63 protein-coding genes, 5 tRNA genes and 2 pseudogenes (2 of these 70 only partly in view) are annotated in these 55511 nt (G+C 30.5%); 30 read left to right on the top strand and 40 right to left on the bottom strand.

Annotation, left to right across the window (positions count from 1 at the left end):
- On the bottom strand, positions 1-385 hold the 5' portion of the coding sequence (locus tag FBF02_RS08265; protein ID WP_002788279.1) for a hypothetical protein. The gene continues 596 nt to the left of window position 1, outside the view; 385 of the gene's 981 nt are visible here — the first part of the coding sequence; it begins with the start codon at positions 383-385; its stop codon lies beyond the left edge, outside the window.
- A gap of 146 nt (positions 386-531) precedes the next feature.
- Here FBF02_RS08265 and FBF02_RS08260 point away from each other — a divergent pair, with 146 nt between their 5' ends.
- Positions 532-756, top strand: a complete 225-nt coding sequence (locus FBF02_RS08260; protein ID WP_002869970.1) for a DUF6290 family protein — start codon at positions 532-534, stop codon at positions 754-756.
- Complete coding sequence (locus tag FBF02_RS08255; RefSeq protein WP_002869971.1) at positions 753-1016, top strand: type II toxin-antitoxin system RelE/ParE family toxin; 264 nt, start codon at positions 753-755, stop codon at positions 1014-1016. Before FBF02_RS08260 ends, FBF02_RS08255 begins: the two co-directional genes overlap by 4 nt.
- Here the strand turns inward: FBF02_RS08255 and FBF02_RS08250 are convergent.
- From FBF02_RS08250 to FBF02_RS08190, 12 genes and pseudogenes are all read right to left on the bottom strand, one after another.
- Positions 1004-1354 (bottom strand): hypothetical protein, encoded by a 351-nt coding sequence (locus FBF02_RS08250; protein ID WP_002788276.1) that lies wholly within the window; start codon positions 1352-1354, stop codon positions 1004-1006. The genes FBF02_RS08255 and FBF02_RS08250 overlap by 13 nt on opposite strands.
- On the bottom strand, positions 1355-1897 hold the full coding sequence (locus FBF02_RS08245; protein ID WP_002800770.1) for an HK97 gp10 family phage protein: 543 nt from the start codon (positions 1895-1897) through the stop codon (positions 1355-1357).
- Positions 1894-3066: a phage portal protein gene (locus FBF02_RS08240; RefSeq protein WP_002788272.1), complete on the bottom strand. Its 1173-nt coding sequence runs from the start codon at positions 3064-3066 to the stop codon at positions 1894-1896. The genes FBF02_RS08245 and FBF02_RS08240 overlap by 4 nt, the downstream gene beginning before the upstream one ends.
- Positions 3067-3225: 159 nt before the next feature.
- A complete protein-coding gene (locus FBF02_RS08235) occupies positions 3226-3660 on the bottom strand; it encodes a type II toxin-antitoxin system PemK/MazF family toxin (protein ID WP_002913302.1) in 435 nt (144 codons plus the stop codon).
- Between the two features lie 54 nt (positions 3661-3714).
- Positions 3715-5340 (bottom strand): terminase TerL endonuclease subunit, encoded by a 1626-nt coding sequence (locus FBF02_RS08230; RefSeq protein ID WP_002913304.1) that lies wholly within the window; start codon positions 5338-5340, stop codon positions 3715-3717.
- Positions 5341-5343: 3 nt separating this feature from the next.
- Positions 5344-5982 (bottom strand): P27 family phage terminase small subunit, encoded by a 639-nt coding sequence (locus FBF02_RS08225; protein ID WP_002913306.1) that lies wholly within the window; start codon positions 5980-5982, stop codon positions 5344-5346.
- A gap of 250 nt (positions 5983-6232) precedes the next feature.
- Positions 6233-6583 (bottom strand): HNH endonuclease signature motif containing protein, encoded by a 351-nt coding sequence (locus FBF02_RS08220; protein ID WP_002869973.1) that lies wholly within the window; start codon positions 6581-6583, stop codon positions 6233-6235.
- Complete coding sequence (locus FBF02_RS08215; protein WP_002788257.1) at positions 6570-6860, bottom strand: hypothetical protein; 291 nt, start codon at positions 6858-6860, stop codon at positions 6570-6572. Before FBF02_RS08215 ends, FBF02_RS08220 begins: the two co-directional genes overlap by 14 nt.
- 414 nt (positions 6861-7274) lie before the next feature.
- A pseudogene (locus FBF02_RS08210) lies at positions 7275-9832 on the bottom strand (hypothetical protein); the annotation flags it as partial.
- A 191-nt stretch (positions 9833-10023) separates the two neighbouring features.
- A complete protein-coding gene (locus tag FBF02_RS08200; RefSeq protein ID WP_002858257.1) occupies positions 10024-10800 on the bottom strand; it encodes a UDP-N-acetylmuramate dehydrogenase in 777 nt (258 codons plus the stop codon).
- Positions 10797-11066 (bottom strand): flagellar biosynthesis protein FliQ, encoded by a 270-nt coding sequence (fliQ, locus tag FBF02_RS08195; protein ID WP_002851290.1) that lies wholly within the window; start codon positions 11064-11066, stop codon positions 10797-10799. The genes FBF02_RS08200 and fliQ overlap by 4 nt, the downstream gene beginning before the upstream one ends.
- Before the next feature lie 11 nt (positions 11067-11077).
- On the bottom strand, positions 11078-11938 hold the full coding sequence (locus FBF02_RS08190; protein WP_002857964.1) for a menaquinone biosynthesis family protein: 861 nt from the start codon (positions 11936-11938) through the stop codon (positions 11078-11080).
- 105 nt (positions 11939-12043) lie between these two features.
- On the opposite strand from FBF02_RS08190, the gene recA reads away from it, so the two are divergent.
- From recA to FBF02_RS08130, 12 genes are all read left to right on the top strand, one after another.
- Positions 12044-13075 carry a recombinase RecA gene (gene recA, locus FBF02_RS08185; RefSeq protein WP_002851424.1) on the top strand — a complete coding sequence of 344 codons (1032 nt, stop codon included), beginning with the start codon at positions 12044-12046 and terminating at the stop codon, positions 13073-13075.
- Positions 13075-14319, top strand: a complete 1245-nt coding sequence (gene eno, locus FBF02_RS08180; RefSeq protein ID WP_002851519.1) for a phosphopyruvate hydratase — start codon at positions 13075-13077, stop codon at positions 14317-14319. Before recA ends, eno begins: the two co-directional genes overlap by 1 nt.
- Positions 14320-14384: 65 nt before the next feature.
- Positions 14385-14588, top strand: a complete 204-nt coding sequence (locus FBF02_RS08175; RefSeq protein WP_002839177.1) for a hypothetical protein — start codon at positions 14385-14387, stop codon at positions 14586-14588.
- Positions 14578-15240 carry a glycoprotein CgpA gene (gene cgpA, locus FBF02_RS08170; RefSeq protein WP_002851387.1) on the top strand — a complete coding sequence of 221 codons (663 nt, stop codon included), beginning with the start codon at positions 14578-14580 and terminating at the stop codon, positions 15238-15240. The genes FBF02_RS08175 and cgpA overlap by 11 nt, the downstream gene beginning before the upstream one ends.
- Positions 15240-16088 (top strand): DNA ligase, encoded by an 849-nt coding sequence (locus tag FBF02_RS08165; protein ID WP_002851175.1) that lies wholly within the window; start codon positions 15240-15242, stop codon positions 16086-16088. Before cgpA ends, FBF02_RS08165 begins: the two co-directional genes overlap by 1 nt.
- A gap of 42 nt (positions 16089-16130) precedes the next feature.
- Positions 16131-16208 (top strand) — tRNA-Pro (locus FBF02_RS08160).
- A gap of 24 nt (positions 16209-16232) precedes the next feature.
- Positions 16233-16309, top strand: a tRNA-His gene (locus tag FBF02_RS08155).
- Between the two features lie 3 nt (positions 16310-16312).
- Positions 16313-16389: transfer RNA gene (locus FBF02_RS08150), tRNA-Arg, on the top strand.
- Positions 16390-16403: 14 nt separating this feature from the next.
- Positions 16404-16480: transfer RNA gene (locus FBF02_RS08145), tRNA-Arg, on the top strand.
- Between the two features lie 4 nt (positions 16481-16484).
- Positions 16485-16569: transfer RNA gene (locus tag FBF02_RS08140), tRNA-Leu, on the top strand.
- A gap of 174 nt (positions 16570-16743) precedes the next feature.
- Positions 16744-17160, top strand: a complete 417-nt coding sequence (locus tag FBF02_RS08135) for a hypothetical protein (RefSeq protein WP_002851144.1) — start codon at positions 16744-16746, stop codon at positions 17158-17160.
- 298 nt (positions 17161-17458) lie between these two features.
- A complete protein-coding gene (locus FBF02_RS08130) occupies positions 17459-17896 on the top strand; it encodes a DUF411 domain-containing protein (protein ID WP_002851451.1) in 438 nt (145 codons plus the stop codon).
- Positions 17897-17905: 9 nt separating this feature from the next.
- On the opposite strand, the gene traF is transcribed toward FBF02_RS08130, so the two are convergent.
- The 9 genes and pseudogenes from traF to FBF02_RS09175 all read right to left on the bottom strand — a co-directional run bounded on the left by traF (position 17906) and on the right by FBF02_RS09175 (position 26567).
- A complete protein-coding gene (gene traF, locus FBF02_RS08125; protein WP_002892058.1) occupies positions 17906-18418 on the bottom strand; it encodes a conjugal transfer protein TraF in 513 nt (170 codons plus the stop codon).
- Complete coding sequence (locus tag FBF02_RS08120; RefSeq protein WP_002851267.1) at positions 18379-18867, bottom strand: TlpA disulfide reductase family protein; 489 nt, start codon at positions 18865-18867, stop codon at positions 18379-18381. The genes traF and FBF02_RS08120 overlap by 40 nt, the downstream gene beginning before the upstream one ends.
- Complete coding sequence (locus FBF02_RS08115) at positions 18864-19517, bottom strand: ABC transporter ATP-binding protein (protein ID WP_002860103.1); 654 nt, start codon at positions 19515-19517, stop codon at positions 18864-18866. The genes FBF02_RS08120 and FBF02_RS08115 overlap by 4 nt, the downstream gene beginning before the upstream one ends.
- Complete coding sequence (locus FBF02_RS08110) at positions 19514-20632, bottom strand: FtsX-like permease family protein (RefSeq protein ID WP_002851556.1); 1119 nt, start codon at positions 20630-20632, stop codon at positions 19514-19516. The genes FBF02_RS08115 and FBF02_RS08110 overlap by 4 nt, the downstream gene beginning before the upstream one ends.
- A complete protein-coding gene (locus tag FBF02_RS08105; RefSeq protein ID WP_072213559.1) occupies positions 20622-21914 on the bottom strand; it encodes an ABC transporter permease in 1293 nt (430 codons plus the stop codon). Before FBF02_RS08105 ends, FBF02_RS08110 begins: the two co-directional genes overlap by 11 nt.
- Positions 21901-23304 carry a Fe-S-containing protein gene (locus FBF02_RS08100; RefSeq protein WP_002857894.1) on the bottom strand — a complete coding sequence of 468 codons (1404 nt, stop codon included), beginning with the start codon at positions 23302-23304 and terminating at the stop codon, positions 21901-21903. Before FBF02_RS08100 ends, FBF02_RS08105 begins: the two co-directional genes overlap by 14 nt.
- 82 nt (positions 23305-23386) lie before the next feature.
- Positions 23387-23926, bottom strand: a complete 540-nt coding sequence (locus FBF02_RS08095) for an iron transporter (protein WP_002778842.1) — start codon at positions 23924-23926, stop codon at positions 23387-23389.
- Positions 23923-26013, bottom strand: coding sequence for an FTR1 family protein (locus tag FBF02_RS08090; RefSeq protein WP_002857880.1), 2091 nt, complete (start codon positions 26011-26013; stop codon positions 23923-23925). The genes FBF02_RS08095 and FBF02_RS08090 overlap by 4 nt, the downstream gene beginning before the upstream one ends.
- A gap of 351 nt (positions 26014-26364) precedes the next feature.
- Positions 26365-26567: pseudogene (locus FBF02_RS09175) on the bottom strand (hypothetical protein).
- 323 nt (positions 26568-26890) lie between these two features.
- Here FBF02_RS09175 and FBF02_RS08080 point away from each other — a divergent pair.
- The 6 genes from FBF02_RS08080 (at position 26891) to map (ending at position 31511) form a co-directional block, all read left to right on the top strand.
- A complete protein-coding gene (locus FBF02_RS08080) occupies positions 26891-27073 on the top strand; it encodes a YjfB family protein (RefSeq protein WP_002787583.1) in 183 nt (60 codons plus the stop codon).
- 142 nt (positions 27074-27215) lie between these two features.
- Positions 27216-28364 (top strand): Na+/H+ antiporter NhaA, encoded by a 1149-nt coding sequence (nhaA, locus tag FBF02_RS08075; protein WP_002799206.1) that lies wholly within the window; start codon positions 27216-27218, stop codon positions 28362-28364.
- Complete coding sequence (gene nhaA / locus FBF02_RS08070) at positions 28361-29530, top strand: Na+/H+ antiporter NhaA (RefSeq protein ID WP_002851220.1); 1170 nt, start codon at positions 28361-28363, stop codon at positions 29528-29530. The genes nhaA (FBF02_RS08075) and nhaA (FBF02_RS08070) overlap by 4 nt, the downstream gene beginning before the upstream one ends.
- 8 nt (positions 29531-29538) lie before the next feature.
- Positions 29539-29997 (top strand): C40 family peptidase, encoded by a 459-nt coding sequence (locus FBF02_RS08065; protein ID WP_002851417.1) that lies wholly within the window; start codon positions 29539-29541, stop codon positions 29995-29997.
- Between the two features lies 1 nt (position 29998).
- Positions 29999-30751, top strand: coding sequence for a glutamate racemase (gene murI / locus FBF02_RS08060; RefSeq protein ID WP_002851499.1), 753 nt, complete (start codon positions 29999-30001; stop codon positions 30749-30751).
- 1 nt (position 30752) lies between these two features.
- Entirely contained in the window at positions 30753-31511 is a 759-nt protein-coding gene (gene map / locus FBF02_RS08055; protein ID WP_002858416.1) for a type I methionyl aminopeptidase, read from the top strand.
- A gap of 368 nt (positions 31512-31879) precedes the next feature.
- Here map and FBF02_RS08050 read toward each other — a convergent pair whose 3' ends face one another.
- From FBF02_RS08050 to dnaG, 13 genes are all read right to left on the bottom strand, one after another.
- On the bottom strand, positions 31880-32380 hold the full coding sequence (locus FBF02_RS08050; RefSeq protein ID WP_002851413.1) for a flagellar FLiS export co-chaperone: 501 nt from the start codon (positions 32378-32380) through the stop codon (positions 31880-31882).
- A 55-nt stretch (positions 32381-32435) separates the two neighbouring features.
- Positions 32436-33035, bottom strand: coding sequence for an ABC-type transport auxiliary lipoprotein family protein (locus tag FBF02_RS08045; RefSeq protein ID WP_002851511.1), 600 nt, complete (start codon positions 33033-33035; stop codon positions 32436-32438).
- Positions 33035-33925, bottom strand: coding sequence for an MlaD family protein (locus FBF02_RS08040; RefSeq protein WP_002851168.1), 891 nt, complete (start codon positions 33923-33925; stop codon positions 33035-33037). The genes FBF02_RS08045 and FBF02_RS08040 overlap by 1 nt, the downstream gene beginning before the upstream one ends.
- 2 nt (positions 33926-33927) lie before the next feature.
- Positions 33928-34650, bottom strand: coding sequence for an ABC transporter ATP-binding protein (locus FBF02_RS08035; RefSeq protein WP_002851414.1), 723 nt, complete (start codon positions 34648-34650; stop codon positions 33928-33930).
- Entirely contained in the window at positions 34651-35760 is a 1110-nt protein-coding gene (locus FBF02_RS08030) for an MlaE family lipid ABC transporter permease subunit (protein ID WP_002851140.1), read from the bottom strand.
- 1 nt (position 35761) lies between these two features.
- Entirely contained in the window at positions 35762-37660 is a 1899-nt protein-coding gene (gene tkt / locus FBF02_RS08025) for a transketolase (protein ID WP_002858130.1), read from the bottom strand.
- A gap of 10 nt (positions 37661-37670) precedes the next feature.
- Positions 37671-38516, bottom strand: coding sequence for a polyprenyl synthetase family protein (locus FBF02_RS08020; protein ID WP_002851379.1), 846 nt, complete (start codon positions 38514-38516; stop codon positions 37671-37673).
- Positions 38513-39607, bottom strand: coding sequence for a PDZ domain-containing protein (locus FBF02_RS08015; RefSeq protein ID WP_002851505.1), 1095 nt, complete (start codon positions 39605-39607; stop codon positions 38513-38515). The genes FBF02_RS08020 and FBF02_RS08015 overlap by 4 nt, the downstream gene beginning before the upstream one ends.
- On the bottom strand, positions 39604-39915 hold the full coding sequence (locus tag FBF02_RS08010) for a YbaB/EbfC family nucleoid-associated protein (RefSeq protein WP_002851172.1): 312 nt from the start codon (positions 39913-39915) through the stop codon (positions 39604-39606). The genes FBF02_RS08015 and FBF02_RS08010 overlap by 4 nt, the downstream gene beginning before the upstream one ends.
- A gap of 3 nt (positions 39916-39918) precedes the next feature.
- Entirely contained in the window at positions 39919-41202 is a 1284-nt protein-coding gene (locus tag FBF02_RS08005) for a UDP-N-acetylmuramoyl-L-alanyl-D-glutamate--2,6-diaminopimelate ligase (protein WP_002865460.1), read from the bottom strand.
- Positions 41186-41737: a hypothetical protein gene (locus FBF02_RS08000; RefSeq protein ID WP_002851410.1), complete on the bottom strand. Its 552-nt coding sequence runs from the start codon at positions 41735-41737 to the stop codon at positions 41186-41188. Before FBF02_RS08000 ends, FBF02_RS08005 begins: the two co-directional genes overlap by 17 nt.
- The gene (locus tag FBF02_RS07995; protein ID WP_002858971.1) at positions 41724-41996 is read right to left on the bottom strand and encodes a NifU family protein; all 273 of its coding nucleotides are present in this window, start codon (positions 41994-41996) and stop codon (positions 41724-41726) included. Before FBF02_RS07995 ends, FBF02_RS08000 begins: the two co-directional genes overlap by 14 nt.
- Before the next feature lie 81 nt (positions 41997-42077).
- Complete coding sequence (gene dnaG / locus FBF02_RS07990; RefSeq protein ID WP_002858326.1) at positions 42078-43895, bottom strand: DNA primase; 1818 nt, start codon at positions 43893-43895, stop codon at positions 42078-42080.
- A 69-nt stretch (positions 43896-43964) separates the two neighbouring features.
- Between dnaG and FBF02_RS07985 the strand changes: the two genes are divergently transcribed.
- From FBF02_RS07985 to aroC, 4 genes are read left to right on the top strand one after another with little or no spacing between them, the layout of a single operon-like run.
- Complete coding sequence (locus FBF02_RS07985; RefSeq protein WP_002851401.1) at positions 43965-44951, top strand: CDC27 family protein; 987 nt, start codon at positions 43965-43967, stop codon at positions 44949-44951.
- Complete coding sequence (rnhA, locus tag FBF02_RS07980) at positions 44938-45378, top strand: ribonuclease HI (protein ID WP_002851277.1); 441 nt, start codon at positions 44938-44940, stop codon at positions 45376-45378. Before FBF02_RS07985 ends, rnhA begins: the two co-directional genes overlap by 14 nt.
- Positions 45365-46039, top strand: a complete 675-nt coding sequence (rnc, locus tag FBF02_RS07975) for a ribonuclease III (protein WP_002851153.1) — start codon at positions 45365-45367, stop codon at positions 46037-46039. Before rnhA ends, rnc begins: the two co-directional genes overlap by 14 nt.
- Positions 46039-47127 carry a chorismate synthase gene (gene aroC / locus FBF02_RS07970; RefSeq protein WP_002851463.1) on the top strand — a complete coding sequence of 363 codons (1089 nt, stop codon included), beginning with the start codon at positions 46039-46041 and terminating at the stop codon, positions 47125-47127. The genes rnc and aroC overlap by 1 nt, the downstream gene beginning before the upstream one ends.
- Positions 47128-47212: 85 nt before the next feature.
- Here aroC and FBF02_RS07965 read toward each other — a convergent pair whose 3' ends face one another.
- Complete coding sequence (locus tag FBF02_RS07965) at positions 47213-48196, bottom strand: MnmA/TRMU family protein (protein ID WP_002851386.1); 984 nt, start codon at positions 48194-48196, stop codon at positions 47213-47215.
- Between the two features lie 94 nt (positions 48197-48290).
- Here FBF02_RS07965 and FBF02_RS07960 point away from each other — a divergent pair, with 94 nt between their 5' ends.
- Both FBF02_RS07960 and FBF02_RS07955 read left to right on the top strand, forming a co-directional pair.
- The gene (locus tag FBF02_RS07960; protein ID WP_002778908.1) at positions 48291-48452 is read left to right on the top strand and encodes a hypothetical protein; all 162 of its coding nucleotides are present in this window, start codon (positions 48291-48293) and stop codon (positions 48450-48452) included.
- A gap of 3 nt (positions 48453-48455) precedes the next feature.
- A complete protein-coding gene (locus FBF02_RS07955) occupies positions 48456-49325 on the top strand; it encodes a hypothetical protein (RefSeq protein ID WP_002851445.1) in 870 nt (289 codons plus the stop codon).
- 12 nt (positions 49326-49337) lie between these two features.
- Here FBF02_RS07955 and FBF02_RS07950 read toward each other — a convergent pair whose 3' ends face one another.
- From FBF02_RS07950 to exbB, 3 genes are read right to left on the bottom strand one after another with little or no spacing between them, the layout of a single operon-like run.
- Positions 49338-50021, bottom strand: a complete 684-nt coding sequence (locus FBF02_RS07950) for an energy transducer TonB (RefSeq protein ID WP_002851568.1) — start codon at positions 50019-50021, stop codon at positions 49338-49340.
- Positions 50018-50407 carry a TonB system transport protein ExbD gene (gene exbD, locus FBF02_RS07945; RefSeq protein ID WP_002851470.1) on the bottom strand — a complete coding sequence of 130 codons (390 nt, stop codon included), beginning with the start codon at positions 50405-50407 and terminating at the stop codon, positions 50018-50020. Before exbD ends, FBF02_RS07950 begins: the two co-directional genes overlap by 4 nt.
- Positions 50400-50825: a TonB-system energizer ExbB gene (gene exbB / locus FBF02_RS07940; protein WP_002851166.1), complete on the bottom strand. Its 426-nt coding sequence runs from the start codon at positions 50823-50825 to the stop codon at positions 50400-50402. Before exbB ends, exbD begins: the two co-directional genes overlap by 8 nt.
- A gap of 157 nt (positions 50826-50982) precedes the next feature.
- On the opposite strand from exbB, the gene FBF02_RS07935 reads away from it, so the two are divergent.
- From FBF02_RS07935 to FBF02_RS07920, 4 genes are all read left to right on the top strand, one after another.
- A complete protein-coding gene (locus tag FBF02_RS07935; RefSeq protein ID WP_002858259.1) occupies positions 50983-51726 on the top strand; it encodes a DUF4261 domain-containing protein in 744 nt (247 codons plus the stop codon).
- A gap of 63 nt (positions 51727-51789) precedes the next feature.
- The gene (locus FBF02_RS07930) at positions 51790-52206 is read left to right on the top strand and encodes a PepSY-like domain-containing protein (protein WP_002843383.1); all 417 of its coding nucleotides are present in this window, start codon (positions 51790-51792) and stop codon (positions 52204-52206) included.
- A gap of 259 nt (positions 52207-52465) precedes the next feature.
- Positions 52466-53716, top strand: coding sequence for an amino acid transporter (locus FBF02_RS07925; RefSeq protein WP_002851351.1), 1251 nt, complete (start codon positions 52466-52468; stop codon positions 53714-53716).
- A 14-nt stretch (positions 53717-53730) separates the two neighbouring features.
- Positions 53731-55095, top strand: a complete 1365-nt coding sequence (locus tag FBF02_RS07920) for an L-serine ammonia-lyase (protein ID WP_002851484.1) — start codon at positions 53731-53733, stop codon at positions 55093-55095.
- 7 nt (positions 55096-55102) lie between these two features.
- Here the strand turns inward: FBF02_RS07920 and FBF02_RS07915 are convergent, their stop codons facing one another.
- Positions 55103-55511, bottom strand: partial view of a hypothetical protein gene (locus FBF02_RS07915; RefSeq protein WP_002851161.1) — the 3' portion only. Its footprint extends 113 nt past the window's final position; the window shows 409 of its 522 coding nt (coding positions 114-522); the start codon falls outside the window, past its right edge; its stop codon occupies positions 55103-55105.

Here is a 55511-nt window from a genome sequence, read left to right as displayed (position 1 = left end):
ATTTCATTTTGATTTTAAGCATGGTTTTTCTCTCATCATTAATCTCTACGATGATAAAAACTTCTTCATTTTCTTCAAAAGCTTTTTCTAAATAATTTACCCCCTCATAGCTTTCTAAATTACCATCTTTAACAAATTTATAAAGTAAATTCATATTTACAGTAGCTGAAGTTTTTTTGCCCACTGCGTTGATTTCTTCATAATCTCTATCGTTGATTGGGCTTAGTTTTTGACTTTCTCTAGTTCCACCTTTAAGACCTGAAATACTTGTTAAAAATCCTGCTTGAATAGCTTCTTTTCCTAAACTTTCCATAGCACGAGATAAAACTAAAACTCTAAGCCCTTGCACATCAGGGGCATCTGTAATTATTTTGTCTTTTGACATCTTTTCTCCTTATATAAGTAATGTAAGGAGATTTTATAAAAAGTTTAAGGCGTTAAAATGCGTATTAAGAGATATTTTTCATAAAACTATATTTTTGTATTTTATTTTCTAATTTTTTGTTATAATTTTCAAAAAAAGGAATTTTAATGCTTAGTCTAAATATAGAATTATCAAGCGAAAAAGAACAAGCTTTTTTAAACATAGCCAAAGAAAGAAATACAAGCAAAGAAGAAATTATTCAAGCTTTAATTATGGAATTTTTAGAAGACTTAGAAGATGCAAAAATAGGAGAAGTTGCTTATAAAGAATATTTAGCAAGCGGTAAAAAAAGCATTAGTGCTGATGAGCTTTTTAAAGAGCTTGGTTTATGATACAAATTGATTTTAGCCAAAAAGCAGTAAAGCAAATTAAAAAACTAGATAAAGAAGTTCAAAAACAAATCAAAAAATGGAAAGAAGAAATACAAAGCCTAGAAAGTCCAAATCAAAAAGGCAAAGCATTAAAAGGAAATTTAAAAGGCTTGTGGCGTTATAGGATAAATGATTATCGCTTAATCTGTTTAAATAATGATGAAAAATTAACTATTCTTTGTCTTGAAGTAGGACATAGAAAAGAAATTTATAAACGATAAGTGATAAAAATCTCACTCGTAAAAAATCCACTCTCTTCATCTTTATCTTCTCCATGTATTAAAATTTCAATAGGTTTTTTATAAAATTTTAAAATAAAACTTTCAATTTTGCTTTTTAACTCTCTTAAATCTTTGTATTTTGGAGTATAAAGGCTCAAATTAATTTCTAATTCTTTGCTTAAGATTTTATCATCTATACTTAAATTTAATTCTTCGCTTGTGATTTCATAAATTAAAAATGCTTTTTCTAGCTTTGTTTTTTGCCTTGAAAGTGGGTAAATTTCTATATTTAATTCCTTGCTTAGTCCCATTAAAAAATCGCTTAAAAATTCCTTCATTTAAAATCCTAATTTGTCTAACTCAGCATTTAGTTTTGTTGTAACCAAGCTTTGCATTTTTGGGTCTATTTTCTCTTTTGCTTTTTGCATGGTATAAGTGCCTTTTACAAAAGTGTTTTTTCCGCTTATATTTGGTTTTCCTTTTGCACTTTTTTTCACTCCGCCTTTATGAAAAAATCCATACTCTATAAAATGAGCATAATACGCACTCGCAAAATAATCCATTCTTTGTTTTCTCTCATTTTTCTTTGCTTGTGTCCATTTTTTAGCATTTTTTAATTTTTCAAATCTTTTTATACCTACTTTTTTCATTCTAAAAACAACCGAAGCAGCACGATAAACACCTTTTTCTAAAGTATAACTAGAAACTGCCTTAACACTTTGCTTTAAAAGTCCACTTTGTTTAGGAATATTCTTTTTATAATCATTTGTGATTTCTTTTGCTACTTCTAAAGCTCCTTTTTTAGCCGCATTTGGCAAAGCTTTTTTACTTATGCTTTGCAAATCTTTCATTAATTCGTTCAAGCCTTTTACTTCTATCATTGATTGCCTTTTTGTGTGTCTTTTTCATCTATTTTGGCGAGATTAAGCGGTATTAAATGATCGTTTCCATTATCAATTGGGTTCATTTCTTCCAAGGCTCTTACTTCGTTTATACTCATCACGCCATTACTTAAAGCTTTTACATAGCTTTCCCACCTTGAAGAACTATCAGCTCTTAAAATAGCGTTGATATTGAATTTAAAATAAAATTCTTTTCTTTCATTTTGGTTTAATAAAAAGCGATTTAGGGCTTGTTCGATTTTAGTTGTTAGAGGTGTTATGGTTTGCACCATATAATTTGTCTCTTGTTGTTCGATATTTGAAAAAGTCGCACGACTTAAATCTCCAAGTTTGTGCGGTGGGATATTAAAAAGTCTTGCGATTTCTATCACTTGAAATTGTTTGCTTTCTAAAAACTGGCTATTTTTATTCGCACTTGTAGTTTGTGCATAACTTGCTCCACCCTCTAAAATAGAAATATTATAAGCTTTTTTTTGGCTATAATTTTCTTTAAAGGATTGTTTTAATCTCGAATATGCCTCTTCGCTTAATTCATTTGGTACAGATATAACGCCACTTGTAAAACTTCCATTTTTAAAAAAGCTAAGTCCGTGCTGTTCTATAGCTGTTGCAAGTTCTGTGGTATTTTTGCTTTTTCTAAGCGGTGCGATACCTTTTACTCCATCTTTAGTATGATAAGGCACATTTAAAACCTCATCATAATTTAAAACAATACTGCCATTTTTTGAGTAAGCTTGATAAAAATACTTTCCATTCATTTTAAAGATATTAATGTCTTTATTTTCTATGAGTTCTATAGAATTAATCACCCCGTTTCTTTTTTTAACAGGATATAAAAAACCATTGCCATAAATTAACATTTGTACCATAAAAGCCTCAAAGAGTGTAAAAGGTGTCATTGTTTCATTTGGTGCGATTTTGATGAGTTCATATAAGGGGTGATTAGAGGCTAGTTTTGATCCATCAGTTGTTCTTTGATATAAATTTAATGGCAAAGATGCTATGGTCTCGCTAATATTTGAGATTGCGGCAATTACTGCTGAAAGTTCCTCAGCTTTTATTTTATCTTCTAATAAAATTTCTAAGCTATTAACAAATTCATTATTTCGTGCTTTTTTTGTAAATAATGATCTTATTTTATTGAACATGCAAAACCTTTATTTTTTACTTATTTTAAAAAAAGTTTGAGGCGTTAAAGTGCGTTTTATAAAAAAAATGATATAATTTCTCAGTGATCATAAGAATTGTAAAACTTTAAAAGTAGGTTTTAGACTTCTTCTGATAAGGAGAGTTGGCTCATTTACGAGTTACCCCGCCATGTGCGGGGATATTATTTTCTTTGTTATTTTTTCTCTAATTGTTTCTAAATCTTCTTTTTTGATTTTTCCATTATAATAACTTATTATTCTTTTAGTATCAAAGGTTCTTACTTGTGATAATAGAGCTACTTGCTTTCTGTTTTTACTATCTGTGAAGTGATGATAAAGAAAACCTGTTTTATTTTCTATTTTGCTTGTTAATGGAACGCCAACAAAAAGATTAACATAATCCTCAATGTATATTTTGTTTAAAACTAAAACCGGTCTTTTGAAGTCATTATGTTTTCCATAAACTTCACTGCCTATATTTTGTCCTATGCTAACCCAATAAATCTTACCTATGCTTATTATTTTATTTTCTTTTATTTGTAGTTTTTTCTTTTCATTATTCCATTTATCAAATTTATCATTACAATTTATCAAAAAAACTCCTTGAAAAATATAATTTTACTCATTTTTACTTCTAAATTTATTAAGCTATAAAAACCTTATACCTCTTTTTTCATAAACATTGATTTTTGGTTTTTCTATGCTGTTTTTAGTGGCGATTGCAGTGACTAAAGCCGAAATTGCATCTATCCTTTCACTTGATTTTTTCTTATCAGGCTTTATGTTTTCTCTTGCATCTTGATCAATAACTAAATTTGAATTACACCATCTAAAAATAGGATTGTTATTGTGATTTAAAGTTTGTTTTAAAACTCTGATTTGGTATTCTTTTAAAGGTTCGCTAATACTTGCAAAACCTTGTCTAATCTGAACGCACTCTATATTTTCATCGCTTAACTTTTTGGCTACTTCTAAACTATTCCATGGATCATAACCTATCATTTTGATATTTAATTTTTTATTTAGAGCTAAGATATCGTTAATTAAATAGTCATAATCAACACTATTACCTGGCGTTAGAGTTAAAAAGCCAAGTTTTGCCCATTCTAAATAAGGCACTTTATCTCTTTTACTTCTCTCTCTTGCACTAAGTTCTGGTGCATAAAATTTAAAATCCACATGTAAGATTTTATCCACTTCGCAAATTAAAGCTAAAGCAGTTAAATCAGTGGTAGCAGATAGATCAAGTCCAACATAAACATCGCCTTTTAAATCAAGTTCTTTAAAACTGCATTTTAAAAAATCATCATCTTTTATAAAAGAAGTAGCATTTGAAGTCCATATATTTAAATGTTTTGTTTTAAAACTCACCTCATCATTTGCGTTTGCTAAAGCTTTTTGATAATATTCTCTTAATTTTTCAAGCTTTACGCCATAACCCAAAGCAGGATTAACTTTGATCCAAGTTTTTTCATCGTTCCAATCATCATCAGCATCAGGCTCATAAATCTTTGCATAAGTTGATGGGTCGTTTATAATGCCATTTTTAACTTGTTTGCAATAATCATATTGCTTTTTCATCTCTCCAAAATGATTATATCCTGCTGTTGAAATGACTATACATAAAGAATTTACACGACTTGCCGTTCCTTCTTCTAAAACCTTATATAAATCCCCATTTTTGGCAGCGTGAAGCTCATCGTAAATAAAAACATAAGGTCTTAAGCCGTCTTTTGTCTCACTTGTAGCTGTTAGAACCTTTATAAAATCTTCAAATTTAGCGTTTTTCTTACGGATTTCTCTATAGGTTTTATATTGATAGCACATTTTATTTAATTCTTCTTCTTGGCTTACCATAGATGAAGCAGCATTAAAAACTAATTTTGCTTGTTCGGTTTCATTTGCGGCACAATATATTTTTTTACCCTTTTCTTTATCAATAAATAAAAAATAAAGCAAAATAGCTCCGATTAACTCTGTTTTACCATTTTTTCTTGGGATAAAAAGCAAAGCGTAAGAGTATCTTCTGGCGTTTTTTTCCTTAGAATAAGTGGCGATGATATCGATGATAAACTCGATTTGAAAATTTAAAAGCTGAAAGGGCTTACCGGCTAATTCGCCATCGGTGTGCTTTAAAAGAGAAATAAATAAAACCGCTTTTTTAGCTATTTTCTCATCAATATAAAAGGGCGAGTTTTCAAATTCTTTGTTTTTTTGCTTAGCATAAGTTAAAGCGTAATCTAGTATATCTTCTCTTGCTCTTAATTTATCCATAATTTAACTTTCCTCTTGTTCTAAAAGCACATCAAAGGCTGATTTTTCTTTTTTCTCTTTTAAATTTAGCCTTGCACGATTTGGAGAGCCTATGCCTAAAACTTTTGCTAAGCCTATAACATTTTTAGTCAAAGAATTAAAAGCTATAAGTTCAGGCGTTACAATAGGCGTTCCTTTATCTGTGCTTGTTGTAAAACCTTTTTTCTCCATTTCCTTGCTTGTGCATTCTAAAAAAATGAGATTTTTAACATAAGTTTTAATAATATCATTTTCTAAAGGATCATAAATGCCTAAATTTTCTAAATCTTTGATAGTTTTTTGTGTGAGTTCTTGCTCTATGGTTTCTAAATTTAAAGGCTTAAAATCATCTTGCGTTTGTATTTGTTCTGTTTTATTTGCCTTTGGCTTTTCTTTTATCGAATTTTCATCAATATACAAAATAACTTCGTTTTGTTTAGAATTGCAATGATTTTCATCTTGTCTTTTTTTAGCAAGTCTTAAAATTTCATCTTTTGGATAGGGTTTAGCTTTTCCTTTTAATACTTTTATACCATTTTTCTTTAAATATCTACTCAAATAAATTTTAGAATTAATGTTTAAAATTTGCAAAACCTCATCAATGTTTAAAAATTCTTTTTGCATTAAACACCTTTTTTTATTTGTATTTTAATGATATTTTAAGGCGTTAAAATGCGTGTTAGTTAATTTAAAGCAAAATTTGGCTTTTTTAGAACGCTTTTGATAAAAATAAAAATTTCAAATAAAGATTTTACCTTACTTTGCTTATGTTTTGGTTGGTTAATTAGTAGGTTAAGTATAATGCTATGTAAAAAACTGGCTCACATTTGTTTAGTATTATCCTTTTCGGTGTATGGGCTGAATTTCATAGAGATTACATACCCCATCCCTTAAGCTCATTTTTAGTCTTTTCATTATGACAAACTATGCATAAACTTTGCAAATTTTCTTCACTCAGTTTCTCGCCACCTTGTTTAATTGGCACAATATGATCTATAATTTTTGCAAACTTTCCACACTTCGCACAAAATGGATTTTTATTTATAAAAGCATTTCTTAATTTTCTCCAAGCTGTGCTGTTATAAAAATCTGAACTTGCTTTGTCTCTTTTAAAACAATCATATCTTTTGTTTGCTATTTTCTTAAAAGTTTTATCACATTCTTCACAAGTTCTTAAATGAGTTTGTATTTTCTTACCACACTTGCAAAGTTTATAAATTGTCATTTTTGTAAAATCCTATTTCAGTTTTTTTAGAAAGTTCAACTTTAAATTCATATTTAAAATCATCATAAGGCTTAATCACATAACAATCATATCCTATCTCTAGCAATTTTATAAACCAATCAGGAAGCAAAACAAAAAAATTATTTCCTACTTGTTTGATTTTAAAACCACTTTTAAGCTCATTTACATTTCTATAAAAATTATCATACAAACCTAAATTACTTGCAAAAAGCTTAACGGGAACTGCATTAACAATAATATCTTTTTTATTAAACATAAGAAGTCTTTAAGTAATTAACAAACGAAGCTTTAAGGAATGATATTTTTATTTAAAAATTATAATATATAAAAAATAATAAAACTATTAATCAAAGATTAAATTAGCAATTATGGAATACTTATTGCTCTTTACTAAGAAAGCAAAAAAACAAAAACCATTTTTTATATTTTTATACAAACACTATTATATTAAAAAGCACTGGCAAAGATTATCGTATTGTTTTTAATCGGATTTTAATAAAAGCACATATCATTTTTAATCGGATTTTAAGAAATATGTTTATAGGCATTTTAATCGGATTTTAATATTAAAAAATCATATTAGAAAACTGGGTTATTTAATGGGTTACTATAAAATATAAAATATCTATTTTATAGGTATTTAGATACTTTTTTTAATATTCTGCTAAAAAGAATGTTCTTTATTAGAACCATAGCTTCCATTATTTAAATCACTCTTTATATAATCACTTGCATCTGCATATAAATTACCCTTTTCAGACATAGCAATGCTTTGAGATTTACTTGAAGAAGCTAAAGCAAAGCTTTGCATAGAATTACCCATAACATTATCTATAAAGGTTGATCTTCTTGAAGTAGTAGAGATTAAAGATCTAAAGGTTGCACCTGATATGGAAGCATTAAGATTAAAATCTGTAGTAAGCTTTCCTGTTATTGGATCAAAGCTTAAAGATATTTCTCCACCTCCATTGGTTCCTATATTGCCAATATTGCCTTGATTAACACCTGAGATGATATGATTGATATTGTCTAATTCATCAAGATCAACATTGCTTTGATCTACGGTGATGTTTTCTACTTTTACATTATCTTTACCACTTCCACCTATAACCACAGTGTTTAATTTACCTGTGTTTTTATCTGTAGAAACAAGCCAATCTTTGATTCCAACACTACCACTACCATTGTTAGTTACTGTATTACCATTTTCATCTTTACCTACTGAGCCTTGATTGGAGATTTCAACTTGTGCTGATCCTGAAACAGTGATGCCGTTATTTATGGTTGAGCCCTGTGAATTGGAAATACTAGTGCTTCCACTTCCTGAAGAACTAATACCGCCACTAATAGTTCCACCATTACTATTGCTAATCACCATATCAGCACTACCTGTACTTTCAATCTTACCACCGATATTACCTGAATTAGAAATTTCAAGTTTATTATCACTATTGTTAGTAATAGAACCACTTATACCTGTAGATGATGTAGAAGTGTTAGTGATAGAATCAAGTTTACTATTTTTATCTACAGTAATTGAACCAGAAATAGCTCCATTACCCTCATTGGTAATGGAATCAATACTACTACCACCACTTACTTGAACACTTCCTGAGATACTTCCATTACCTTGATTAACAAGACCACCTTCTACCTTAGCTCCACCTTCTATCTTGATATCACTACCTATAGAAGCATTACCTGTATTGATTATATTTCCTTCAAGTTTAGTGTTTTTCCCACTAACAGTAATACCACCTGTTATACTTCCTGAGCCAGAGTTAGCTATGGCTCGATTCGAAGTAGCTGTAACAGTTGCTCCATCTTTTATGGTTATAGAGCCTTCTATTTTTCCACTTCGATTCAATATACCAACACCTCTTCCACCTTCTACCCTAGAACCTTCGCCAGATAAAATCATTTCTCCACTTAAAGAGGCCGAGTTTATCAATCTTATACCATCGATCTTACCTTTTATAATGCCGCCATTTTTAAGTTCTATTTTTTGAGTTTGTGAGTTATTCTCTAATAAAATTCCATGTTCCTCACTATAAATTCCACTTACTGTGCCATTATTTGAACGTCCATCTATATATAAATCTCCTAGAGTTTGCGATCGACCCACTCCTATTGCCGTGTATTTTGCATAAACTTGACCTCCATCTTTTATAGTAAGTGTTCCAAATACTCCATAAGCTGAACCTATACCAACATTATTACTACTTATGGTTCCAGTATTGATTATATGCTCTATAAAACCACCATATTCTAATAATATACTAGAACCCCATTCTCCTTCAGCATGTATAATTCCTGTATTTTCAACAGTTTTTATATGCTGAGATGTTACCATTATAGCAGAATGTCCTCCTTTTATTGTGCCATTGTTAACAAGCTTTTCTATGGTAGCATTGCTACTTATCCATATACCATTATTCCATTGTCCACTACCAGGGGAATTAATAAAACCATTATTAGTAAAAGTATCTATTTTTGTATTTATAGCCACTCCCACTTCTGAGCCTTGTATAGTTCCGTTGTTATTAAAATTTTTTATGGTTCCTATGTTGCCTATATCTACACCCTTATTTGCACTAATAAAACCACTGTTATTAAAGGTTTGTATGTTGGTATTCTTTCCTTCAAAAAAACTCCTTTATTGTTGTCAATTATGGTTCCACTATTGTCAAATTTATCTATATTAAGAGTTCCTGAGTTGTTACCCCAAATTCCCATGTAAATTTGTCCATTAATTTGACCTGTATTTTCAAAGGTGTTGACAGCAATAGTTCCTGTAAAATTACCATTGTTTTCTATACCAATCTTACCATTAATAGTTCTATTATTAGTAAGATTTGCAAGAGTAAGAGTGTTGCTACCATTAGCATGGGCATAGATGATTTTACCTGTATTGCCTATGCTACCTAGAGTTCCACTTGATCCGATTGTTAAAGAATTTGATGTTCCATTTCCAGTAATAGTTACTTGTTGATTGTGTAAAGAATTTATAGTCGTATTGATCTTAGCTTGAGGGCTATAAACACTTGCTGATCTAGTTTTAACATTTTTATTAACTTCATCATAAGTTTTTATTTCAGAATTTAATTTAGCATTAGCACAACTTGCCAAAAAAGAAATAGTAGCTAAAGATAAAACTATCTTTTTAGAATTTAAACAGGGTTCTTTGCCCTCTCCTATAGGTATTTTAGTTAATGTGATATTTTTCATAAGATTTTCCTCCCTTTATAATTTGTTCTATATATTATATTTTTTAAAAATAATATAAAATACAAAATAAAACGACAGAATATTAAAATATTATTAAATACTTATTATTATAAAACTATATGGTTTGAATTTGTATTTTATTTAAAGTTAGATTAAGAGTAAATTTTTTAGACTTTTATTGTTTTGTGTGTTTAGATTATAATCACTTCATTTTCTAAGTTTGTGCCAAATTCTTCAAAGACTTTTTTTCTAGCCAATTCGATAAGAAAAAACGCATCTTCAAAACTTGCATTTTTTTTATTAATTAAAAAATTTGCGTGTTTATCGCTTAACATAGCATCTCCCTTGCTAAATCCTTTAAGTCCTACAGCTTCGATTAAACGTCCTGCAAAGTCGTTTTTCGGATTTTTAAAGATAGAGCCAAAGCTTGCTCCACTAGGTTGGTTGCTTCTTGCATTTTTTAAAGCTTCATCTTTAAGGGTATCAAAGCCAAAGTTTAGTTTAAATTCAGCCCAAAAAAAATGCGTATTTAAAGGACAAAAACGATAATCAAAATTTATATTTGCTCTTAGAATTTCGCCTTGAGAAGTAGCAATTTTGATTAAATTTTGACTGATACACTCTCCTTTAAGTCCTGCATTCATTTTCAAAAGCCCGCCAAGTGTACCAGGAATTTTGCTTAAATACTCAAAACCCTTAAGATTGTTTTCTTTGGCAAAGCGATACATTTTACTTGATTTTGTTTTGCAGCCTATGCGAAGATGTATAAAATCTTTATTCCGATCTAAAATTTGTATAAAATTAAAACCATCTCCTAAAATTCCTATATTTTTAGGTTTTGGACTAACTAAAAGGTTGTTTGCACCACCTATTAAAAAACCATCAAAATCACAAATTTGATCCAAAACTAAAACTTCAAATTCATTTCCTATACGCACAGAAGAGTATTTTTTAAAATCAATGATCATTTGATAAAAGTTGGAATTTGATTTAGTATATTCTCAGTAAAATCAATCATAGTTGTAGTCATCCAAGGCATTAAAAAGATTAAAATAACTACAACCAAGATGATTTTAGGAACAAAAGAAAGTGTCATTTCGTTAATCTGTGTAGTTGCTTGAAAAATACTGATCACAAGCCCTGCAATAAGTCCTGCTAAAAGCATAGGCAAGGAAAGTAAAAGTGTGATTTTAAAGGTTTGCACTCCAAGAGCAACTAAGGTACTTTCATCCATTTTTATCCTTTTTAAGAATTTCTAGCTTCTTCGTATTCGCTAGGGATAAGAAAATCATTTACATGTATGATTTTATCATAAAATTTATAATCATATCCTAGTTTAAAAAGCGTATCTACAGCTAAAAGTTGAGTTTGATTCATGCTAATAGAGTTTTTATTGGCATATAAATTAAGATAAGTATCAAGTTTTTCTTCATCAACACGGATAAGTTTTCTTTCCATAAGCATAGGGGCTAAAATTTTACGATTTGCATCGGCAATTTTTACAGCATTGGTTAAATCTCTTTCGATCTTAATCGCGTCGCTTAAAGGTAAAGAACGACGCAAAGCCATTCCACCTAAAGGCAAAGGCAAATTTTCTTTAGCAAATTCAAGCCATATATCCCAAAGTTCTGCTTCCACGTAAAGACTTTGATCAAAATTTAAAATGCTTTCATGGATCAAAACCCCCGCATCTACTTCGCCACTTAAAACCGCATTTTCAATGTCTAAAAAATTCTTATAAATAATTCTTGCTTCAGGATATTTCATGCGAAAAATCAAAGCATTGGTGGTATTTGCTCCACTCAAAGCGACTTTAAAATTTCTTTTTAAATGCGTGTCTTTTTTCTTGATGAGTTTTGGCCCATAACCTTCACCAAAACTCACTGCTGTGCGTAAAAGTGCATACTCAGAAGCGATTAAAGGATAAAGCCCAAAAGAAATAGCCGTAGCATCAAATTCATTTTTCAAGGCAAATTCATTTAAAGTTTGTATATCTAAAGCTGTATTTTCATAAGCAAAATCATTCCCTATCCACCCAAATTTAATTGCCATATACATAAAAATATCATCAGCATCAGGAGAATGTGCAATAGTAATTTTTTTCATCTATGCTTCCTTTAAATCTTTGCTTTAATTCTAGCAAAATAAATCATTATTTAATTTTATTTTGTTAGAATTCTAACTAAAAATTTAGAATTTTTAAGGAAAGTTATGGATGATAATAAAAGAAAATCTCTAGACGCTGCCCTAAAAAGTTTAGATAAAACCTTTGGAAAAGGCACTATTTTAAGACTAGGGGATAAAGAAGTCGAGCAAATCGATAGCATAGGCACAGGTTCAGTTGGGCTTGATCTTGCTTTAGGTATAGGCGGTGTTCCAAAAGGAAGAATTATAGAAATTTATGGACCTGAAAGTTCAGGTAAAACCACTCTAACTTTACATATTATCGCAGAATGCCAAAAAGCAGGTGGAGTTTGTGCTTTTATCGATGCAGAACATGCGCTTGATGTAAAATATGCTAAAAATTTGGGTGTAAATACAGATGATTTGTATGTTTCTCAGCCTGATTTTGGAGAACAAGCCTTAGAAATTGTAGAAACTATAGCAAGAAGTGGCGCAGTAGATCTTATCGTAGTAGATAGCGTTGCAGCACTTACTCCAAAAGCAGAAATTGAAGGCGATATGGGCGATCAACATGTAGGACTTCAAGCAAGACTTATGTCTCAAGCTCTAAGAAAACTTACAGGTATAGTTCATAAAATGAATACCACAGTAATTTTTATCAACCAAATTCGTATGAAAATCGGTGCTATGGGTTATGGTACTCCTGAAACCACAACAGGTGGAAATGCATTAAAATTTTATGCTTCTGTGCGTTTAGATGTTAGAAAAGTAGCAACCTTAAAACAAAACGAAGAACCTATAGGAAACCGCGTTAAAGTAAAAGTAGTTAAAAATAAAGTTGCTCCTCCATTCAGACAAGCTGAATTTGATGTGATGTTTGGAGAGGGTTTAAGCCGTGAAGGTGAATTGATCGATTATGGTGTAAAACTTGATATCGTAGATAAAAGTGGTGCGTGGTTTTCTTATAAAGATAAAAAACTTGGACAAGGTAGAGAAAATTCAAAAGCTTTCTTAAAAGAAAACCCTGAAATTGCAGATGAAATCACAAAAGCAATTCAAAATTCTATGGGAATAGAAGGTATGATCAGCGGTAGCGAAGATGACGAAGGAGAAGAATAATGTTAGTAATTGAAGATGTTAGAGCCTATGAAGTTCTTGATAGTAGAGGAAATCCAACCGTAAAAGCCGAAGTTACGCTAAGCGATGGAAGTGTAGGTGCGGCCATAGTTCCAAGTGGTGCAAGTACAGGTTCAAAAGAAGCCTTAGAATTGCGTGATAATGATGAAAGATTTGGCGGAAAAGGCGTTTTAAAAGCTGTTGCAAATGTCAATGAGACCATTGCAGATGAAATTTTAGGACTAGATGCTTTTAATCAAACTCAACTTGATGATACTTTGCGTGAGCTCGATGGAACAAATAATTACTCAAATTTAGGTGCAAATGCGACTTTAGGCGTATCTATGGCAACAGCTCGTGCGGCTGCAGCTGCTTTGGGAATGCCTTTATATCGCTACTTAGGTGGTGCAAATGCGAGCATTTTACCCGTGCCAATGTGTAATATCATAAATGGCGGTGCTCATGCAAACAACAATGTAGATTTTCAAGAATTTATGATCATGCCTTTTGGTTTTACTAGCTTTAAAGAAGCTTTGCGTTCAGTTTGTGAAATTTATGCGATATTAAAAAAAGAACTCGCAAATTCTGGACATTCTACGGCTTTAGGTGATGAAGGCGGTTTTGCTCCAAATTTAGCTAACAACACAGAACCTATCGATCTTTTAATGACTTGTATCAAAAAAGCAGGTTATGAAAATCGTGTAAAAATTGCTCTTGATGTGGCAAGTACAGAATTTTTCAAAGATGGTAAATACCACATGGAAGGCAAGGCTTTTTCAAGCGAGGCTTTGATCGAACGCTATGTAGAACTTTGTGCAAAATATCCAATTTGCAGTATCGAAGATGGCTTAGCTGAAAATGACTTTGAAGGCTGGATCAAGCTGACTGAAAAATTAGGCAATAAAATTCAGCTTGTAGGCGATGATTTGTTTGTGACCAATGAAGATATTTTAAGAGAAGGTATCATCAAAAAAATGGCAAATGCTGTACTTATCAAACCAAATCAAATCGGAACTATTACCCAAACTATGAGAACTGTGCGTTTAGCGCAAAGAAATAACTATAAATGTGTGATGAGTCATAGAAGCGGCGAAAGTGAAGATGCTTTTATAGCGGATTTTGCTGTGGCTTTAAATACAGGACAAATTAAAACAGGAGCCCTAGCAAGAGGCGAAAGAACCGCAAAATACAATCGCTTACTTGAAATTGAATTTGAAAGCGATGAATATTTAGGAGAAAAGCTCTGAGCGATTTACTTAAAGAATACGACGAAAGCACAAGAAAAAAAAGTTTTTATACCCATGTTATAAAAATGATTTTTTGGGCTTTTCTTGTTGTAATTGGAGCGATTTATTTTGGCAATATGTTTTTTGGGCAGTATTCTTTAGATACTTTATTAAGCTTAGAAAATACCAAAGAAGAGCTTAATAAAAAGATTATTTTGCTCAAAGAACAAAATGCTAAAGCACAAAAAGATTATTTTGAATTAAAAGGATTATACCCAAATGAAAACTAGAATTTTGGCAATATTTTTTATTTTTACCTCTCTTTTATATGCTGATGAAAATCCTTTCAAGACAGATCAAAATATAACCTTGGTTGCTCCACCTGAATTTCAAAAAGAGGAAGTTAAATTTAATTCTAGTGCAAGAATTTTAAAAAGCATCACTTTTAATTATATCAATTTAGACGGAAGTGAAGATAAGATCGATTTAGATGTCAATAAAAGTATTGATTGGCACGATACTTATACTATATCAAGATTTAAAAGCCCTGATCCTTCAAAAGTACTTGATGTTTCAGTTACTATACCTGAAAAAAATAGCTCTAAACAAGAATCAAACTCAACAGCCAATGTTGAAATACCTTTACAGGTTGCAAAGATTTATGATTTTATTTCTTATGCGGTTTATAAAAATAAAATAAAACTTAACACTAGTGATGAAATGATTACAGATTTTTCAGTAGGAAATCCAAGTAAAATCGTTATAGATTTTAGATCTAAAATGATTAGCCCTACAAAAAACATACGCCTTAGCAATTCTATTTTTAAACGCATAGACTTTGGATCTCATAAAGGATATTATCGACTTGTAATATATCTTGATGGAACTTATAATTATAATATTCAAAAAGATGCAACTGGATATATGATTAATCTGCTTTGATGAGGTTTGTTTTTTTAATATGTTGTGCTTGTTTAGTTTTTGCTAATGAAATTTTACTTCTTAGCAAATTCGATAAGCAAGATTTTAACTCTAAAGATTTTAATGCTTATTTGATGAGCGAAAAACTTGATGGAGTGCGTGGAATTTGGGATGGGAAATATCTAAAAACTCGCCAAAACTACAAAATAAAAACTCCTGACTTTTTTACAAAAAATTTCCCTCCTTTTGCTATTGATGGTGAGCTTTGGATAGCAAGAAATAAATTTGATGAAATTTCAGCTTTAATTCGTAGTGGCGATAGCAATTTGACCTTATGGAAGGAAGTAACTTATAATATTTTTGATGTACCAAATGCTTGCGAAGAATTTCAAATTTCTACTTGCACTCTTAAAAATCGTTTGGCTGTTTTAGAAGAGTATTTGCAAAAATATCCTAGTGCCTATATAAAAATTATTTCTCAAATTCCAGTTGAAAATCAAAATAATTTAAATCAATTTTACGAAAGCATTATAAAAAATCAAGGTGAAGGTATTGTTATACGCAAAAATTTAAGTCCTTATGAAAAAGGCAGAAGTAAAAATGCCACGAAATTAAAACCCTATGATGATGCAGAATGTGAGTTGGTAGGATTTCGCAAGGGCAAGGGTAAATTTGAAAATCAAGTAGGTGCCTTACTTTGTAAAATGCCTAATGGACAAATCATTAAAATAGGCAGTGGTTTAAAAGATGAAGATAGAAAAAATCCTCCAAAAATTGGTAGTATTGTGACTTATAAATTTAATGGATTGACCAAAAATTCCTTACCTCGCTTTCCGGTGTTTTTAAGAATAAGAGATGAAAATCCTTGACTTTAAAATTATTTTGTGATAAAATATTTCCTTTTATTTATTCGGGGTGTAGCGCAGTCTGGTTAGCGCACTTGGTTTGGGACCAAGGGGCCGAAGGTTCGAATCCTTTCACCCCGACCATTTTTTATAAATTTATACAAAATGGTGAGTGTAGCTCAGTCGGTTAGAGCATCAGATTGTGGTCCTGAGGGTCGTGGGTTCAATTCCCATCACTCACCCCACTAGCGCTCGTAGCTCAACTGGATAGAGCGACAGACTTCGGATCTGTAGGTTATGGGTTCGATTCCTATCGGGCGCACCACCAAGATTTTATATGCGTTCATAGCTCAGCTGGATAGAGCAACGGCCTTCTAAGCCGTAGGTCAGAGGTTCGAATCCTCTTGGGCGTACCACTTTGCGGATGTGGTGAAATTGGCAGACACGCCAGACTTAGGATCTGGTGCAGCAATGCGTGAAGGTTCAAGTCCTTTCATCCGCACCACTTACTTTTATCATTTTCAAATAAGAGTTGACTTCTCATAAATTTTTATTTCATTTTAAAATTTCTTATGATTGTTAGATAAAATGCAAATTTAATTTAGATAAATTTAAAAATTATCTTGCAAAAGATTTGAAAAATAATTCAAATATACAAAATTCAATTCAAGGAGATAAAATGAAAAAATTAGGTTTAGTTTTAGCAGTTTTAGTTGCTTTAAATGTGTCAGCATTTGCAGATTTGATAGTTATCAATAAAAAAGATTTAGTTCCAGTTTCAGCAAGCGAAATGCAAAACAAATATTTCCAAGAGAGTATAAAATCAACTTTAACTGAGCCACTTTTTAAAAAGGCAACTTTTTATGAAGCAGATATTGTTGCAAAAGTTGATCCAAGAACTTATAATTCAACTCAAGCTATAATACAAAAAGAATATTCAGATAAAAGCAATTATGTTTATTATAAACAAGTTCTTATATTAACTAGTGATGGTAAAAGAGCTAGATTATCTACTCTTTCTTGCGAAATTGCAAGTTTTGATAAGAAGGGGTATTTATGTGGAGGCACAGCTGATCATAATTATTCTATTAAGTAAATATTGCAAATAAAAATCCGCCTTGAGTTTTCACTCTTGGCGGAAATCCACCATTAGAACATACTATGAAAAAACATAGTAAGTATAAAATATATCTAAATTTTAAGCTTTTTAAGTTAAAAATTTCTAGTTTTTTAAATCGTTTTATCTTTTATATCTTTGCTGCAAAGACAAAATCAACACTCATTAAAAGTCTTTTCTTGATTAAATTTTTGTAAATTCATTTTTAGTGTTAAAAATGTGATGATATTAACTTTATAAAAGTATTATTATATATTTTTTACTTAGGATAGCAATTATGAAAAAAACAATTTTAACCATTCTTTTTTTACTCACTCTTACGCAGGCTAAGGAAATACAAATTTATGAAAGTCCTACTTGTGGCTGTTGTGATCTTTGGGCTGATTATATGAAAGCTAAGGGTTATGAGGTTAGTGTTCATAAAACCAATGATTTTCTTAAAATCAAAGAAAAAATGGGTATAAAAGATGAGTATCAAAGTTGCCATACAGGTGTGATTGAAGGCTATGCTATTGAAGGGCATGTTCCTGAAAGTGCTATAGCATGGTTGCTTGAAAACAAACCTAAAGATGTTATAGGAATTTCAGCTCCTGGCATGCCGCAAGGAAGTCCAGGAATGGAACAAGGTTATAGTGAAAAATATCCTGTAATTTTGATGAAAAAAGATGGAAGCTATGAGCTTTATGGATATTTTATAGGGGATAAAAAGCTTTAAAGTAAATTTTTAGCTTTTTACTTTTTTGATTTCTTTTTCAAGTATGCTATAAGGAGTTAAGCCTATGAATTTTTCATCCATTTTTCCTTCTTTGAAAAAACTAAGCACAGGTACTCCATATATTTCCCCAATGGCACTTGAAAGGTATTTAGCTGCTCTTTTTTCATAAAACATTGCTAAATTAGATAAACCTTTTTCATCAGCCCAAGCTTTTGCATCGTTTGCATCGTTTGCATCGTTTGCATCGCCTAAAACCACAAAGATATTAAAATCATAATTTTTAGCCAAATTCTGTAAAATAGGAATTTGTTCTTTGCAAACTCCGCAATCTTTTGTGAAAAATACTAAGGCAAAATTTTGTGCTTTATCATTTAGTTTTAGGCTTTTTTCAAAACCATTGTAGGCAAAATTATAGGTTTTATCGCTATTTAAAGCTTTAAAATTTTCTCCACTATCACAAGCTACAAAAAATAAAGCTATGATTAAAGCAAAGAAATAAGCTTGGATTCGAAAAATTCCCATGGTTTTTCTCCTAAAATTCTATCTTTTATCATCCCATCTTTAATGATGATGGTAGTAGGGGTTGCAAACACAGCGTAACGATCATTGGTGATTTTAAGATCGTCTTTTAAAACTTTTACATTTTTAAAGTCAAATTGTTCGGCTAAAACCTTAACCACATTGGCATTATCGATGGAATTTATAGCATAAACACTGATTTTATTGGGGTGATTTTGTATGAATTCATCTAAAGAAGGGAGTTCTTTTAAGCAAGAAGGGCAGCCATTTTGAAAAAAGACTAAGACTTTTAAACTTGTATTATCATCAGCAAGTTTTACAGCTTTTCCTAAAGTATCTTTAGCTGAAATTTCAGCGCTTTTTTCTCCAACTTTTCCAGTATCTTTTGAATTTTCAAAAGAACAAGCATTGAGTAAAAACAAAATGCTTAAGATTAAAAGGCTTTTTTTCATTTTAACACCCCATGTTGTAAGATAAGGGTTCGATCTGCGAATTTGGCTAAATCAGGATTGTGTGTGATTAAAACTATGGTTTTACCTTCATTTTTTAATTTTTGCAAGGTTTGAAGAACGATTTGTTCATTGGCTTCATCTAAATTTCCTGTGGGTTCATCTGCGAGTAAAAGCTCTGGGTTGTTGATTAAAGCTCTTGCTATACAAACTCTTTGTTGTTCTCCGCCACTTAATTGGCTAGGTAAATGAGTGAGTCTATGCGAAAGTCCTACTTTTTCAAGAACCATTTTGGCATCTTCTTCATCTACACTTGAGTGATAATACTGAGAGAGCATAACATTTTCTAAGGCGTTAAGATAGGGGATAAGATGAAATTGTTGAAAGACAAGCCCTATTTTTTCACGACGCAAGGTGATTTTTTGCTCTTCATCCATTTGCTCTAGGTTTTCATTATCCAAGATATACTCTCCAGAGCTTGGAGTATCCATGAGCGATAGTATGTTTAAAAGTGTTGATTTTCCACTTCCTGATGGACCCATGATGGCAAGCCATTCTCCTTCATAGACGCTTAAGTTGATATTGTTTAAGGCTTTAACTTTGCCAAATTCTTTATTTAAATTGTTTATTTTAATAAGTTCTTTTTTCATCATTCACCTTTCAAATTTTCACACACATTGATTTTTAATGCTCTTTTTATAGGAAAAAATGCAGCCAAAAAGGCAAAAATCAAAGAAATGATTAAGGCTATAAAAACAGCTATAAATCTAAAATCAATACTAGAATTAAAAATTAAATAACCAAAGACATTGGCTAAAAATATCCCACAAAAAGCTCCGATTAAACTAGCAAAAAAACTTACTATAAAGCATTCACTAGCAAAAAGTTTAAAAATTTCACTTTTTTTCGCACCCAAGGCTAAACGCAGTGCGATTTCTTTTTTGCGAGAAAATATAATAGAACTTAAAGTTGTATTAACGCTAGTAGTAACTATGATCAATACCACAAGTATGATTAAAAACATTAAAGCTTTGATTTTTCCAAGCACTAAACCTTCACTTAAGGATACTGAAGATATAGGTTTTGCATCGATGAATTCATTGCTGATTGCTTGTGTTTTGGCTTTAACTTCATCAAAATTTCCATAAACTACAGCATTAGCATAGTTAATACCGGCTCTATCGCTTAAATTTTGCACCACGCTTAAAGGGGCTAAAACAATGCTATCAAATTCATCATTGCTTGAAAGTATGCCTTTTATGGTAAGTTTTATGCTTTTTCCGTTGTTTGGATTATAAATTTGAAGTTCATTGCCTGCTTTTAGGCCTAGTTGCTTGGCTAAATTAACTCCTAAAAAGGCTGAATTTTCATCAAAATCATTTAGAGAAAAGCTTCCTTCTTTAACTTCTAAAAAAGGTTTAGTGATTTTTAAAGCCCTAAAATCAGTGCCTAAAACCACCCCGCTTGTACTGCCTAAATTTAAAAAATCATACAAAAAAGGAGTTAAAGCTCTAGCCTTTAAATTTTCTTTTATTTTTTCATACTCAGTATTGGAGATAAAATTTTCATCCTGCTTGGGACTTATCATTACATTTGCTCCATAAGCTTTTAATTCTTTAGAAAGTTTGATGTCGATATCAAAATAAATATTTAAAAAAGCTGAGCAAGTAAGTGCTCCTATAAAAACACTTAAAACTATAATAAAAAGTCTTTGATAAGAAAAGCTAATGCTTTTAAAAAGCTCATTGAGGAAAAACTTATCTACCATAAAGCACTCCTGCAGCTGAAAGTTGTGTGATATTTTTGATAGGAAGTAAGCAACCAAGTAAGGCAATAAGTCCTGCAAAAATAAAGCTTAAAGGTAAAGCTACAAAGGCTATATCAATAAAATATCCAAAAATACTAAGACTGATGATTTGAGAAAGTGCTGTGCCAAAAATAAATCCAAGTAAAGCAGCAAATAAAGCTACGATTAAATTTTCACTAGCAAAGATGAGATAAATTTGAAAAGTATTAGCACCAAGTACTTTTAAAAGTCCTATTTCTTTTTTTCTACGATGAATTTCAGAACTCATTAGACTTGAAATCGCAATACTTGCAACAATAAGACAAATAATGCAAGTAATGCCCATTAAGGATTGGATCTTTTTAACCACCAAGCTTTGAGCATCGCTTATAGCATTTAGAGCTTTTGCATCAGCACCTGGCAAGCCATCGCTAATTTGACTAGCGATTGAGCCTACATAAGCTGAGCAATACCATTTGTCATATTCTAACTGATCTAATTTTTCTTCGCCCATGCGACGTACTTTTTCAGAAAGGGCTGATTCAGGTATGGTAAAAGCTCTTACTTCTGTACTTGAGTAAAGCCCTTGTTTGTTGAGTAAATCTTGAGCTAAATTTAAAGGAGCGATGATTTTATTTGACATTTTAGGATTGGCATGAAGTAAAATGCCTACGATTTTTGCTTCTTTGCTTTGATTGTTTTCTCCTATGAGTTTGATAGTATCTCCTAATTTTAGTTTATTGTTTTTAGCAAAGTCTTCGCCTAGCATGATTTCATTGCTATCATCTTTTGCCCATTCTCCTTGCACTGCTAAATAAGGATAAAGACTTTTTATACCTGTGATAAAATCATCATCATCTTTAATTTTTATGGCTTTTTGAAAATAAGCACCATAAATAAGTGCTTTTTGCTGGGAGTTTTCAATTGTGATTTTACCTTCCAAAAAAGGAGCAAGTGCGGTGATGTTGTTACGCCAATAAATGTCTTTAATCATATATAAATTTTTTTCTTCTAGGTAGTTTTTGTTTTTTAAGGGTTCATAAAGTTCATTACCTATTTCTATACTAAGGCTTGAGCCTTTGGGTAAAACAAGGATATTAGAGCCATAGCTTTTGAGTTGTTTAGTTACTTCATCACCTATACTTAGGGTAATATTTAGCATAGTAGAGAGCAAAAGCGTGGCTAAAAAACAAGTAAGAAAGGCTAAAAATTTTTGAATTTTGTTTTTAAATATAGAGTTAAAAATCATTTTAGCCAACATCATTTCTCCTTTGGATTAAAAATTGGGCTTCGTTTTCTTCTACATATTTTGTAGGATCTTTTTTAAATTCTTCATAGTTGTTTTGATTTGAAAAATAATAAGTAACCCCTTTATAGCTATAAGAAAAAGGAGCTTGGGTGTTTATAACCTTTGTTTTTGATACAGGATCTTGCACTTCAATTTCTTTGATTTGACTAAAATAATTAGATCCTGCTATTACATCTTTAACATCTATGGTGATTTTGTTACCATCGTATTCGTATTTGAGTGGGATAGGATTGCAACCCCCGCTTTTACCTACACTTGGCAAGAAAATACGCACATTGCAAGAAATGCAAATGAGTTGTCCATCTTTTTTGATATAGCCCATATCTCCACAAATCATACAAGCATCAAAAACAGCTACAGGAGAATCCTTATCTTCTCTTTTGTTGATAAGAAAAAACCTTATCACTTTGCCTTCAGCACTGATATAAGCAAAGCGGTGGAGTTTGTTGTCCCTTAAAAGAGCTATATCAAAGATAAATTTGCCATTCTTATCGGGTAAAATTTCTTTAGGCTCATCTATGGTTAAAGGCTTAGAGCTTACCATAAAAAAGTATAAAACAATGCAAAAACTTACAACACAGGAGATAAAAACACTGGAAAAATAGCGATTAATAAGACTTGTTTTAGCTTCGTTTTTGCGATAATTTATATCTAAAATTTGTTTTTTGCTTATATTTTTTTTGCGAATTTTTAAGCTTAAGAATGCTAAAAAAGTGATGAAAATTAAATAAACATAAATTCCAAAAACACCAAAATAATTACTTTTTCCTACAAAACTCACCAAAAAAGCATGAGTTTCTATGATGGAATTTCGCATTAAAGTAAGCAAGATATTGGCTAGAGCTTTATCGCTTTCTATAAGGATAAGCAGTAAAAACAGCATAAAGCTTGTTTTTTGATTAAAATTTTTTTGCCATTTTAAAAAGAAGAAAATCAAAATACAAACAAGCAAGGCTAAAGCAATAAAACCTAAAGAACTTATACCTTCGCTATCGATTAAAGAGCTAGTAAAAATAGGGAAATCTTGACTTAAAAAATAATAATGCAAAGCGGTGCAAAAACTTAAAATTCCCAATAAAATAAAATTTAAAATTTCAATTTTTTTCCAAAAATAAAATATAAAGCTTACTAGCAATAAACCTATAAAAACAAAATCAAAATTAAAGATTAAATTTTCGGTTTTTAAAAATTGTGCTGCGATAAAAAAAGCAAAATATCCAAATAAAAAGCCCAAAAAAACTACGAAAAAACTTTTAAAAATATATTTTTTATTAGGAGTGATAAAGGCCATTAAAATACTTAGCGGTAAAACACTGATAAGAAAATGCACAAAATATATACTCATAATTTACTCTTTAAACATTGTTATTTTAATTTTTCAAATAAAAATAAAAATATTCAAACACTCGGAAAATCCGAGCGTAAAATTATTTTGGCGTGCCTGTGTATTTGAATTTATAATCTACTTTAAAAGGTTCAAACCACTTACCCACACCTGTTTCTTCATCAACATGGCGTCCAAAACCTTGTTTTTCTGGATTTGAGATATAAAAAGTAAGTTCATAATTTCCTACGCCAAAGCCACCTTTTTTATCTTTTTCCATAGCAATATTTGCACCATAGTGAGGACCATCATCAGCCACCATAGGCATCAAAGTTCCACGTTTAATTGCACCTGTGTCGGTATTTTTAAGTTCATAAGCTATAGTTAAATAAGGCATCCAAAAACCTTCTGGAAAACCATTTGGATTGTTTTTAAGTGCGTGAATGTCAGCTTCTAGGTGAATATCTGCTAAAGATGCAGCTAAATCAATACCTCTTGGCTCCATTTCAATAGGTTGTAAATAAACAGCGGCTATTTCCATGCCATTAAGTTCTTTTGGATCGCCGATCGGCACTTCGCCTGCAAATAAATTTGTACTAATAACCGCAGCTGCAGCAACTACTGATAAAACTTTTTTTATCATGATTTTACTCCTTTTTTTGAAATTTGTTTTGTTATTAAAATGCCAATAATTAGCATAATTAAAACTATAAATTGAGGGATTAAAGTTTCATAGTAAGGATAAATTCCAAGCCATAAAATCGGTTCAAAATTCATAGGTATAAGACTAGGAATGATGACTTTTCCTTCTATGAGTTCGGCTATGCCTTTGCCTGTAAAAACAAAAACCATGTAAAAAATAATGTAAGAAGTGATATAGAAAAATTGTTTTACAGGTATGCGAATGGCTCCTGCTTTTAAAAGAAAATATAAAACAATAAGTATTAAAATTCCAAGTCCAAGTCCGCCAAAAACAGCACCAAAATCAGTGCTTGTTTTAGCATCAAAAAGCAAGGCTTGATAAAAAAGCACAGTTTCTGCACCTTCTCTATAAACAGCTAAAAATACGGTAATCCAAAGGGTTTTTGCACTATTGTTTGATATAGCATCTATAGCACCTTGTTTGATAAAGCTTGTCCATTTTTTATTTTGTGCGTTTGAAAGTAGCCAAAAGCCCACATAAAAGAGTAGTAATACGGCTATAAGCATGGTAATACCCTCTATAAGCTCTCTACTTTGTCCTGCATTTTCTTTAAATAGCCAAGAAACTCCAAAAGCGGTAACAAAACTTAAAATTACTCCTGTAAAAAGAGCACTATAGGCGATATTTAAACGATTTTTGTTGCCACTTTGCACAAGATAAGAAACAATGGCTACAACGATAATCAAAGCTTCCAAGCCTTCACGCAAAATAATACCTAAAGCCCATATAAACAGCGAATAAGGAGTAGAATCTTGAATTTTATCCACGCTGCTGGCTATGAGTTGTTCTAAGTCATTAAAAGTAGCTTCAAGCTCTTTTTTATCTGTACTTGCTTTGATAAGAGCTACGCTTTTGGAAAATAAACTTTCTATTTTAAGTTTTAAGCCGCTATCTACAGCACCGATTTTATTTTCCATACCGCTTGCTTCAAAAATATCTAGATAAATTCCTTGTAAATCATCTACTATAGAAGCACTAAACCCATCATAATTTTTTAAAATTTCATCTAAAGCAAGTTTGATATCATTAGAAACTTTGGCATAATCTTTGCCTTTTGTTTCATCATTAAAGCCTGAAATTTGCAAACTTGAAAGTTCTGAATTTGGAATTTGTAAGAAAACATCAAAAATTTGTTCTTCTATGTTATCTAAGCCATCTCTTAAGCCTTTTTCATCTATTTTTGCATCGTTGATTTGGCGTATAAGGGTGCGTATGGCTTGTTGAATTTTTTGATCGTTTCCTGCTTTGGTAAATTTATTTACTAAAATTTCTACTTTGGTATTGCGATAATCACTAAATAAGGCATCATTTAAAAAATCTTTACTAGTTTGGTAGTTTTTTTCTTTAAAAGCATTAGCTGCCTGTGAAAATTTGGTAGAGATATTATCTAGTATAAATTGCAATCTTACGTCCATTGCAGCGGCAGCTTGTAAATCAGTGCTTGCATTATCATCTGTAAGTTTGCTTGTATCATTATTTATAGGTATAGGAGCTTGGGTGGTTAAAGAGCTTTGTGCTAAATCTTTTTTATCTACACCCATCATTTGTGCGATTAAAGCTTCTGCATCAGCTTCGCGTTTGGCATTGGCTTCTAGGCTTGATTTTTCAGCTTTAGCCTTATCATAGTTTATATCGCTTGCTTCTGCTTTTAAACGATATCCATTTTGTAAAATCGGAGCTACTTCATCAAGATCATAATAAAGACTATCAATTAAAGCATTAATTTGTGTCAAAGGAGCTTCATCTTTATACATGCGACGCAAATTTACAAATTTACGCTCCATAGTGATAGCTTTTCTTCCTATGTTTCTTCCTATTGAGCCTTCCATATTTTCAAAATGTTGAAAATACGCATCTTCGCTAAGCTTTTTGGCGCCTAGATTATCGCCCTTTTTATAAGTTTCTATGCTTTGTTTTAGCATATCTTTGATAAGATTTGCTTCATTAATATAATCATCTACCCTAGCAAAAGCTGAGCTTGATAAAAAAATACTTATAATTAAAAATATAATTTTAAAAATTTTCATTATCATTATCCTTGATTTTTGATAAAAATAATATTTATTATCAAAATAAATAATGGCTAGTATAATACTAAAAATCTTAAATAGAACTAAAAAATAAGCTTTTATGTTGATAATATTTTTTTATTAAATTATAAAATGTATTTTAATAAATATTTAAATATATTTTATTTTTGTGATTTAATATGGGTTGTTTTTAAGTATCGCAAGGTCTTCTTCTAAGCTATGGACTTTGGGATATTGTTTTTGTGTTTTTTAATTTTTCCTTTTTTCGATGTTTTAAAAGCTTAATAAAAATCAAAAAATCATTTATTGCGTATTCTTTAAGGAGATATAGCTATAGTATATTTTAGACTAAGCAGATATATCCAAAAGTTTATCTTTTTTATTGGTATTTGTGTTTGTAGAATTGCTATTGTCTTTATTTGCTTCTTCTTTCTCAGCCTTAGCTTCTACTTTTTCTTTTTTTCTTGAAATTTTAAAGTTGAAGTTATGCTAATTCTTTTGCTTTCAAAATTTGTATCTATTATCCCCCTGCAAGGCGTGTTAAGTAACATTAGCAAGCTCCTGATTTCTCATTTAAAATTATAATTTTAGATTATATTAAAAATTGTATAAAACAAGATAAAACTTAAATTTATTGAAATAAATTTTTATCCATTTAATTCGCTTTTAAAAGCATCAATCATTTATATTTTGCTTATTGTTTCATAGTGTAAAAATTTTTAAAATAGGATTTTATCTTAAAAAATTTATGATTTTTAATTTCAGATATTGGTTCCCTTGAAAAATTTTAAAAAGTTTAGTAAAAAATATTAAGTTTTAAAAATATCATCCGAATTTAAATAAAGTCTTAAGACTCAATCTAAAAGGAGGATGTATGGTTTCAGATGTTTCTATGGGTAATGTTAATTTAATGACTGCTGTTAATACTTCAGTTTTGAAAAAATCTATGGACACAAACGAGGCATTGATGAATGAACTCATCGAAGGTATGGAAGGTGTCTCTCAAGCCTCCGCTCCACAAGCTTCTAGCTCTAGTGGTTTGGATATTTACGCTTAAATATCTTAAGAACAAGCTTAAGAACTTTTTGGTATCTTGGGCTTGTTTTTTTAAATAATTATTTCTTTAGTATTTTTTCGTTATAATTTTACCATTTTATTTATCGTATTAAATTTTTACAAATATTTACTTAGGAGCAAGGATGCAAATGATAAAGAAGATGGTTTTAAGTGAAACTTTCCCTGGTATTTTGCTTATATTTTTTACATTTTTAGCTTTATTATGTAAAAATTCTTCTTTAAGTGTTATTTATACAGATTTTTTTCATGCTAATTTTACAGTAGGATTTGATCATTTTCAAATTTCAAAATCGTTGGATTTATGGATAAATGATGGTTTGATAGCTATATTTTTTCTATGTATAGGGCTTGAGTTAAAATATGAAATTTTACGTGGGCAACTTAAAAATATAAGAGCTGTATCTTTACCTATATTTGGAGCTTTAGGGGGTATGATTACTCCGGCTTTAATTTTTATTGCTATTAATTATTCTCATGATTTTGCTATGAAAGGTTGGGCAATACCTACAGCAACTGATATAGCTTTTGCAGTGGGTATTTTAATGCTTTTGGGAAATAAAATTCCTACAAGTTTAAAACTTTTTTTACTCTCTTTAGCTATTTTTGATGATTTGGGTGCTATTGTTATTATTGCTTTGTTTTATACAGATCAGCTTTCAGCTTTAGCAATTATTATTTGTTTGTTTTGTATATTTGCTCTGCTTTTGTTAAATTATTATCACATCACCCATCTTTCTTTGTACGTGTTGGTAGGTGTTGTGTTGTGGATAGCTATGCTTAAAAGTGGAGTGCATGCAACTTTGGCTGGTGTGATCATTTCTTTGTTTATACCTCTTGATACAAAAAATAAAAAACCTTATTTACATGAAGTTCTTAAGGATTTAAATCCTTGGGTAGTTTATTTTATTTTACCTTTATTTGCTTTTGCCAATGCTGGAATTGATATTAGAGATATGCATCTTGGTTCAGTATTTTCTCCTGTAAGTCTTGGGATTATTTTAGGACTATTTTTAGGAAAACAATTAGGTGTTTTCACTTTTTGTTTTATTGCTATCAAACTTAAACTTGCAAAATTACCTGAAAATATTAAATATGGAAAATTTTATGGTATATGTATTTTAACAGGCATCGGTTTTACGATGAGCTTGTTTATTGATGGTTTGGCTTATAAAAATAGTGATATTTTTGAATATGCGGATAAACTTGCTATTTTAGTAGCTAGTTTTTTAAGTGCCATTGTTGGTTTTATTTATCTTAAGATTGTTAAATGAATAATATAGTACATAAATTAAAAACTTTAGTTTTAAATGAGGCTTTTGGCGGCGTTTTACTTATAGTTTGCACTTTGCTTGCTTTGCTTGTGCAAAACGGGTCTTTTAGCGAACATTATCGAGAATTTCTAAATTTAAAAGTCGGATTTAGTGTAGGTGAATTTGAGCTTAACAAGCCTTTTTTACTTTGGATAAATGATGGGCTTATATCTATATTTTTCTTTGCTATAGGGCTTGAGCTTAAGAAGGAATTTTTGCACGGAGATTTTAAAAATCCTAAAAATATTGTTTTGCCTTTTATGGCTGCGTTAGGGGGTATACTTATACCAGCAATGTTGTTTGCTTTGGTGAATATAGGAGATGCTTATACTTTAAAAGGTTGGGCAATACCTACAGCTACAGATACAGCGTTTGCCTTAGCGATTTTAATGATGTGCGGCAAGCACATTCCATCAAGTTTAAAAATTTTCTTACTTTCTTTGGCTATTTTTGATGATGTGGGTGCTATTTTAATTATAGCTATTTTTTATACGACAAAATTATCAATAGCTGCTTTTGTAATTGCAGGACTTGCTATTTTGGTAATGCTTATTTTAAATCTTTTAGGGATAACAAGAAAGTCTTTTTATTTTATTTGCTCAGTTATTCTTTGGATTAGTGTTTTAAAAAGTGGAGTACATGCAACTTTAGCTGGAATTGTAACAGCATTTTTTATACCGATGCAAACTAAAAATGGGGAAGCATTTTTAGAAGAAATTTATGAAAGCTTAAAATTTTGGATTGCTTTTATTATTTTACCTTTATTTGCTTTTGCTAACGCTGGAGTAAATTTATCCAATATCGATATAGGAGCAATTTTTTCAGGTGTAAGTATAGGTATTTTCTTAGGGCTTTTTGTGGGTAAACAAGTGGGTGTATTTTTATTTTCTTATTTGGCAATCCGCTTTAAATTTGCAGCTTTGCCCCAAGGTTCAAATTTGAAACAACTTTATGGGGTTTGCATACTTACAGGAATTGGTTTTACAATGAGTTTGTTTATTGATGGATTGGCGTATGAAGTTAGTGATATTTTTAATTATGCAGATAACTTAGCTATTCTCATAGCCTCATTTTGTTCTGGGATTTGGGGTTTTATTTATCTTAAATTCTTTACTACTCGATCTTAAGGGGATTGATGAGGCATATTTTTTTCATCATCACGATTATATTTTTTATAAGTGGATGTAGTTTTTATCAGAATCTAAACTATCGTCCTAGTTACAACACAAATAAAGAAGCAAGGCTCAAGGTTATTGCAAATGAATGGAAAAAAACCCCTTATGTTTTAGGTGGAACTAGTAAAAAAGGTGCTGATTGTTCAGGATTTACACAGAGCGCATTAGCTCAGCTTAATATACGCATACCTCGCACTACAAAAACTCAATTAGGTTCTGGAAGAAAAGTTTCTAAATCAAAATTGCAAACAGGAGATTTGGTATTTTTTAAGACAGGTAGAGGGCCAAATGGTATGCATGTTGGTATTTATATGAGCAAGGGAAAATTTATACATTTATCTACTAAAGATGGAGTAAAAGAAGTCGAGCTAAATAGTTCTTATTGGAAGGCTCGTTATATAGGAGCAAGAAGGTATTAAAGTGAAAATAGGTGTATTTGATAGCGGAGTAGGAGGGCTTAGTGTTTTAAAATCTCTCTATGAAGCTAGGCTTTTTGATGAAATTATCTATTATGGAGATACCGCAAGAGTTCCTTATGGAGTGAAAGATAAAGATACTATTATAAAGTTCTGTCTTGAAGCATTGGATTTTTTTGAACAATTTCAAATTGATATGCTTATCATTGCATGTAATACTGCTAGTGCTTATGCTTTAGATGCTTTAAGAGCAAAAGCACATTTTCCAGTATATGGCGTAATTGATGCAGGGGTTGAAGCAACGATAAAAGCTTTGCATGATAAAAATAAAGAAATTTTAGTCATTGCGACAAAAGCAACCATTAAATCAGAAGAATATCAAAAGCGTTTGTTATCTCAAGGATATACAAATATAAATGCTTTAGCTACAGGGCTTTTTGTGCCTATGGTTGAAGAAGGTATTTTTGAAGGAGATTTTTTGCAAAGTGCTATGGAATATTATTTTAAAAATATCACAACTCCAGATGCTTTGATACTCGCTTGCACTCATTTCCCTTTACTAGGACGTTCTTTAAGTAAGTATTTTGGTGATAAAACAAAATTAATTCATTCAGGAGATGCTATAGTTGAATTTCTTAAAGAAAGAGAAAATATAGATTTGAAAAATCATAAAGCAAAATTACATTTTTATGCTTCAAGCGATGTTGAATCTTTAAAAAATACTGCTAAAATTTGGCTAAATTTATTAAGGAAATAAAATGATAGAATTGAAAAAACCAGATGAAATAGAAAAATTAAGAATAGCAAATCAAATTGTAGCAAAAACTTTAAATTTTTTAGAGAATGAAATTAAAATAGGAATGAGCTTAAAACAAATCGATAAAATGGCAGAAGATTATATTTTAAGCCTTGGCGCCAAGCCATCATTTAAGGGACTTTATGGTTTTCCAGGTGCCATTTGCACATCTTTAAATCAAGTTTGTATCCATGGAATTCCAGATGATAAAATTATCAAAGAGGGTGATATTTTAGGTCTTGATGTGGGAAGTTTGATTGATGGGTATTATGGGGATGCAGCAAGAACTATTGCTATAGGAGAAGTTTCACCCGCTGATAAAGCTTTAATCTCTTGTGCTAAAGACGCGTTATATCATGCTATAGATATTATTCGTGATGGAATGCGTTTTAAGGAACTTTCAGCTGCTTTAGGCGAATTTATCCATGTAAGAGGTTTTGTCCCGCTTCGTGGATATTGCGGGCATGGTATAGGACGAAAGCCCCATGGAGAGCCTGAAATTTTAAACTATTTAGAAAAAGGTGCGAGTGCAAAAAGTGGCCCTAAAATTAAAAATGGAATGGTGTTTTGCATAGAGCCTATGATATGCCAAAAAGATGGAACACCAAAGCATTATAATGGAAAATGGGATGCTGGAAGTATTGATGGGCTGAATGCGGCTCATTATGAACATTGTGTTGCCGTGATTAATGGGCGTGCTGAAATTCTTTCTATGATATGATATTAAATTATAAAAATAATATTTTTTTCTTAAAATCCTAAAAATTTAAAATTTTTTAATAATATTGTAGTAATATTCTTTAATAAGTTAAGTTACTAAATGATATTTTATAGCAGATTAAGTGTTTTTAGAATAAAATGTCACATCGTATTAAACTAAAACATAAATATGGTTTAGATAATTTAATAAAAATTGTTAAATTATCTAAATATTTATTTTAGTTTAAAGAGATCTTTTAAGATCTCGTTTGGGTTAGGCTATTTCCCTCCCCCTTTTTATTCGTAGCCTAACTCTCTTTTAGAGTTTGGAAAATCTCTTTAAGCTAAAATATATTATATTTGCTTAAAGAGAACAAACGATTACTATTCTTATTTAAATAAATTTTTAAAATCCATTGTAGAGTTATAAATTCCAGCATTATCCATAGTTTCGCCCATGGTAATTGCGGTTGATAATTCTGATAGAATGATTTTTATTTCATCTCTTTTATCTTGTATATAGGCCAATACACCTTCGTAATTACTTGTTTGAAGAATTAAAAGTGGATTAGCAATTTCAAATTCAAAAAGTTTTTTACCAACATAAACATTGAAAATATTTCCAAAAAGAGCTGTTCCCATGAAAGAGCAGTTTTGTATAAGTTGTGACGCTGTGGCATCAAGAGTTCTTTTTTGCATATCATCTGAATTTTCATCTATTCTTTCTAGAATGCTTTTTTCTATTTTTTTTAAAGACATATCAAGCACTTGAAGTGCTCCTATAAAATCATTTGCATCATTGATTTGAGAGCAAATTTGATTTGCTTTAAATTCATTCACGCCCTGAATTTCACCTAAGTGTTTTTTAAATATATCTAAATCACTTTTCATTGTTTACCTTTCAAAAATATTGCTAAATATTTAAAAAGCAAAAAGTGTTCCTAAATTAGGATAAGTTAGAATTTACCCAAAAAACAATCTCATTGCCAATTTTATTCAAGGCTTTTTGAAAAGCATTATAGGTAGAGCGGATATCTTTTTTTTCTATTTTTTCTTTGGTATTGAAAATTTTATGAGCTATTATTTGATTGTTTTCAAGATTTATGAAATTTACGCTTATAGAAATTTGAGCGTAGTTTTCATTGTTATTAAGAATTTGCTCAAAAGAGTTAATCCTGCTTTCAAGAGAATAATCCGCACTTAAAGAGCTTGTTGAAGAAAGTAAGGTTGTAAAAATATTGCTTTGTTCAAATTTTGATAAAATTAAAAAAGAATAAAGATTGCTTGGTAAATCTCCCCAGAAATAATGTGCGTATTTGTTGCTAAAACCATTATCTATATAAACAATAGCTCTTGAGTTTAAATACAAAGGTGCATTTGCATTGCGAATTTTAAGAATTTTACCAGTTTTTTTAAAAAAAATATTTGAGTCTATTCCTTCGTCTTTTAATATGATATTTTCATTTTTATTGATGGTTTCGTGTCTTAAAGAGCATCCGCATAACATAAAAATAAAAGTCAAAATACAGAATAATTGCTTTAGCATTATTTTTCTCCTGGTCCAAGTTTAGGTTTAGTTTCTTTAAAAATCAAATCAGCAGGGCTGTTTTGTAAATTTTCTATTAGAATATTGCTTTCAATTAAAACCCGTTTAAAAAGTTCTAAATTTTGCATCAAAGATGCTTTAATATCATCATAAGTGTTTAATTTTTCATCAGCTTTTTTTATGAAATTTTTTAAAATCATTGTGCTTTCTTTTATGTTTTTAAGACTGGAGTTGAAATTTTGCGCACTAAGGCTTATATTATCAGCCATTTTTCCTATTTTTAAACTTGCGTTTGAAAGATTAAGACTTAAATTTTTAGAATTAGCGTTTAAATTTGCACTTAATTCTGCTAGATTTTGCAAAAGGATTTCTAGATTTTTAAGATTTTTTTCGCTTAAAAGTTCTTTTGATTTATCATCGGCCGTTTTAACCAAAGAAAAAATATGTTCACTTTGTCTGTCTATGGTCGCTAAAAAACTTTCTTTAAAAGGAATGACTGGAAGTTTTCCCTGCATAGATACTAGATCTTTACTATTTTTACTTCCGCCTTGAAGTTGGATAAATTTAAGTCCTGTGATACCTTGAAGTTGCAAAGTAGCAAAAGTATCTTCTTTTATAGGGGTATTGTTTTTGACCTTGATGCGTATGTTAACGCCGAGTTCATCTTGATTGTAAATGCTGATTTCTTCTACGCTACCTACTTCCACGCCCAAAAGCCTTACGGGTGCTTTTATGCCAAGTCCTGCAACGGATTCTTGTGTGTGAATTTCATAATACTTAAAACTTTCTTCTTTAGAGTATCCACCAAGCCAAAGTATGAAACCAAGGCTTGCAAAAAATACTCCAAAAACAAAAAGTCCTACAAAAAAATAATTTGCTCTATTTTCCACTTTTACTCCATAAATCTTTTAAAAAGTCGTTCATTTTGCAAGCGTAATTCTTCATAAGTGCCGCAAAATCCAACTTTTTTATTTTCTAAAATGATAAAACGATCGAGTAAATTTTTCATACTTTCTTTATCATGTGTAACCAAAATGATATTTAGATCAAAACTTTTTTTTAACTCTAAAACCAAATCGTCAAATTCACGACTACTATGAGGGTCAAGTCCTGAAGTAGGTTCATCTAAAAAAAGCAATTTACTATCAAGTGCTAAAGCTCTAGCAATTGCCACTCTTTTTTGCATACCGCCACTAAGTTCGCTTGGAAATTGTTTTAAAACACTTTCGTTTAAGCCTACCATTTTTAGCTTCATTAAAACCAGTTCTTGTATGCTATTTTCATCTAAATGAGTGTATTCTTTTAAAGGAATAGCGATATTTTCATAAACATTAAAAAAGCTAAAAAGTGCAGCAAACTGAAAAACCACACCCCATTTTTTACGCAAAGCAAGTGCATCTTCTTCGTTGATATTTTTAAGTTTATAGCCTAAAATTTCATATTCTCCATCATCAAAATGTTCAAGCATAAGCATTTGTTTTAAAAGGACGGATTTTCCACTTCCACTACCTCCTAAAATACCAAAAATTTCGTTTTTTTTGATTTCAAAACTTACGCCATCATGGACAATTTTTTCTCCAAATTTTGTAATGATATTTTGTGCTTTAATAACCATTTAAATTCCTGTAGAAGTTAAAATAACAGAGAATAAAGCATCAAAAGCTATCACCCAAAAAATAGCATTTACAACGCTTTTTGTTGTATAAATTCCTATACTTTGTGTAGTGTTTTTTACCTCAAAACCACGAAAACAAGCAATAAGTCCTATCAAAAATCCAAAAATAGGTGCTTTTGCAAGTCCTATAAAGATATGTTTTATATCTACAGCTTCTCTAAAGCGTCTTAAAAATTCGGCAAAAGAAATATCAAGATTTAATTTTGCAACCATCATTCCACCTATAATACTGATTGCATCGCTAATGGCAACGATTAAAGGCATAGCTACTACCAAAGCCATGACACGTGGAATAACAATAAATTCAAAAGAACGAAAACCCATAGTATTCATAGCTGCAATTTCATCAGTAATTTTCATCACCCCAATTTGTGCGGTATAAGAGCTTGCACTTCTTCCTGCGATCACTATGGCAGCGATTAAAGGTGCAAGTTCTCTAGTGGCTGAAATTCCCATCAAATCCACTATGAAAATATTGGCTCCAAATTGTGCGAGTTGGTAAGCAGCCTGATAGGCTAAAACCACTCCTACTAAAAGAGCGGTTAAAATAACTATAGGTAAGGCTTTAAAAGCAGAATTTTCTATATGATATAAAAAAGCAATAAAGCGAAAATTTTTAGGATTTTTGAGGCATAAAAAAAGACTTGTGAAAAAAGCTCCTGTGAAATTGATGAATTTTCTTAAAATTTTTAAAAGTTCTAAACTTAATTTTCCAAGATCGATAAAGTATTCACTGAAATTTTGATGTGATTTTTTTGTTTTGCCTAGTCTTTGGTAGTTTTTTTCACAAAGTTCAAAAAGGGTTTGAAAGCGTGAATTTAAGCCTTCTTTGGTGATTTTAATATTTTTATTTTTAAGGTCATTTTCCAAAGCAAGGAAAAATCTCACTCCAGCGGTATCGATTGCTTTTAGATCTTTAAAATCAAAAATCACTTCCTTGCTTTGGATCAAAGCTAAAAAATCTTTTATTTTTAACTTATAAATACTTGTTTTATCCCAAATTCCAAAGATAAAAAGAGTATTATTTTGAAATTTGAAATTTGTATTCATTTTATTTGCTAAGGATAAAATTTACAAGCTTTGAAACGCTAAATCCAAAGCGTTCAAACACATCTTTGTCTTTACCACTTTCTCCAAAACTTTCTATGCCATATACTTTATGGCAAAATTTATAAAGTTCATTAGAATGTGCTGCTTCAACACCTATAACTTCACCTTTTAACAATCTTTCTTGATAAGCTTTATCTTGTTTTTCAAAAAGTTCAAAACAAGGCATGGAAACAACATTACAAGCAAAACCTTGTTTTTCAAGTTCGTTTGCACTTTCTAGACAAAGCCAAACTTCACTTCCACTTGCTAGAAGTGTAAATTTAGCCTCTTTGCTTTCTTTGAGTAAATACGCTCCGTTTTTTACATCTCCAAAAACAGGTTCATTTAGAGCTTTGAGTTTTTGGCGTGAAAGCACAAAAGCACTCGGAATATCAGCATTTAGGGCTATTTGCCAAGCTTTGACATTTTCCACCCCATCAGCAGGTCTAAAGGTTAAAAAATTTGGCATAGCTCTAAAAGTGCTAAGTTGTTCTATAGGTTGGTGTGTTGGTCCATCTTCGCCCACGCCTATGCTATCGTGTGTGAAAATGAAAAAATGTTTGATTTTCATTAGAGCTGCTATTCTTGCGGCAGGTTTTAAGTACTCGCTAAAGATGAAAAAAGTTGCCGAAAATGGTAAGAAAATTCCATATCTTGCAAAAGCATTGTTAATCGCTGCCATAGCGTGTTCTCTGATACCAAAATGGATATTTTTACCTTCTACAAAGTCTCCCATACTGTGAAGTTCTGTTTTATTCGAAGGGCCTAAGTCTGCACTTCCACCTAAAAATCCTTCTAAATTTTTAGCTAAAACATTTAAAATTTCACCATTACTATCTCTTGTAGCAAGATCTTTTCCTTTAAAATCAGGATAAGCTATCTTGTTAAAATCAGGATTTAATAGCCTTTCTAAAAGTTCTTTTTTAGCACTTTTTTCAAGCTTATCTTTCCATTTTGCTTCTTCTAAATCCCCAAGTTCTACAGCACTTTCAAAGCGGATTTTGCTTGCTTGTGGGATATGAAAACTGATATTTGGATCAAAGCCTGCTTGTTCTTTGGCTTTTTTAATCACTTCTTCACCCAAAGGTGCGCCATGGCTTTTATGACTGCCTTCAAGCTCTCCTGCACCCTTTGCTATAGTTGTTTTTGCGATGATAAGACAAGGTTTTGTGGATTTTTTAGCTTGTTCTAAGGCTTTATTGATTTCTTCATAATCGTGTCCATTTATACTTAAAACTTCAAATCCTTGTGCTTCAAAACGCATTTTTACATTTTCGTTAAAGGCTAAACCTACATCGCCTTCTATAGAGATATTGTTGCTATCATAAATAAGTATGAAGTTATCAAGTTTGTGAAGTCCTGCTAAAGAACAAGCTTCATAAGAAATGCCTTCTTGTAAATCCCCATCTCCGCAAAGACAATAAATTTTATGATCGATTAAATCACTGCCTAGCAAATTTTGTGCTTTTTTTGCTGCCATAGCAAAGCCTACAGCATTGGCAACGCCTTGTCCTAAAGGGCCTGTAGCGATTTCTACTCCAAGAGTTGAAATTTCAGGGTGTCCAGGGGTTTTAGAATGAAGTTGGCGGAAATTTTTAAGATCTTCTAAGCTTAAGTCATAGCCGCTTAAATGTAAAAAACTATAAAGCAAAGCACTTGCATGTCCGCCTGAAAATACAAGTCTATCTCGGTTTAGCCAAGTTGGATTTTTGGGATTGTGTTTTAAATGATAACTTAAAACACTTAAAATATCTGCTAAGCCCAAAGGTGCACCTGGGTGTCCTGAGTTTGCTTTTTGCACCATATCAGCACTTAAAAATCTTAGAGTATTTGCCTGTTCTTGTAAAATTTGAATGTTCATTATTTTGCCTTTATAAGTATTGAATTATTAAATTTTGTATCATTTGTGCGAGTTTTTCATTAAGTTTTTCTAAGTCTTGTTCGCATTCACTAAGAAGATTTTCTTTTGTTTTTATGGCTTGTTCAAGTCCAAGCAAATTGACAAAAGAATTTTTATGAATATCGTTGTTGGTAGGCTTTCCGCTTTGTTCTTGACTTGTAGTTACATCGATAATATCATCATTGATTTGAAAAATCAGTCCTAGTTTTAAACCAAGTTTGTAAATTTGATTGCTTTCTTCGTTGTTAAGTTCGCAAATTTCACAACCCATTTTTAAAGCTGCGGCGATCAATCTTGCGGTTTTATGTGTATGCAAAAACTCAAGTTCATTTAAACTCAGTCTTTTGTCTTCAAAAAAACAATCAATAGCTTGTCCTATGACCATTCCATTAAGTCCTGCATTAAAGGCAAGGGTTTTGATGAGTTTGATTTTGATTTCATCTTTTAAATGAGCATGACTTAGAACTAAAAAAGCTTCGGTATTTAAAGCATCACCTACTAAGATGGCTGTAGTTTCATCGTAGCTTTTGTGTAAGGTTGGAATTCCTCGTCTAAAGTCCGCATTATCCATAGCGGGTAAATCATCGTGTATGAGTGAATAAGTATGGATAAATTCCAAAGCTAAAGCTACATCTAAAGCTTGATTTAAAAGTTCAGGTTTATTGCTTTGCACTACGCTTAAAAGCAATTGTGCGCGAAAATGCTTTCCTCCTGCTTTTAACATAAGTGCTAAAGCTTCATTGAAAAAAGGATGAAAGCTTTCAACTTTGGGTAGATTTTTTTCTAAGTGATGGATAAAAAGTTCTTTTAAATTCACTTAGTAAGCCTTATGAAAAATTGAAATTTACCATCGCCACCTGAGTTGGCATTTCCGCCTAGTTCATTGTTGAAATTTGATAAAGGTAATTTAGTACTTTTGCGTTCAATTAAGATGCTAAAGTCATTACCAGCACTTAAAATATTTTGTAATTCTTTAAAATTATTTAAAATAATATTATTAACGCGTAAAATTTTATCTCCTACCATAAATCCTGCATTTGATACTTTTGATTTTGGATCTATTTTAGTTACAACAAGACTAGCATTAACCGTTAAACCAAGATTGCTTGTGAAATTTGTAATTTTTGGTTTTGGTTTAGAATCAGGAAGGTTAAATTTGCTCAAATCTTTTGCAAAAACTTCAGTAGAAATATTTAAATCCATATTATCACGCAACACTTGAAAATAAAGAGTGCTTCCGCGATCTGCAAAAAGAATTTTTTCATTGAGTTTTCTTAAATCATTGGCGGGTAAGCCATCAACACTTATAACTTGATCATTGATTAAAAATTGTGGATTTTTTCTTACATTGTTAACATAAATTTTATTTTCTCGAACAACAAAATCAACGCCAATATCCCCCCAATAAACATCGTTATATTTCATAAAATGTTTTAAATAGCGATTGCCTATAAAAGAGCTATTATTTAAAGCAATCCCCATCATTTCACAGCATGGAGTCCCTAAAAGTCCTATTTTAGAATTAAAATCAAGTTGATCTTTTTCATCAATATTTTGAGCTAAATACTTAATATGCCCTATATAAGGTTTATTAGGATCCCAAATTCCAACCCAATCATTACGAGTAAGTTTTTCTTCATCACCCATAGGAGTAGGGATTAGGCTAAAGTCAGTTCTTACAAGATATAAATTTAAAAATGGATCGTATTTTACATATTTGTTAAGCTTAGCATTAGGCTGTTTTAACACAGCAAGTAAATTTTCACTGAGTGCAAAAGCTGGCATTCCTTCATAGTTGAGCATGCTTGCCTTATTTCTTTCATAACCTGCTAAAAAATCTTCAAATTTAGGTCTTTCTATACCAAAAGACAAAGTAAAAAGCATGCAAATAATTAAAATTTTTTTCATAATTTCATACCTCCAAAACCGCCTAAAACATCATTCGCCATACTTGAACGATTTTGTGCAACCATAGCCAAAACATCATTAATTGCAGAAATAAGTAAAATTTGCAAGGATTCTTTATCTTCAAGTAAAGAATCATCAATGCTAACATCGATAATTTCACCCTTTCCATTGGCACTTACTTTAACAAGTCCTGCTCCGCTTTTGGCACTAAATTCACGATTTGCAAGTTCTAGTTCTATATTTTTTGCTTTTTCTTGAACTTGATTTAAAAGTTCTCCCATTTTAGAAAAATCCATATTTTCAAACATTGATTATCCTTGATTTTTTAAAATTTCATTAACAACTACTTTATCACTAAAAGGATATTTTATCCCTTTAATTTCTTGAGTAGTTTCATCACCTTTGCCTAAAATAACGACTAAATCGTCATTTTCTTTTAGTTCTAAAGCTTTTTTTATAGCTTCTTTTCTATCTTCTATCATTAAAACTTTTTCTTTTTTAGTAAAGCCTGATAAAATTTCTTCCATGATGGTTTTTGGTTCTTCGCTGCGTGGATTGTCACTTGTAATGATAGCAATTTTTGCAAAATGTTCGACGATTTTTCCCATTAAAGGGCGTTTGGTTTTATCTCTATCTCCACCTGCTCCAAAAACAACGATGAGTTTTTTATTTTTAAGAGTGTCAAGCACTTTTTCAATGCCATCAGGCGTATGAGCAAAATCTACAATCACACCTTTTGCTACTTGTTCTACCCTGCCACAAACCCCGCCAAATCCACTGATAGCTTTTTCCAAGTCTTTTAAATCAGGCTTTACGAGTTCATTCACACAAGCACTAGCAACTAGAAGATTGTAAAGATTAAAAAGTCCTAGCAAGGGCGAGTCTATGTGAAAAGTTTGATTTTTATTTGTTACAATAGTACTAATGCCTTCTTCTAAAGAATAAGCTTTGATTTGATATAAAGCAGGATTTTCTATGCCATAAGTAAAAGCATTACGCACATTAAATTTAATAGCCAAAGCATCTTTGTTGATAAATTTTAAACTCTCATCGGTAAAAAAAAGTTCTTTTGCTTCTTTATAATTTTCAAAAGTACCGTGAAAATCTAAATGATCTTGAGTGATATTGGTAAAAATTTTAGCAGCAAAATTTAAGCCTTCGATGCGGTTTTGAACGAGTGCGTGTGAGCTTACTTCCATGATGAAAAAATCACATTTTTTTTGAGTGGCTATTTGTAGGTATTCTAAGGTTTTAAGAATAGGGGAGGTGGTTAAGGATTTTTCATCGATTTGTTCATCGTTGATAAAAGCTCCTCTTGTCCCACAAAGCCCACACTTATAACCTAAATCCAATAAGATAGAATAAATCGCTGCTGCGGTTGTGGTTTTGCCATTGGTTCCTGTGATTCCTATGATTTGAATCTTTTCATCGATTTTTAAAAGTTTTTTACACTCATTTACATCAATGATTTTTGCACCTTTTTCTAAGGCTTGAGCGTGAAATTTAGCATTTTGTGTGGTTTGCAAAAAAAAGCATTCTTTTTCACACTCTAAGGTGTTATCTGTAATGAATGAATTTTCAAGTTTTAATTTCACTTTTAAATCCCATGAGTTTTTCTTGGAGTTTGATAAATCTATCATTTGCCCAAAAATGAGGCATAACATTTTCTATGTAATTTAAAGTCATATCTTTATAGCCATTATCAAGTAATTTTTCCAAAAAATCTAAAAAATCATCACGATTATCAATAACTAATTTAGTGCTGTTAATGATATTTTCAAAACTTTTTTGAAAGCCAAGTTCTTCTTCGCTTTTTAAAAAATCTTGATAATTTAACGCATGCCCATCTTCAAATTCGTTTTCCTGTTTGTTTTCTTGTTTTTTAAATTCAATTGTACTTAAAATTTCTTCTAAGTCTTTATCAATGCTAGAGATTTTGTAATGTTCTATATAAAAATCAAAAAGTAAAGAAGCTTCTTTAGGAGATTTTAAAGCAAGATCACAAAGGCAGATAAAATTTAGCAAGCGTTTATTTTTGCGTTTTTCATAAGCCATAGAAAAATACATTTTTGCAGTTTTAAAATCTTTCTTGTAAAAATGTTCAATTCCAAGTTTTTTATAATTTTGCAAATTCGTCTGCTCCGCCGTTTAAATTGATTATAGTGATTTCCGGATGAATATCAATCTTAAGTTGCCTTTCAAGACCGTATTTTAGCGTTGTTCCACTCGATGCACAGCCTTTACAAGCTCCTATTAAATGGACATAAACGATCCCATTTTTAATTCCTAAAAATTCAAGCCCTCCGCCATCACGTTCAAGCATAGGCAAGCTCTTTTCTAAACTTGCTTTAACAGGATTTATAAGCTCTTCATCACTAAAAGGCATCATAATTTATCCTTAAAAATTTTTATATACTTTAGCGTGATTGTGTTTAAAAAAAGGTAAATTAAGGCTTGAAATTTAAATAAATTAAAAAGGTTCGTCATTATTTTGTATGCTAAATCCTAAATCATAAGCTGTAAAGTTTTTGTTACCAAAAATTCCATTTAAGTTTCTAAATGATTGTTGCAGAATTTCTTCGTTTTTTTCATGTTTTAAGAAGCTTAAATATTCTTTTAAAAAATTATTTAATTCTGCGGTATTTAAATTTTTAATTAAAAGATTTAAATTTTTATCAATAAGCGTAAAAAGTTGTTTTTTTAATGCGAGTGTAGAATTTTTAATTTTTACATTGTTTAAAAAAGCTAAATTAACCTTGCAAATACCTAACAAGAATTCGCTATAGTTTAAATTTTTTCGAATATTTTTACTTTCAAATTCTCTAATATCACTATCTTCATAACCTTTTTTTTCTAAAATTTTATCCAATAAAATCTTATGTTTAAAACAAACACTATCACTAATTTGCTTAAAATCGTTACATATATCTGGATGCTGTTTTAAAAAAGCTATAAGTTCTAATTCTGCAATGTGAATTTTTTCTTTAGGAAAATTGTATTTATTTTGAGAAATTAAAGGGGTTTGTATGGTTTTTTTTGAATTTTGTGATAAGACAATAAATTTTTCATCCACTTTTAATAAATTTGAAACTAGACTAGTGTAAGAATTTGCCACTAAAGGTTCAAGATTAAAGGTGAATTTTTGTATAGTTTCTAAAGCTTTTTGTTTATCAAGAGCAGAAATTATGGAATGAGTGGATATTAAGCGTCTGATATAAAATTCACCAAGCTCTATTCCTTCATCGAGTATATTATGGAGTTTTGTGCTTTCATTTTTTGCTACGAGCTCAGCAGGATCTTTTCCGCCTTGCAAAATTGCCACTTTACCGTCTATTTTGTTTGTGCTTAATAAAAATGCAGATCGTGTCGCAGCTTTTAATCCTGCTTCATCATTGTCAAAACATAAAATCACTTTTGCATCATAACGGCGGATTAAGGGTAGATGATGTTCGGTTAATGCTGTTCCAAGAACTGCTACAGCATTGTTAAACCCTGCTTTGTGAAAAGCTATTGCATCCATGTAGCCTTCACATACTATTATTTCTTTTTTTTTGGCTATATTTTCTTTAGCGATGTTAAAAGCATAAAAAATTCTACTTTTATCAAAAAGTATATTTTGGGGTGAATTTACATACTTTGCCGGTACATTGGGATTTAAAGTGCGCCCTCCAAACCCTACCAATAAGTCTTTATGATCGTAGATTGGAAAGGTGATACGCCATATAAAACTTGCGTAAAATTCATTATTTTCATCTTTTTTTAAAGCTCCAACACTCATAGCATCTTCTAAAGGAATTTTTTGATTTTGCAATAATCTTATACTATCTTCACTTGCTCCTGCAAAACCTAATTCGAATTTGGCTATATCTTTGTCATTTAAAGCTCTCTGGTAAAGATAGGTTAAAACTTCTTTGTGGTGTTTGAGATTATCTTTAAAATACGCATTTAAGCTTGGTAGTATAGACTTTAGCTCTTTTTTATTTTCTTGTTTTTCTTTTGTATAACTCAAAGTAAAATTACTAAGGCTTGCAACTTTTTCAACTGCATCAGCAAAACTTAATTTTTCATAATCCATTACAAATTTAAAAGCATCTCCACCAGCCTTGCAGGCAAAACAATGATAAAAACCTTTGATAGGATTGATATGCATAGACGGGTTTTTATCTGCATGAAAAGGACAGATACATACAAAACTAGAGCCTTGTTTTTTTACTTCAATATAATTTTCTATAATATCAACAATATTAAGTCTTTGGGATAAATTTTCTATACTTTCTTTAGTTATCATTTTACAAACCTTGTTAAAATTATACAAAGATTTGGCTATAATTTGGCATAAAATTTTTAGAGCGAGACTATGGATTTTTTCTTTGTAGAATACAGAGACCCTTTAGTAGGGCTTATAATTTTAACCATTTTAGTATTTGTTGTAGCTGTTGCAAATTATATTTGGAAAATATTTGCTAACAAAGATGAAGAACAAAAGCTTGAAAAATTTATAAAAAAATTTGAAATGGATAACGCTCATAAAGAGTTATTAAGAAATAGTAGCTTGAGTTTTGGAAATTTAAGTTTTTTGGCTGAAATTTTTACTAAAAGCGGGGAATTTGAAAAAGCAACTCAAATTTATTTGATTGCTCTTGAAAAATGTAAAGATAAACAAGAAAGAGAATTTATTTTCCTTTCTTTAGCAAAAGTTTATTTTAAAGCAGGATTTTTAGAGCGTGCAAAAGAAGTTTTATTACAAGCTTTAAAACTGCGTCCAAGAAATATACAAGCCTTAAAACTTTTAAAAATTGTTTATTTAAAACTTCGTTCTTATAAAGAAAATTTAGAACTTTTAGAATGTCTTTTTGAGCTTAATGAAGATGTACAAAAAGAGCGTGATTTTATCAAAGCTTTAGAACTTTGTACTTTTAATATTACTGATGAAGAAAAAAAGAAAAAACTTTTAGAATTTAAAATAGAAGATAATCCTATGTTGGGGCGTTTAGTTTTTGAAAAATATCATATGTTTTTAGGGCAAAATTTTTTTGATATTTGTGATTTGCTTTATAGAGAAAATGAAGCGTTTAATTTAGAAAATCAAGATTTTTTAGAATTCTTTTATGCTTTGGGTAAAATTTCAAAGCATGATGATACGCACCAGTTTGTTTTTAAAAATTCTAACTTTAAAATGTTAAAAATTTTAAAAGATAATTCTTTTAATGCGGGGTTAGAATTTTCATATCGTTGTTCTGAGTGTAAAAATGTAATGCCTTTGTTTTTTTATCACTGTCCTGTTTGTTATGAGTTTAATACTTGTAAAATTATTTATGAAGTGAAAAACAATGAAACACATTGAAATTTATACAGATGGCTCATGTCTTAATAATCCAGGTTTTGGCGGATGGGCTTATATTTTGCGTTATAAGGAGTATCAAAAGGAAGGTTTTGGAGCTGAGGCTAATACCACTAACAATAGAATGGAGCTAATGGCAATTATTGAATCTTTGAAGGCTTTAAAAGAGCCTTGTGAAATTTCGCTTTTTACAGATTCTAACCTAATGGTTCAAAGTATTAATGAATGGCTAGAAGGATGGATAAAAAAGGATTTTAAAGGTAAAAAAAATATAGATTTATGGAAGGAATATATTAAAGTGGCAAAATCTCATAAGATTAAGGCTTTTTGGGTAAAAGCACATAATGGACATTTGGAAAATGAAAGGTGTGATACATTGGCGCGTGAAGCTGCTTTGAAAATTGCAAGGGAAAATGATGAAAAACATTGAAAAGCTAGAGCAGAGTTTAACTTATGAATTTAAAGATAAAAATCTTCTTATACATGCTTTAACCCATAAAAGTTTTAAAAAATCTTACAACAACGAACGCTTGGAATTTTTAGGTGATGCCGTGCTTGATTTAGTTGTAGGTGAATACCTTTTTCATAAATTCGCCAAAGATGCCGAAGGAGATTTATCTAAGCTTAGAGCAGCTTTAGTAAATGAAAAGTCTTTTGCAAAAATTGCAAATAGTTTAAATTTGGGCGATTTTATTCTTATGAGTGTTGCTGAGGAAAACAATGGAGGAAAAGAAAAGCCTTCTATACTTTCAGATGCGTTAGAAGCCATTATAGGTGCTATACATTTAGAAGCTGGGTTCGAGTTTGCAAAAACTATTGCTTTAAGGCTTATAGAAAAAAATTTCCCTCAAATTGATGCAAAAATTCTTATAAAAGATTATAAAACAAAATTACAAGAGATTACACAGGGAAAAATCGGACAAACTCCGCAGTATGAAACAGTGCGTGCTTTTGGCCCTGATCATTTAAAGCAATTTGAAATTGCTTTAATGCTTGATGGTAAAGAACTTGCAAGAGCTATTGCAGGAAGCAAAAAAGAAGCACAGCAAATGGCAGCAAAAATTGCACTTGAGAAATTAGGAGCTTTATAGTGAATACCTTTGGTACGAGATTGAAATTTACAAGTTTTGGTGAGTCTCATGGTGTGGCTGTTGGATGTATTATTGATGGAATGCCTGCTGGGGTTAAATTTGATGAAGAATTTTTGCAAAATGAGCTTGATAAACGCAAAGGCGGAAGTAAATTTGCAACACCAAGAAAAGAAAGCGATAAAGCTCAGGTTTTAAGCGGGGTTTTTGAAGGATATACAACGGGTCATCCCATAGCTATAGTAGTTTTTAATGAAAATGCTCATTCTAAAGATTATGATAATTTAAAAGATCTATTTCGTCCTGCTCATGCGGATTTTACTTATTTTTATAAATATGGCATAAGAGATCATAGGGGTGGGGGTAGATCAAGCGCTAGGGAAAGTGTTGCTAGAGTGGCTGGTGGTGCAGTTGCAGCGATGCTTTTGCGTGAATTTGATATTTGTGTTCAAAGTGGTGTTTTTGGAGTAGGAACTTTTGTATCAAATTTGAAAGAAGAAGAATTTGATTTTGAATTTGCTAAGAAAAGTGAAATTTTTTGCCTTGATCCAAAACTAGAAAGTGACTTTAAAAATGAAATTTTAAATGCTAGAAATTCAAAAGATAGCGTAGGCGCTGCTGTTTTTACAAAAGTTAGTGGTATGCTTATAGGACTTGGAGAAGTTCTTTATGATAAGTTAGACTCTAAATTAGCTCATGCTTTAATGGGAATTAATGCTGTTAAAGCAGTTGAAATAGGCGAAGGTATTAATGCAAGCAAAATGCGCGGATCGTGTAATAATGATGCTTTAAAAGATGGCAAGTTTTTAAGCAATCATAGCGGAGGAATTTTAGGAGGAATTTCAAATGGAGAAAATCTTATTTTAAAAACTTATTTTAAACCTACTCCTTCTATTTTTGCCAAGCAAGAAAGTATAGATAAATTTGGCAATAATTTGAAATTTGAACTCAAAGGTAGGCATGATCCTTGTGTAGGTGTTAGAGGAAGTGTTGTAGCTAGTGCTATGGTACGTTTAGTTTTGGCTGATTGTTTGCTTTTGAATGCGAGTGCGAATTTAAACAATTTAAAAAATGCTTATGGATTAAAATAAAAAAAGCCCATTTTCATGGGCTTGATTGCAATATTTTGAAAAGATTCAAATACTATATCGCTTGTTTTGCTAAATACTTTATACTTTAACTAATAAAAAATTGATTAATATCAGCCTTATTTTCAAAAGCTATACTTGTATAAGCTTGATTTTTAAATTTAAGTTCATAGCTTTTTCCTACTTCGTGTTTAGTATAGGTAAGGGCTATTTTTAAGGCAAGTTCTAAGTCTTTTTCTGAAATTTTTTCATCTACCAAAGAGTAAGCTCCGATTAAATCCCCAATTTCTATTGCTTCATATTTAGGAGTTTTTAAACCTTTTAAAAGAGTATTTTCAAGTTCATTTCTACCTATGATCATTTTAGCTCCATTGGGTAATCTTAAATGACGACCATATTTTAAAAGTTGTGCGTCATTAACCTGCATATCTTTGTCAAATTCTATGAAATCTCGAATTTTTTTAGCAAAACTATCAAGAGTTAGCAAACAACCTCCACCTGGGCTTTCAAAGTCTTCTAAGCCAAATTTAGCTGCAAGTTCAAGTTGTCTTTTACGACTTCTTCCAATAATACCTTCGAGTTTTTCTCTATCTACCCAACCTTCTCTTTCAGGTTTGGTTAGAGGTAGGTTTTTTGCACACATAGGACGCAAGATTAAATCTTCTTCATCAAGAGCAAGTTTTTTAACCTTTGCCATTGCATCACTTCTTTGACTCATAGGGCGTTGTCCTAAAACTTCTCCTGTGATGATAAAACTTGCATTTTCTTCTTTTAACATAGCAAGAGCAGTTTTAAACATAAAAGCATGACAATCTATACAAGGATTAAAATGTTTGCCATAGCCATATTGTGGATTAAAAAGCACTTCTTGAAGATAGGAATTTCTTACATCTATCATTTCAAAATCTGCACCTACCATTGCCGCACGCTTTTTCATGATTTCGCTTTTATCACTTGTGCTTCCAAAACCTATGTTGATATTTAGAGCTTTAACTTCTATGCCTTGTGCAGTGATGAGTTTCATTGCAAGCATACTATCAAGCCCACCGCTAAAAAGAGCTAATGCTTTCATTGATTCCTTTCTGAGATTATAAAGTTTTTTAAGATTTTGTCGATTATAAAAGGTATAATTTTAACTAAAAAATCTTTAAAATAAGGATTGGAAAATGTTAAAAATAATTTTGGTTTTAAGCATTTTGAGTTCTTTTGCTTTTGCAAATTCTTGTGCTAACTACGAGCAAGAACTTAAAAAGTGTAATTCTTTAAAAAATTCACATGAGAGAAAAATGTGTCGTTTAGGTTTATTTGCAAAATGTAAAAAAGGATAAATAATGAAAATCGATACTTCTGCTAGTTTAACCCATTCTTTAACTAATAATGTTGATAAAAAAGAGCTTAGCGTATTAAAAAAAGAAGATCAAGATAAAATTCCCGTGCAAGATCTTTCGAGTTTAAATAGCGATGGTGTTAAGGTTGTTTTTGAAAATAAGCAAGGTGAACTTATAGCTTTAAATTTAAGCGATGAAAATTATAGTAGTTTACAAAAAAATTTCGGTTCTTATATGAATTATGTTGCTAGAAATGATGGTAGTATAAGGCTTAATGGCGAAGTAAATCAATTTGTTTCAAATTGGTTTGAAAGTGTAAAAGATAATTTTGGTTCTTTAAATTCAAATTTAAATAATAAACAACAAAGTGTAAAATTAAATTTTAATACAAGTACCCTTCAACAAAGTATGCAAAATTTAGGCTTTAAAACAAGTGATGAAAAAATATCTGATGATGCAAATATAGAAGAAAAATTAAATTTTTTTATTGATAAAGATGTAAATAAAGATGGTAAAGTTGATGATAGTGATGTTAAAGAACCTAGCATGAGAGAAATTTTAAGCGACATTAAAGAAGCATCAGGTGGTGGAGCTAATGCTATGAAAACCATAGATCCGCAAAAAATCAATAAAAAAGATGATAAGGAAAATAATATCAAAGAAAAAGAAGACGAAGATTTGCTTCAAAAAGCTCAAGAAAAAGGTTTAAGTGCTTTAAGTGCTGATGAGCAGGCAAAGCTTGAGGCTAGCAATCCTGAAGAATTTGAAAAACTGAAGCAAAAATCTTTGCAAGAATTAAGTCAGAATTTAAGTAAAGATTTTCAAAATAAAATTGAAAATCAAGAAGCACAAATTGTAGATAAGAGAGTGTAGCAAATTATAATTTTATCCTCTTAGGGTTTTAAAATCATATATAATAGGTAGTGTAATTCTTAAATCTCCATTATAGTGTGGAAAATTTAAAGAAGCTTTTCTTATGCTTTCTAAAGCACTTTTATCTAACAAATCATATCCCGAGATTTCTATGATTTTTAAATCTGCTAAAGTTTTGTTTTCTTTCCATAAAAATTCTACTTTTACAGTTCCTTGCATACGCATTTTTTTTGCTTGCCTTGGATAAAATTGTGCTTGTTGTATAGCTTTTTGGATTTCTTTTAATACAGGGTGATTATCTTTTCCTTGTGTTAATTGAGTGATCTTAGGTTTGACATTTGTATCAGTTGTTTTTGCAAAAGTTTTAACTTCTTGAGTTGGTGCTATTGGGGTTTTATTTGGTATTGGGTGTGGAGGTGTTTTTTTTATCTTTTTTTGCATTTTTTCAGGAGTTTTTTTAATAACTTTTGGCTGAGGTTTTGGTTTGATAGGTTCTATAATGGATTCTGTTGGTTTAGTCTCATTTGTTGGATTAGTTTGGGTAAATTGTTTTATTGCTAAAGAAAAAGAATCTTCATTTTTAATTTCCATTTTAAAAAAGTCATTTGAGTGAAAAATGACAAAAAGTAAAGGTATAAAGACTATAAAAGTTATATAAGAAGCTTGGTATTTATGATTTAAAAATAAAGTTTTCATTTGTTTTTCTCAGTAAGAATCTGAAAATTTTCATGTTCTTTGGCTTTTAAAAAATCTATAATTTTTACAAAGCTTTCAAATTTAGCATTTTTATCGCTTTTTAGTTCTACTATGGTTTTTTTATCAAGTGAAAAAATAGCATTTTGAACTTCATTTAAATCAGCTAATTTATCATTTAAATAAAAAGTATTTTTTTCGTCTATGGTTATAAGAAGTTTTTTTTCATTATTGCTTATATTGGTAGCATTTTCACTTGAAGGAAGTGAGATTTGAATTTTTCCATGCGCAATAAAGGTTGAAATACTAAGTACTATAGCAAGCAAAACAAGCATAATGTCTATAAATGGGACTATATTTAAACCTTCATTTTTTGGTAGTTTAAGCATTTTTATTTGCCTTATAAGCATTGCTTAAGAGGGAAACTTTTCTAAGTAAGGCATTATAAGCCATTAAAGCAGGAATAGCAACCAAAAGTCCTAAGGCTGTAGCTTTAAGAGCTAAAGAAAGCCCCACGACTATAGATTTGACATCTATATTGCCCGCCAAGCCCATTTCGTAAAATGTAACCATGATGCCTATTACAGTGCCTAAAAGTCCTATATAAGGGGCATTGGAATAGATGATATATATAGTGGTTAAATTTTCACTAATCGCATCATCAAATTGCTCTTGATTCTCATAATTTTTAAAGTTAATTTTTCTAAAAAATAGCATTCTTTCTACAACACACCAAAAAGCTATAAATGCCATAATTCCTAGAATTAAAAAGATAATTAAATCGATGTAATCTTTTAAAAATTCCATATTTTTCTCCAAAAATATACTTATAAATTTTAAAAGATTATACTGTATAAAAAATAAATTTATAATTAATATCAATTATCATAATTTTTAAGAAATTCTTGTTTATAGTATTTATTTTTATTAGGTTATAATTTATAAAAATTTAATAGGGTTTAACATGACTATAGATTTAAATCACAATTTTACCTCTTTTGTTCTTCTTGATGAAGTTGATTTTAATTTTTCGGAGTTAAAAAGCATTTTAGAAGATAAATTTAATATAAAAATAGCTGATGAAAATTTTACCAAAGAGGGCGTGATTTTTTCATATGAAAATATGTTAGTTACTCTAAATTTGATTAACAATCCTATACCTAATCACGAAGTAGAATACTATGCAAATTTTAATTTTATGTGGAAAGATGCCTTAGAGCAAACTAAAAAACATAAAGCTCATCTTCTTATAGCGGTGCTAAGTCAAGATCAAAGCAAATTAGAACAAGCTAAAATGTTTACGAAAATTGCAGCTTTATGTTTGGATAATAAACATGCTTTAGGTTTTTATACAGGTGCAGTTGTTTTAGAGCCCAGTTTTTATATAGAAAATGCAAAAATGTTAGATGATAATCGCTTGCCGGTATATAATTGGATATATGTTAGTGTTTATCCTAGTGAAAATGGAGTTAATGCTTATACTTATGGGCTTAGAAATTTTGATAAATTAGAACTTGAAGTTTGTGATTTAAACATAGAAGAAAAAGAACTTTTCTTTTGTATTTATGATATTGTTTTGCATATTTTAACTTATGATATTAATCTAAAAGATAAAGATATTTTAAAATTTGAAGATGGAAAAGAAATAAAATTTATAAAAAGTCAAGGTATAAGTGTTGAGAATGAAAGCTTGAAAATTATTTTTTAAGTTTCACATTCACTTCACAGTTTTGAGTTAAACTTTCGCCAACCAAGAAAAAAAGGAGAAATTATGAAAGCAAAACTAACTTTACTTGCTTTGTTGGGTACTACGGTGCTTTTAGCTAAAGATATGGTTGTTCCTGCTAGCGAACTTCCAAATAATGCCAAAGAATTTATTTCTAAAAATTTTAAAACCGCTCAAATTGGTTTGGTGAAAAAAGATATAGATTCTTATGATGTGATTTTAAATGATGGAACTGAAATTGATTTTATGATCAATGGAGAGTGGAAAGAAGTTGATGGAAAATATAAGGCTTTGCCACATACTATCTTACCTAATGTTATGAAAAAAGTGAGTGCAACTCAACCAAATGCTCAAATTCTTGAAGTAGACAAAGAAATTAATGGTTATAAATTTAAGTTTAATAACAATATGGAAGTTTATACAGATATGCAAGGAAATATCCTAGGTCAAAAATTAGATTAATTTTTGAAAATTTAACTCCCTTAGAAAATTTGATGCAAAAATTTGGAAGCATAGTCTTCCAAATTTTTATTTTTTGATTGCAAAACTCAAAATATATTTAGTTTTAAAATAATACTGTATTGATACAAGTGATTGTTTTTTTATAAAATTAAATTTACAAAATGTTACATAAGATTTAAAATATTTTTTTTAAAAAATAATTATTTATAAATATTTTGCTAAAATAAAAGAGATGTAATCTTAAATTTAAGGAAGAATAATGAATACTCCTAAATGGACTAGTCACGATACAAGGTGGGTTTTATCTCTTTTTGGAACAGCTATTGGAGCCGGCGTACTTTTGTTGCCTATTAGTGCTGGGCTTGGTGGATTGATACCTTTGTTAGTTATACTTGTTTTAGCTTTTCCTATGACTTACTTAGCTCATAGAAATTTATGTCGCTTTGTGCTTTCAAGTTCTAATCCAAAAGATGATATTACTTTTGTTGCAGAAAGTTATTTTGGCAAGGGCGGTGGATTTTTAATTACACTTTTGTATTTTTTTGCTATTTTGCCTATTTTATTGGTTTATAGTGCTAATCTTACAACAACTTTGCTTGAGTTCTTAATCAATCAGTTCAATTTCAATGCAGATCTTACTCATGCTGCTCGTTGGTGGGTGAGTTTTTTGATTGTTGGAGTTTTGGTTTTGATTTCTATTCTTGGTGAAAATGTTGTAACAAAAGCAATGAGTTTTCTTGTTTTTCCTTTTATTATATTTTTATTTATTTTTTCATTGCTTTTAATTCCACAATGGAATTTATCGTTATTTGCAAATGTTGATTTTTCCGTAATTTCAACAAGTAATTTTTGGGTTACTTTATGGCTTGTTATTCCTGTGATGGTATTTAGTTTTAATCACTCTCCTATCATTTCTTCACTTGCTTGTTATTGTAAAAAAGAATATGGTGGTTATGCTGAACCTCGCGCTAGAAAAATTATTTCTTTGGCAATTATTCTTATGGTTTTTGTTGTAATGTTTTTTGTTTTTTCTTGTGCTTTAACCTTTACACCAGAAGATTTTGCATCAGCAAAAGATCAAAATATCAATATTCTTACTTTTATAGCAAATAAATTTCCTGAAGTTTCTTTACTAGCTTATGTTGGACCTATTGTTGCACTTGTGGCTATTAGCAAAAGTTTCTTAGGGCATTATCTTGGTTCTCAAGAAGGCTTAAATGGTATTTTATATAAAGCAAGTAATGGTAGAATTCAAGGTAAATTCGCTCAAACTTTAACAGCGATCATTACCTTTGCTATCGCGTGGCTTGTTGCGTATAAAAATCCAAGTGTTATAGGAATTATCGAGGCTATTGGTGGTCCTGTTTTGGCTATTTTGCTTTTCTTAATGCCGCTTTATTGTATTTATCGTTTTGATATTTTGGCAAGGTTTCGTAATAAATTTTTAGATCTTTTTGTTTTGGTAATGGGGATAGTTGCAATTTCTGCTGCAATTCATGATCTTTTATAAATTAAGGATAAAAAATGAGTAATTTAAGCATTTTTAAAATAGGTGTTGGCCCTTCTTCTTCTCATACTTTAGGGCCTATGCTTGCTGGAAATTTATTTTGTAAAAAAGTTGCTAAAAAGCTTGATGAAATTGATAGAGTTGAGGTTACTCTTTATGGTTCTTTGTCGTTAACAGGCAAAGGACACTTGAGTGATAAGGCTGTGATTTGGGGGTTAAATGGCTTAGAAGCTAAAAATTTAAGTGCGGCAATACAAGATGAAGTAAATAAAAATGCTATTGAAAATGCTCAAATTGATTTTTGTGGCGAGAAAAAACTTAGTTTTAATTATGAAAAAGATTTGATATTTTCTAAAGATTTTTTACCTTTACATGAGAATGGTATGAAAATTAAAGCTTATGATTGTAAAGGTGGGTTAGTTGATGAGGAAACTTATTATTCTGTAGGTGGAGGCTTTGTTTTAACAGCTGCGGAATTAGAAAAAAAAGGTAAAAATTCTAACCAAAATAAAAAGAAAAAACTAGATATAGAGCTTAATAACGCTAAAGAAGCTTTAGAGCTTTGCGATAAAAGAGATTGGGATTTGGCAGAGCTTTCTTATCGTTATGAATTGCAATTTCACACTAAAGAGGAAATTTGTGCTTATTGTCTTGAAATTTGGGAAGTGATGCAAGAAGTGTATTATAATGGTACGCACCCGAATGAAGATTATTTGCCTGGAAAACTTCATTTAAAGCGTAGAGCTAAAGGACTTAAAGAAAGAGTAGCGATGACAGCTGATCCTATGGGTATTATCGATTTTATTTCTTTATATGCTATTGCGATTGCTGAAGAAAATGCTAGCGGAGCAAAAGTCGTAACCGCACCAACAAATGGAGCATGTGCTGTTATCCCTGCTGTTATGCTTTATCTTAAAAATCATACTATAGGTTTTAGTGATGAAAAGGTTATAGAGTTTTTATTAACAGCAATGCTTATAGGTTCTTTTTATAAGAAAAATGCAAGTATTAGCGGAGCAGAAGCAGGTTGTCAAGCAGAAATTGGTAGTGCTAGTTCTATGGCAGCTGCGGCTATGGCAACAGTTTTAGGAGCTAATGCTTTTAAAGCATGTAATGCTGCTGAAATGGCAATGGAACATCATCTAGGTCTAACTTGCGATCCAGTTGCAGGACTTGTGCAAATTCCTTGCATAGAAAGAAATGCCTTTGGAGCCATTAAGGCCATAAGTGCTGCTAGAATGGCAATGACACGCAAATCCACTCCTATGGTAAGCCTTGATGAGGTTATAGAAACCATGTATGAAACAGGAAAAGATATGAATTATAAATATAAAGAAACTTCTTTAGGTGGTCTTGCTACAAATTTAAAAACAGTATGCTAAAGTGTTTTTACACTTTAGTGTATTTTTTCATTCTTTGACTTAAAAATTCTTTCATTTCTTCTTTGGAAAAACTTTTAAGAATGCGAATTTGCTTAAAAAGCAAGCCAAGATTGATTACTCCCATCACTAAAAGCAATAAGCAAATCGTTAAAAAAAGAAGATCTATGGCTCCAAATTCATTAATCATAGCCAAACTTGCAAAAAATACACTCGCTAATAACAAAAAAAATAAAAGCAATATTTGTTTTAATTTTGTCTCATTAAAATTATCGCAATTTTGAGTGAAATTTCTAAAAAGTATGATCTTTTTACCCAAATTTGAAACTAAAATTTCATCATTTTCCTTAAATAAGCCTTCTTTTAAACTTTGATAAAAAAAGATTTCATTGTTTAAATTTAAATCATCTTTGTAGCTT

The sequence above is a fragment of the Campylobacter sp. CFSAN093226 genome, assembly GCF_012897595.1.
Lineage (GTDB): Bacteria > Campylobacterota > Campylobacteria > Campylobacterales > Campylobacteraceae > Campylobacter_D > Campylobacter_D jejuni.
This window is presented reverse-complemented; position numbering and strand designations above follow the sequence as displayed.

Excerpts from the sequence above, each read along its gene's own strand:
- FBF02_RS08260 (WP_002869970.1), top strand. The coding sequence starts at position 532 with ATGCTTAGTCTAAATATAGAATTATCAAGCGAAAAAGAACAAGCTTTT.
- FBF02_RS08255 (WP_002869971.1), top strand. The coding sequence starts at position 753 with ATGATACAAATTGATTTTAGCCAAAAAGCAGTAAAGCAAATTAAAAAA.
- FBF02_RS08250 (WP_002788276.1), bottom strand. The coding sequence starts at position 1,354 with ATGAAGGAATTTTTAAGCGATTTTTTAATGGGACTAAGCAAGGAATTA.
- FBF02_RS08245 (WP_002800770.1), bottom strand. The coding sequence starts at position 1,897 with ATGATAGAAGTAAAAGGCTTGAACGAATTAATGAAAGATTTGCAAAGC.
- FBF02_RS08240 (WP_002788272.1), bottom strand. The coding sequence starts at position 3,066 with ATGTTCAATAAAATAAGATCATTATTTACAAAAAAAGCACGAAATAAT.
- FBF02_RS08230 (WP_002913304.1), bottom strand. The coding sequence starts at position 5,340 with ATGGATAAATTAAGAGCAAGAGAAGATATACTAGATTACGCTTTAACT.
- FBF02_RS08225 (WP_002913306.1), bottom strand. The coding sequence starts at position 5,982 with ATGCAAAAAGAATTTTTAAACATTGATGAGGTTTTGCAAATTTTAAAC.
- FBF02_RS08220 (WP_002869973.1), bottom strand. The coding sequence starts at position 6,583 with ATGACAATTTATAAACTTTGCAAGTGTGGTAAGAAAATACAAACTCAT.
- FBF02_RS08215 (WP_002788257.1), bottom strand. The coding sequence starts at position 6,860 with ATGTTTAATAAAAAAGATATTATTGTTAATGCAGTTCCCGTTAAGCTT.
- FBF02_RS08200 (WP_002858257.1), bottom strand. The coding sequence starts at position 10,800 with ATGATCATTGATTTTAAAAAATACTCTTCTGTGCGTATAGGAAATGAA.
- fliQ (WP_002851290.1), bottom strand. The coding sequence starts at position 11,066 with ATGGATGAAAGTACCTTAGTTGCTCTTGGAGTGCAAACCTTTAAAATC.
- FBF02_RS08190 (WP_002857964.1), bottom strand. The coding sequence starts at position 11,938 with ATGAAAAAAATTACTATTGCACATTCTCCTGATGCTGATGATATTTTT.
- recA (WP_002851424.1), top strand. The coding sequence starts at position 12,044 with ATGGATGATAATAAAAGAAAATCTCTAGACGCTGCCCTAAAAAGTTTA.
- eno (WP_002851519.1), top strand. The coding sequence starts at position 13,075 with ATGTTAGTAATTGAAGATGTTAGAGCCTATGAAGTTCTTGATAGTAGA.
- FBF02_RS08175 (WP_002839177.1), top strand. The coding sequence starts at position 14,385 with ATGATTTTTTGGGCTTTTCTTGTTGTAATTGGAGCGATTTATTTTGGC.
- cgpA (WP_002851387.1), top strand. The coding sequence starts at position 14,578 with ATGAAAACTAGAATTTTGGCAATATTTTTTATTTTTACCTCTCTTTTA.
- FBF02_RS08165 (WP_002851175.1), top strand. The coding sequence starts at position 15,240 with ATGAGGTTTGTTTTTTTAATATGTTGTGCTTGTTTAGTTTTTGCTAAT.
- FBF02_RS08135 (WP_002851144.1), top strand. The coding sequence starts at position 16,744 with ATGAAAAAATTAGGTTTAGTTTTAGCAGTTTTAGTTGCTTTAAATGTG.
- FBF02_RS08130 (WP_002851451.1), top strand. The coding sequence starts at position 17,459 with ATGAAAAAAACAATTTTAACCATTCTTTTTTTACTCACTCTTACGCAG.
- traF (WP_002892058.1), bottom strand. The coding sequence starts at position 18,418 with ATGGGAATTTTTCGAATCCAAGCTTATTTCTTTGCTTTAATCATAGCT.
- FBF02_RS08120 (WP_002851267.1), bottom strand. The coding sequence starts at position 18,867 with ATGAAAAAAAGCCTTTTAATCTTAAGCATTTTGTTTTTACTCAATGCT.
- FBF02_RS08115 (WP_002860103.1), bottom strand. The coding sequence starts at position 19,517 with ATGATGAAAAAAGAACTTATTAAAATAAACAATTTAAATAAAGAATTT.
- FBF02_RS08110 (WP_002851556.1), bottom strand. The coding sequence starts at position 20,632 with ATGGTAGATAAGTTTTTCCTCAATGAGCTTTTTAAAAGCATTAGCTTT.
- FBF02_RS08105 (WP_072213559.1), bottom strand. The coding sequence starts at position 21,914 with ATGATGTTGGCTAAAATGATTTTTAACTCTATATTTAAAAACAAAATT.
- FBF02_RS08100 (WP_002857894.1), bottom strand. The coding sequence starts at position 23,304 with ATGAGTATATATTTTGTGCATTTTCTTATCAGTGTTTTACCGCTAAGT.
- FBF02_RS08095 (WP_002778842.1), bottom strand. The coding sequence starts at position 23,926 with ATGATAAAAAAAGTTTTATCAGTAGTTGCTGCAGCTGCGGTTATTAGT.
- FBF02_RS08090 (WP_002857880.1), bottom strand. The coding sequence starts at position 26,013 with ATGAAAATTTTTAAAATTATATTTTTAATTATAAGTATTTTTTTATCA.
- FBF02_RS08080 (WP_002787583.1), top strand. The coding sequence starts at position 26,891 with ATGGTTTCAGATGTTTCTATGGGTAATGTTAATTTAATGACTGCTGTT.
- nhaA (WP_002799206.1), top strand. The coding sequence starts at position 27,216 with ATGCAAATGATAAAGAAGATGGTTTTAAGTGAAACTTTCCCTGGTATT.
- nhaA (WP_002851220.1), top strand. The coding sequence starts at position 28,361 with ATGAATAATATAGTACATAAATTAAAAACTTTAGTTTTAAATGAGGCT.
- FBF02_RS08065 (WP_002851417.1), top strand. The coding sequence starts at position 29,539 with ATGAGGCATATTTTTTTCATCATCACGATTATATTTTTTATAAGTGGA.
- map (WP_002858416.1), top strand. The coding sequence starts at position 30,753 with ATGATAGAATTGAAAAAACCAGATGAAATAGAAAAATTAAGAATAGCA.
- FBF02_RS08050 (WP_002851413.1), bottom strand. The coding sequence starts at position 32,380 with ATGAAAAGTGATTTAGATATATTTAAAAAACACTTAGGTGAAATTCAG.
- FBF02_RS08045 (WP_002851511.1), bottom strand. The coding sequence starts at position 33,035 with ATGCTAAAGCAATTATTCTGTATTTTGACTTTTATTTTTATGTTATGC.
- FBF02_RS08035 (WP_002851414.1), bottom strand. The coding sequence starts at position 34,650 with ATGGTTATTAAAGCACAAAATATCATTACAAAATTTGGAGAAAAAATT.
- FBF02_RS08030 (WP_002851140.1), bottom strand. The coding sequence starts at position 35,760 with ATGAATACAAATTTCAAATTTCAAAATAATACTCTTTTTATCTTTGGA.
- tkt (WP_002858130.1), bottom strand. The coding sequence starts at position 37,660 with ATGAACATTCAAATTTTACAAGAACAGGCAAATACTCTAAGATTTTTA.
- FBF02_RS08015 (WP_002851505.1), bottom strand. The coding sequence starts at position 39,607 with ATGAAAAAAATTTTAATTATTTGCATGCTTTTTACTTTGTCTTTTGGT.
- FBF02_RS08010 (WP_002851172.1), bottom strand. The coding sequence starts at position 39,915 with ATGTTTGAAAATATGGATTTTTCTAAAATGGGAGAACTTTTAAATCAA.
- FBF02_RS07995 (WP_002858971.1), bottom strand. The coding sequence starts at position 41,996 with ATGATGCCTTTTAGTGATGAAGAGCTTATAAATCCTGTTAAAGCAAGT.
- dnaG (WP_002858326.1), bottom strand. The coding sequence starts at position 43,895 with ATGATAACTAAAGAAAGTATAGAAAATTTATCCCAAAGACTTAATATT.
- FBF02_RS07985 (WP_002851401.1), top strand. The coding sequence starts at position 43,965 with ATGGATTTTTTCTTTGTAGAATACAGAGACCCTTTAGTAGGGCTTATA.
- rnhA (WP_002851277.1), top strand. The coding sequence starts at position 44,938 with ATGAAACACATTGAAATTTATACAGATGGCTCATGTCTTAATAATCCA.
- rnc (WP_002851153.1), top strand. The coding sequence starts at position 45,365 with ATGAAAAACATTGAAAAGCTAGAGCAGAGTTTAACTTATGAATTTAAA.
- FBF02_RS07965 (WP_002851386.1), bottom strand. The coding sequence starts at position 48,196 with ATGAAAGCATTAGCTCTTTTTAGCGGTGGGCTTGATAGTATGCTTGCA.
- FBF02_RS07960 (WP_002778908.1), top strand. The coding sequence starts at position 48,291 with ATGTTAAAAATAATTTTGGTTTTAAGCATTTTGAGTTCTTTTGCTTTT.
- FBF02_RS07955 (WP_002851445.1), top strand. The coding sequence starts at position 48,456 with ATGAAAATCGATACTTCTGCTAGTTTAACCCATTCTTTAACTAATAAT.
- FBF02_RS07950 (WP_002851568.1), bottom strand. The coding sequence starts at position 50,021 with ATGAAAACTTTATTTTTAAATCATAAATACCAAGCTTCTTATATAACT.
- exbD (WP_002851470.1), bottom strand. The coding sequence starts at position 50,407 with ATGCTTAAACTACCAAAAAATGAAGGTTTAAATATAGTCCCATTTATA.
- exbB (WP_002851166.1), bottom strand. The coding sequence starts at position 50,825 with ATGGAATTTTTAAAAGATTACATCGATTTAATTATCTTTTTAATTCTA.
- FBF02_RS07935 (WP_002858259.1), top strand. The coding sequence starts at position 50,983 with ATGACTATAGATTTAAATCACAATTTTACCTCTTTTGTTCTTCTTGAT.
- FBF02_RS07930 (WP_002843383.1), top strand. The coding sequence starts at position 51,790 with ATGAAAGCAAAACTAACTTTACTTGCTTTGTTGGGTACTACGGTGCTT.
- FBF02_RS07925 (WP_002851351.1), top strand. The coding sequence starts at position 52,466 with ATGAATACTCCTAAATGGACTAGTCACGATACAAGGTGGGTTTTATCT.
- FBF02_RS07920 (WP_002851484.1), top strand. The coding sequence starts at position 53,731 with ATGAGTAATTTAAGCATTTTTAAAATAGGTGTTGGCCCTTCTTCTTCT.